Origin of the sequence: Chryseobacterium sp. SG20098 (assembly GCF_031844745.1) — a bacterium.
In the GTDB taxonomy this organism is placed as follows: Bacteria; Bacteroidota; Bacteroidia; order Flavobacteriales; family Weeksellaceae; genus Chryseobacterium; species Chryseobacterium cucumeris.
This window is the reverse complement of record NZ_CP134622.1, coordinates 1,384,118-1,441,788: the sequence shown is the minus strand read 5'-3', so window position 1 is coordinate 1,441,788 and position 57,671 is coordinate 1,384,118. Positions and strand designations below refer to the sequence as shown.

58 protein-coding genes and 1 tRNA gene (2 of these 59 running past the window's edge) are annotated in these 57,671 nt (G+C 35.2%); 37 read left to right on the top strand and 22 right to left on the bottom strand.

Annotation, left to right across the window (positions count from 1 at the left end; genetic code table 11):
- The 5 genes from RHP76_RS06655 to RHP76_RS06635 form a co-directional block, all read left to right on the top strand.
- Positions 1-2,727, top strand: partial view of a hypothetical protein gene (locus tag RHP76_RS06655; RefSeq protein WP_311229775.1) — the 3' portion only. 78 nt of this gene lie to the left of the window's left edge; 2,727 of the gene's 2,805 nt are visible here — the last part of the coding sequence; its start codon lies off the left edge, out of view; the stop codon is at positions 2,725-2,727.
- A gap of 10 nt (positions 2,728-2,737) precedes the next feature.
- Positions 2,738-4,171, top strand: a complete 1,434-nt coding sequence (locus tag RHP76_RS06650; RefSeq protein ID WP_311229774.1) for a hypothetical protein — start codon at positions 2,738-2,740, stop codon at positions 4,169-4,171.
- 637 nt (positions 4,172-4,808) lie between these two features.
- A complete protein-coding gene (locus RHP76_RS06645; protein WP_311229773.1) occupies positions 4,809-5,543 on the top strand; it encodes a sensor histidine kinase in 735 nt (244 codons plus the stop codon).
- Positions 5,543-6,187: a response regulator gene (locus RHP76_RS06640; protein ID WP_311229772.1), complete on the top strand. Its 645-nt coding sequence runs from the start codon at positions 5,543-5,545 to the stop codon at positions 6,185-6,187. Before RHP76_RS06645 ends, RHP76_RS06640 begins: the two co-directional genes overlap by 1 nt.
- A gap of 131 nt (positions 6,188-6,318) precedes the next feature.
- Complete coding sequence (locus tag RHP76_RS06635) at positions 6,319-6,720, top strand: hypothetical protein (protein WP_288441356.1); 402 nt, start codon at positions 6,319-6,321, stop codon at positions 6,718-6,720.
- Positions 6,721-6,946: 226 nt separating this feature from the next.
- Here the strand turns inward: RHP76_RS06635 and RHP76_RS06630 are convergent, their stop codons facing one another.
- From RHP76_RS06630 to RHP76_RS06595, 8 genes are read right to left on the bottom strand one after another with little or no spacing between them, the layout of a single operon-like run.
- Positions 6,947-7,594, bottom strand: a complete 648-nt coding sequence (locus tag RHP76_RS06630) for a MarR family winged helix-turn-helix transcriptional regulator (protein WP_062671718.1) — start codon at positions 7,592-7,594, stop codon at positions 6,947-6,949.
- Between the two features lie 36 nt (positions 7,595-7,630).
- Positions 7,631-8,329 carry an SDR family NAD(P)-dependent oxidoreductase gene (locus RHP76_RS06625; protein ID WP_311229771.1) on the bottom strand — a complete coding sequence of 233 codons (699 nt, stop codon included), beginning with the start codon at positions 8,327-8,329 and terminating at the stop codon, positions 7,631-7,633.
- Between the two features lie 12 nt (positions 8,330-8,341).
- Positions 8,342-8,623, bottom strand: coding sequence for a TIGR03643 family protein (locus RHP76_RS06620; protein ID WP_120231673.1), 282 nt, complete (start codon positions 8,621-8,623; stop codon positions 8,342-8,344).
- A complete protein-coding gene (locus RHP76_RS06615; RefSeq protein WP_311229770.1) occupies positions 8,623-10,101 on the bottom strand; it encodes a cryptochrome/photolyase family protein in 1,479 nt (492 codons plus the stop codon). The genes RHP76_RS06620 and RHP76_RS06615 overlap by 1 nt, the downstream gene beginning before the upstream one ends.
- Positions 10,089-11,390 carry a DASH family cryptochrome gene (locus RHP76_RS06610; RefSeq protein WP_311229769.1) on the bottom strand — a complete coding sequence of 434 codons (1,302 nt, stop codon included), beginning with the start codon at positions 11,388-11,390 and terminating at the stop codon, positions 10,089-10,091. The genes RHP76_RS06615 and RHP76_RS06610 overlap by 13 nt, the downstream gene beginning before the upstream one ends.
- The gene (locus tag RHP76_RS06605; RefSeq protein WP_082798729.1) at positions 11,342-11,497 is read right to left on the bottom strand and encodes a DUF2256 domain-containing protein; all 156 of its coding nucleotides are present in this window, start codon (positions 11,495-11,497) and stop codon (positions 11,342-11,344) included. Before RHP76_RS06605 ends, RHP76_RS06610 begins: the two co-directional genes overlap by 49 nt.
- Entirely contained in the window at positions 11,498-12,820 is a 1,323-nt protein-coding gene (locus RHP76_RS06600) for an ABC1 kinase family protein (protein ID WP_311229768.1), read from the bottom strand.
- 3 nt (positions 12,821-12,823) lie between these two features.
- Entirely contained in the window at positions 12,824-13,480 is a 657-nt protein-coding gene (locus RHP76_RS06595; RefSeq protein ID WP_123280023.1) for a TetR/AcrR family transcriptional regulator, read from the bottom strand.
- Between the two features lie 97 nt (positions 13,481-13,577).
- Here RHP76_RS06595 and ribA point away from each other — a divergent pair, with 97 nt between their 5' ends.
- Together ribA and RHP76_RS06585 are read left to right on the top strand one after the other, a co-directional pair.
- On the top strand, positions 13,578-14,168 hold the full coding sequence (gene ribA, locus RHP76_RS06590; RefSeq protein WP_062671730.1) for a GTP cyclohydrolase II: 591 nt from the start codon (positions 13,578-13,580) through the stop codon (positions 14,166-14,168).
- Between the two features lie 53 nt (positions 14,169-14,221).
- On the top strand, positions 14,222-15,655 hold the full coding sequence (locus RHP76_RS06585) for an SDR family oxidoreductase (RefSeq protein ID WP_120231669.1): 1,434 nt from the start codon (positions 14,222-14,224) through the stop codon (positions 15,653-15,655).
- A gap of 810 nt (positions 15,656-16,465) precedes the next feature.
- Here the strand turns inward: RHP76_RS06585 and RHP76_RS06580 are convergent.
- The 5 genes from RHP76_RS06580 to RHP76_RS06560 all read right to left on the bottom strand — a co-directional run bounded on the left by RHP76_RS06580 (position 16,466) and on the right by RHP76_RS06560 (position 18,497).
- On the bottom strand, positions 16,466-16,729 hold the full coding sequence (locus tag RHP76_RS06580) for a heme oxygenase (RefSeq protein ID WP_110010511.1): 264 nt from the start codon (positions 16,727-16,729) through the stop codon (positions 16,466-16,468).
- A gap of 42 nt (positions 16,730-16,771) precedes the next feature.
- Positions 16,772-17,569, bottom strand: coding sequence for a hypothetical protein (locus tag RHP76_RS06575; protein WP_311229767.1), 798 nt, complete (start codon positions 17,567-17,569; stop codon positions 16,772-16,774).
- Between the two features lie 7 nt (positions 17,570-17,576).
- Positions 17,577-17,807, bottom strand: a complete 231-nt coding sequence (locus tag RHP76_RS06570) for a hypothetical protein (protein ID WP_076550606.1) — start codon at positions 17,805-17,807, stop codon at positions 17,577-17,579.
- Positions 17,800-18,138, bottom strand: coding sequence for a cupin domain-containing protein (locus tag RHP76_RS06565; protein ID WP_181397976.1), 339 nt, complete (start codon positions 18,136-18,138; stop codon positions 17,800-17,802). The genes RHP76_RS06570 and RHP76_RS06565 overlap by 8 nt, the downstream gene beginning before the upstream one ends.
- A 140-nt stretch (positions 18,139-18,278) precedes the next feature.
- A complete protein-coding gene (locus tag RHP76_RS06560) occupies positions 18,279-18,497 on the bottom strand; it encodes a hypothetical protein (RefSeq protein ID WP_311229766.1) in 219 nt (72 codons plus the stop codon).
- Between the two features lie 467 nt (positions 18,498-18,964).
- Between RHP76_RS06560 and RHP76_RS06555 the strand changes: the two genes are divergently transcribed.
- Positions 18,965-20,062: a calcium:cation antiporter gene (locus tag RHP76_RS06555; protein WP_120231667.1), complete on the top strand. Its 1,098-nt coding sequence runs from the start codon at positions 18,965-18,967 to the stop codon at positions 20,060-20,062.
- A gap of 1,034 nt (positions 20,063-21,096) precedes the next feature.
- Here the strand turns inward: RHP76_RS06555 and RHP76_RS06550 are convergent.
- From RHP76_RS06550 to RHP76_RS06540, 3 genes are read right to left on the bottom strand one after another with little or no spacing between them, the layout of a single operon-like run.
- A complete protein-coding gene (locus tag RHP76_RS06550; RefSeq protein ID WP_311229765.1) occupies positions 21,097-23,364 on the bottom strand; it encodes a glycosyltransferase in 2,268 nt (755 codons plus the stop codon).
- Positions 23,365-23,408: 44 nt separating this feature from the next.
- Positions 23,409-24,437, bottom strand: a complete 1,029-nt coding sequence (locus tag RHP76_RS06545) for a glycoside hydrolase family 130 protein (RefSeq protein ID WP_311229764.1) — start codon at positions 24,435-24,437, stop codon at positions 23,409-23,411.
- Complete coding sequence (locus RHP76_RS06540; protein WP_262484585.1) at positions 24,438-24,569, bottom strand: hypothetical protein; 132 nt, start codon at positions 24,567-24,569, stop codon at positions 24,438-24,440. It lies immediately after the preceding gene.
- A 166-nt stretch (positions 24,570-24,735) separates the two neighbouring features.
- On the opposite strand from RHP76_RS06540, the gene RHP76_RS06535 reads away from it, so the two are divergent.
- From RHP76_RS06535 to RHP76_RS06525, 3 genes are all read left to right on the top strand, one after another.
- Entirely contained in the window at positions 24,736-25,296 is a 561-nt protein-coding gene (locus tag RHP76_RS06535) for a helix-turn-helix domain-containing protein (RefSeq protein WP_226798640.1), read from the top strand.
- A 509-nt stretch (positions 25,297-25,805) separates the two neighbouring features.
- Entirely contained in the window at positions 25,806-26,075 is a 270-nt protein-coding gene (locus tag RHP76_RS06530) for a hypothetical protein (protein ID WP_052187039.1), read from the top strand.
- A 53-nt stretch (positions 26,076-26,128) separates the two neighbouring features.
- Positions 26,129-26,623 (top strand): CinA family protein, encoded by a 495-nt coding sequence (locus tag RHP76_RS06525; RefSeq protein ID WP_047387970.1) that lies wholly within the window; start codon positions 26,129-26,131, stop codon positions 26,621-26,623.
- 144 nt (positions 26,624-26,767) lie between these two features.
- On the opposite strand, the gene RHP76_RS06520 is transcribed toward RHP76_RS06525, so the two are convergent.
- Positions 26,768-26,844 (bottom strand) — tRNA-Arg (locus RHP76_RS06520).
- 59 nt (positions 26,845-26,903) lie between these two features.
- Here RHP76_RS06520 and RHP76_RS06515 point away from each other — a divergent pair.
- From RHP76_RS06515 to RHP76_RS06505, 3 genes are read left to right on the top strand one after another with little or no spacing between them, the layout of a single operon-like run.
- A complete protein-coding gene (locus RHP76_RS06515; RefSeq protein ID WP_228436713.1) occupies positions 26,904-27,950 on the top strand; it encodes an ABC transporter substrate-binding protein in 1,047 nt (348 codons plus the stop codon).
- Between the two features lie 43 nt (positions 27,951-27,993).
- A complete protein-coding gene (gene mtgA / locus RHP76_RS06510; RefSeq protein WP_062671736.1) occupies positions 27,994-28,638 on the top strand; it encodes a monofunctional biosynthetic peptidoglycan transglycosylase in 645 nt (214 codons plus the stop codon).
- A gap of 13 nt (positions 28,639-28,651) precedes the next feature.
- Entirely contained in the window at positions 28,652-30,682 is a 2,031-nt protein-coding gene (locus RHP76_RS06505; RefSeq protein ID WP_062671738.1) for a transporter-like protein, read from the top strand.
- Positions 30,683-31,002: 320 nt separating this feature from the next.
- On the opposite strand, the gene RHP76_RS06500 is transcribed toward RHP76_RS06505, so the two are convergent.
- From RHP76_RS06500 to RHP76_RS06485, 4 genes are all read right to left on the bottom strand, one after another.
- Complete coding sequence (locus RHP76_RS06500; RefSeq protein WP_062671740.1) at positions 31,003-31,296, bottom strand: hypothetical protein; 294 nt, start codon at positions 31,294-31,296, stop codon at positions 31,003-31,005.
- A gap of 74 nt (positions 31,297-31,370) precedes the next feature.
- Positions 31,371-31,604, bottom strand: a complete 234-nt coding sequence (locus RHP76_RS06495) for a four helix bundle protein (protein WP_311230253.1) — start codon at positions 31,602-31,604, stop codon at positions 31,371-31,373.
- A 281-nt stretch (positions 31,605-31,885) separates the two neighbouring features.
- Entirely contained in the window at positions 31,886-32,965 is a 1,080-nt protein-coding gene (gene recF, locus RHP76_RS06490; RefSeq protein WP_120231662.1) for a DNA replication/repair protein RecF, read from the bottom strand.
- Between the two features lie 3 nt (positions 32,966-32,968).
- Complete coding sequence (locus tag RHP76_RS06485; protein WP_216444334.1) at positions 32,969-33,724, bottom strand: UbiA prenyltransferase family protein; 756 nt, start codon at positions 33,722-33,724, stop codon at positions 32,969-32,971.
- An 18-nt stretch (positions 33,725-33,742) separates the two neighbouring features.
- Between RHP76_RS06485 and RHP76_RS06480 the strand changes: the two genes are divergently transcribed.
- The 10 genes from RHP76_RS06480 (at position 33,743) to RHP76_RS06435 (ending at position 47,250) form a co-directional block, all read left to right on the top strand.
- On the top strand, positions 33,743-39,649 hold the full coding sequence (locus RHP76_RS06480; protein WP_311229763.1) for an alpha-2-macroglobulin family protein: 5,907 nt from the start codon (positions 33,743-33,745) through the stop codon (positions 39,647-39,649).
- Between the two features lie 155 nt (positions 39,650-39,804).
- Entirely contained in the window at positions 39,805-40,293 is a 489-nt protein-coding gene (gene eco, locus RHP76_RS06475) for a serine protease inhibitor ecotin (RefSeq protein WP_034699598.1), read from the top strand.
- 582 nt (positions 40,294-40,875) lie between these two features.
- Positions 40,876-42,294, top strand: coding sequence for a TolC family protein (locus tag RHP76_RS06470; protein ID WP_120231659.1), 1,419 nt, complete (start codon positions 40,876-40,878; stop codon positions 42,292-42,294).
- Between the two features lie 11 nt (positions 42,295-42,305).
- Positions 42,306-43,262 carry an HlyD family secretion protein gene (locus RHP76_RS06465; RefSeq protein WP_120231658.1) on the top strand — a complete coding sequence of 319 codons (957 nt, stop codon included), beginning with the start codon at positions 42,306-42,308 and terminating at the stop codon, positions 43,260-43,262.
- A gap of 63 nt (positions 43,263-43,325) precedes the next feature.
- Positions 43,326-44,534 carry an ABC transporter permease gene (locus RHP76_RS06460; RefSeq protein WP_311229762.1) on the top strand — a complete coding sequence of 403 codons (1,209 nt, stop codon included), beginning with the start codon at positions 43,326-43,328 and terminating at the stop codon, positions 44,532-44,534.
- Between the two features lie 288 nt (positions 44,535-44,822).
- Positions 44,823-45,278, top strand: a complete 456-nt coding sequence (locus RHP76_RS06455) for a DUF1569 domain-containing protein (protein WP_062671753.1) — start codon at positions 44,823-44,825, stop codon at positions 45,276-45,278.
- Positions 45,279-45,289: 11 nt separating this feature from the next.
- Complete coding sequence (locus RHP76_RS06450) at positions 45,290-45,760, top strand: hypothetical protein (RefSeq protein ID WP_311229761.1); 471 nt, start codon at positions 45,290-45,292, stop codon at positions 45,758-45,760.
- Positions 45,761-45,831: 71 nt separating this feature from the next.
- Positions 45,832-46,203, top strand: coding sequence for a VOC family protein (locus tag RHP76_RS06445; protein WP_120231655.1), 372 nt, complete (start codon positions 45,832-45,834; stop codon positions 46,201-46,203).
- Between the two features lie 17 nt (positions 46,204-46,220).
- Positions 46,221-46,769 (top strand): SRPBCC family protein, encoded by a 549-nt coding sequence (locus RHP76_RS06440; protein ID WP_280210312.1) that lies wholly within the window; start codon positions 46,221-46,223, stop codon positions 46,767-46,769.
- A gap of 31 nt (positions 46,770-46,800) precedes the next feature.
- The gene (locus tag RHP76_RS06435; protein ID WP_034699621.1) at positions 46,801-47,250 is read left to right on the top strand and encodes a VOC family protein; all 450 of its coding nucleotides are present in this window, start codon (positions 46,801-46,803) and stop codon (positions 47,248-47,250) included.
- A gap of 91 nt (positions 47,251-47,341) precedes the next feature.
- Here RHP76_RS06435 and RHP76_RS06430 read toward each other — a convergent pair whose 3' ends face one another.
- Complete coding sequence (locus RHP76_RS06430) at positions 47,342-48,187, bottom strand: T9SS type A sorting domain-containing protein (RefSeq protein WP_062671763.1); 846 nt, start codon at positions 48,185-48,187, stop codon at positions 47,342-47,344.
- A 316-nt stretch (positions 48,188-48,503) separates the two neighbouring features.
- On the opposite strand from RHP76_RS06430, the gene RHP76_RS06425 reads away from it, so the two are divergent.
- The 13 genes from RHP76_RS06425 to RHP76_RS06365 form a co-directional block, all read left to right on the top strand.
- Positions 48,504-48,830 (top strand): hypothetical protein, encoded by a 327-nt coding sequence (locus RHP76_RS06425; RefSeq protein WP_062671765.1) that lies wholly within the window; start codon positions 48,504-48,506, stop codon positions 48,828-48,830.
- Positions 48,831-48,848: 18 nt separating this feature from the next.
- Positions 48,849-49,481 (top strand): hypothetical protein, encoded by a 633-nt coding sequence (locus RHP76_RS06420; RefSeq protein ID WP_062671767.1) that lies wholly within the window; start codon positions 48,849-48,851, stop codon positions 49,479-49,481.
- Positions 49,482-49,502: 21 nt separating this feature from the next.
- Positions 49,503-50,279: a sensor histidine kinase gene (locus RHP76_RS06415; protein ID WP_120231652.1), complete on the top strand. Its 777-nt coding sequence runs from the start codon at positions 49,503-49,505 to the stop codon at positions 50,277-50,279.
- Between the two features lie 11 nt (positions 50,280-50,290).
- Positions 50,291-50,980: a response regulator transcription factor gene (locus tag RHP76_RS06410; protein WP_202839383.1), complete on the top strand. Its 690-nt coding sequence runs from the start codon at positions 50,291-50,293 to the stop codon at positions 50,978-50,980.
- 141 nt (positions 50,981-51,121) lie between these two features.
- A complete protein-coding gene (locus RHP76_RS06405) occupies positions 51,122-51,514 on the top strand; it encodes a DUF1398 domain-containing protein (protein WP_062671773.1) in 393 nt (130 codons plus the stop codon).
- Between the two features lie 131 nt (positions 51,515-51,645).
- Positions 51,646-52,323 (top strand): DUF2490 domain-containing protein, encoded by a 678-nt coding sequence (locus RHP76_RS06400; protein WP_311229760.1) that lies wholly within the window; start codon positions 51,646-51,648, stop codon positions 52,321-52,323.
- A gap of 77 nt (positions 52,324-52,400) precedes the next feature.
- Positions 52,401-53,405: a bestrophin family protein gene (locus tag RHP76_RS06395; RefSeq protein WP_311229759.1), complete on the top strand. Its 1,005-nt coding sequence runs from the start codon at positions 52,401-52,403 to the stop codon at positions 53,403-53,405.
- Between the two features lie 135 nt (positions 53,406-53,540).
- Positions 53,541-54,185 carry a cation:proton antiporter gene (locus RHP76_RS06390; protein ID WP_311229758.1) on the top strand — a complete coding sequence of 215 codons (645 nt, stop codon included), beginning with the start codon at positions 53,541-53,543 and terminating at the stop codon, positions 54,183-54,185.
- Positions 54,186-54,223: 38 nt separating this feature from the next.
- Complete coding sequence (locus tag RHP76_RS06385; protein ID WP_311229757.1) at positions 54,224-55,153, top strand: cation:proton antiporter domain-containing protein; 930 nt, start codon at positions 54,224-54,226, stop codon at positions 55,151-55,153.
- A gap of 220 nt (positions 55,154-55,373) precedes the next feature.
- Complete coding sequence (locus tag RHP76_RS06380; RefSeq protein ID WP_280210322.1) at positions 55,374-55,799, top strand: SRPBCC family protein; 426 nt, start codon at positions 55,374-55,376, stop codon at positions 55,797-55,799.
- 3 nt (positions 55,800-55,802) lie between these two features.
- A complete protein-coding gene (locus tag RHP76_RS06375) occupies positions 55,803-56,309 on the top strand; it encodes a GNAT family N-acetyltransferase (protein ID WP_311229756.1) in 507 nt (168 codons plus the stop codon).
- Complete coding sequence (locus RHP76_RS06370; protein ID WP_311229755.1) at positions 56,306-56,689, top strand: VOC family protein; 384 nt, start codon at positions 56,306-56,308, stop codon at positions 56,687-56,689. Before RHP76_RS06375 ends, RHP76_RS06370 begins: the two co-directional genes overlap by 4 nt.
- 35 nt (positions 56,690-56,724) lie before the next feature.
- Positions 56,725-57,671 carry the 5' portion of a glutaminyl-peptide cyclotransferase gene (locus RHP76_RS06365; RefSeq protein WP_123277771.1) on the top strand. It continues 76 nt past the right edge of the window, so only the first 947 of its 1,023 coding nucleotides appear in the window; its start codon is at positions 56,725-56,727; the stop codon falls past the right edge of the window.

Here is a 57,671-nt window from a genome sequence, read left to right as displayed (position 1 = left end):
TCGTGGGCCTTTGCACAGGAAAAGAAGGATATACAAATCCATTTTGAAAATGACAGTGTAACTGTTGAAAAGGGTTCTACTTTTACTAATTTCCTGATCATTGAGAATAAAAGTTCTGAAGAGATGATGATTCAGAATATCAGCCCTCAGGAACAGTATCCGGGATTGCTTTTCTATCCCAAAACTGACTTTACCCTAGGCCCGGGTCAGTCTAAAAATCTTCCTGTGAAGCTGATCGCCAACGTGGATTTTATGAAGCTGAGATCCAATAAGATCCAATTTCAGGTTTCGTATGCCACTTCAAAGGTAACCAGGGCTGAAAACGCCTCATTCTTCGTCTCTAAAGGTGAGAACAAAAACATCGCGATTTATACGGCTACCTACGAAAATTTTATTAACCCTGCTTTGCCCCAATCTTCAATTCTGCTGACTGTAGAAAATCAGGGGTATAGTAAACGTACCGTTAAGATTGATTTGCAGTCAATTCCGGATGGTCTGGAAATTTTGCCAAAACAGCAAACCTTATCTCTGGAAGGTTTAGAAAAACAAACGCTTGAAATTAAAATTGCCGTCAGAAAACAGAATACACTTTACCCGGAGTTTAATATTAATGCAATTGTCACAGATCTGCTTGATAATAAAATTGTGGGAAGCAACACGCTCTACTTGGTAATTTTATCGCACAACAGACAAATTGCCCGTGGAAACGAAGCGGCGAGTGGAAGTAACTTTGCGGAAATGAGCTATAATGAAAACAGTTCAGGGTTCAATTTTCTTCAATTGAGGGGAAACACAGCATTCCGTATGTCTGAGAATTTAAAATCACGCTTCAATATCGGTACAGATTACTATTTTGAAGACGGCCTTTATAATGTGTATGATACCTGGCTGGAACTGGAGAGAAAATATACGGTTTTACGCTTGGGAAATGTTAATAGCAGCGATTACGACTACCCGGTTTTCGGAAGGGGAGGAAAAGTTTCTACCAGATTTGGTAACAATAATCAGGTTGAAGTTCTTGCGCTGGAAAGTAATTATAATCTGTATGGTACTTATTTCCAGCAAACAGAAGGATCTACCATGGTAGGTGCAAAATATGCTTTTGGAAATGCTAAATCTTTCAATGGGAAAGTATCCTATATATTCGACCATGATCCGCGCTTTAACATAGATACACAGGTAGCGAACGCGGTAACATCATTGTTAATTAACGAAAAACATATCATCCGCACGGAGGTGGGAGTGAGCAACGAAAAAGGTCTTTTGAATAAAGATGAAAATACAGGAGCTTCCATGGGAGCCAATTACGAAGGAAAAATAGGGAAATGGGATATACAATCTTTCAATTCCTTTGCCACCAAAAGTTATGCAGGGATTAAACGGGGATCTTTTTTCTCAAATCAGAGGATCGGCCGCCAATTTTCTGCTGCTCAGCTTGCTTTTATACAATATCAGAATTCGCAGGTAGAACCCGAGTTCCTGAGTTTCCAGAGTGAACCTATCCAACCTGGGAATACCTCTAATTTGCGTTATTATTTCAACAGCACGGAAGCTTTGGGACTAGGGTATCAGTTTTCTTTAAAGAAGTGGAATTTCCTACTTTATCCAAAGGTTGAAAAACAAAAAACAGCTAATTTTTACACATCACAGGAACTTTTTTCTTACCGGTTGGAAGCCAATATCAGTACTACATTAGGTGCTCACGGATTGAACCTGACGGCGGAATATTCTTATTCAAAAGAGAATGATAATCCAGAATGGTTCAACAGTTTGAAAACGACTTTATCTTACAGATATAAATCATTCTCCCTCAATGGAACAGCCCAATGGAACGCGATCAGTGTCTTTGATTTAAATTCTTATTATAATGGAAACCGTAATTTCGCCAACTATAATGTGTATGCCTCCTATAATTTCCAGATGTTTAATCATAATCTGACCGGATCTTTTTCAGCCGGGACTTTCTATTCGGAACTTTATAAAAATTTAAACAGCAATATCACCGGTAATCTGGAGTATAAGATTTCGCCTTCCTGGTCTACCACAGGGTATTTTAATCTTTCCGGTTATAAATCTACAGCTGAATATGCAACCAGTGGAAGCTATTACCAGTTTAGAGTGGGGATTAAAAAATATTTTACCACAGCAACAACTCTCGGAAATCATAAAGTGGCTTTCCAGTTCTTTGAAGATAAAAATTTTAATGGACTTCTGGAATCCGGCGAATCGGTACTTGCTAATGAAATTGTAAAACTGGACAATTATGTAGCGATAACAGATAAGAATGGAAAAGTAGTTTTTCAGAATGTCCCAGAAGGAACTTATACACTAAAAATGAACGAAAGTGCAGGTGCCCGATTGATGATGGATCCAGTCATTATGGTGCATGCCAATATTAACCGTAAAGTAGGCTTGGTAAAAAACATCAGGGTAAGTGGAAAATTAACAGAGATCAGACAAGCTTACGATGTTCTGGAAACGGATGTAACCGGAATTGTGGTATATGCAAAAAGTGAAGAGGGTATGATCTATACTGCTGTGGTTAACCAAAAAAATGAGTTTGAATTTTTCCTGAAAGATGGAAAATACACGCTCTATATTGAAAATGACAAATACAGCTATATACAACCCAGCCAAACTATTCAGGTGACAAAAGAAGGTTATTCAAAAACTGTGGTTTTTGAATATAAGAAGAAAGACACCACCATTAAGGTGAAAAAGTTTTAAATTTAAAAGTATGAAAAAGATGAGGTCTTTTCTAATAGGAATTTTTACCGTATTGTTCGGGGCTGCGGTTACGAAAGGTCAGGATGTATATCTGTCGGTTCCTGAAAATAATATTTTTAACAGGAGCGAATTTACTTCAGTACCTACAAGAGTAATGACGAACGCCAACAGAACCAACTGGGATTATGCCTTTTTGGGATTACTCCCAACAGCTCCTACATTTACCTCTGTTTCCGGGCCCAATTTTACTCACTCTTCTTCCTCACTTACTTTACCCGGTTCCGCGCTTCTGTGGCAGTTGGAAAGTATGGGAGGACAGATGCCATCTACTGGATTTTCAGGTTATTTACCAGGTTTTCAGTCTTTCAGTACAAGTGCTGTAAGATGGTTTGAACCACCATCCATCAGTCTGGGAGGAGGATTCAACCGGGGAAATATCAATTTTATCTTTAAAATTCCTGCCTCACAATTTAGTGCCAATGCCTTCCGGGCCGGGAATTACTCCATGGATATCACTCAGAATTATAATGACTTCACACCACGTAATTTTAAAACAATTTTAGTCATTCCTTCAGCTATAAAATGGGTTGCAAACTCTTTAACAAAATACATAGAAATATCTTCTTTGAATGACTACCGCAGTACAAGCACGCGAGTGTGGGATTTGGGGAATACAGAAATTGCAAATACGGTTGATTTTAATTTTTGGGCGAAAGCTGCTGCCACAAACATTCAGTTCACGTCCTCTAAAGGTGTTCCGGGAACCAGAAATATAGCAAGCATTAAATTGGGTAGTAACGGATCTTCACTCACAACCAAAGCCTTATCTTCCGATTTTCAGAATTTTTCCGCGGCTAATTTCAGTGTAGTAGCAGGAAACAGAAACAACTTCATTCCACAGCTTTATGTGTCTGCGGAAGATTTTAAAAACTTCTTTTTTGAAGCCGGAACTTATACGTTTGATTTAAACTTCAATGCCAGCAGTACAGATAACTCCATTAACAGTTTGCAAAATACGGCTGTTCAGTTAAAGGTACTTCCTCTGTCGGAGATCACCATCCCCAGTTCTGGACGCAATGTAAACTTCAATTTTAATACCGCTGCCCATTACACCGATGGCCAGACACAAATGATTCCCAACCAAATCATGTTATCCAATAATGAAAATTTTGAGCTCTATGTAAAATCGGACGAAAATTATTTTAAGAAAGGTGGTTTACAGACCAACATCAATTCAAATATTTTAGAAATCGGCATAGATGGGAGTTCTGTAAATGTTCCTTTATCCAAAACTCCTCAGAAAATACTCTTTAACGGAGCTCCGGTTTTAGACCGTGGATTGAACGTAAGATATACCATATCACCCACGAATGCCCAAAGTTTGGTAGGGAAGGAAAACACTACTTACTCTATCAATGTTTATTATAGCTTTACGGCAATTTAACAATACTTTTTGAAAATCAATCCTCTTATTTGCTGATGAAAAATTTCTCCATCAGTATAAATAAGGTGCATGCCTTACAATAATTTGTTTTCTGAGTGCATTTTTTTACAGCATTTTATAGCTGTGGTTTCATCATGCAATTGGCAGAAAATACAAAACTGCCCAATAATTTTCTGAAGTATTGCTATAGATACGTTTTCTTACTTTGATGATTTTTCTTTCATCAATCCGCTTCAATATCTGTAGATGTATTTTGGTAGTCCGGCTATCAATGATTGTCACTTTAGGATGCCATTTTTTATCTTGCATTATTCAGCTGTTTGTGATCAGTAATCTTTTGATACTGTTCTATATTTCACTTTTCTCTATTTTCGATAATACCGGTAAACAGTCTGCCAGAGTCAAAATTCTCCTGGAATCTGATACAGCCATTTTGTGAGATAAACAGAACCTGTATTATTTCAGGTAAATCCCATTTGATTTTTTTTTTAACCAATATGATATTTTTTTTAACTTGCTACCTTCTGGAAGAAAGGTCTGAACTATATGTTTTTAGTTACATTGAAGCAATATAACTCTTTCTGCCTTCTTTCAAAAAAATAACTCAAACAGCTTCTAAAACCATGATACTTAATTTATGAATGATTTAATCAACGAACTCCAATTAAAAATTGAAAGACTGGAAAACGAAATCAATTTCAAGAACGGATTGATCTCGATTTTGTCTCATGACTCAAAAGAACTGTTGGGAACCTTTCTGTGGCTTACAGAAGAGCTGGAGCAAAATACTATCAATGAGGAAGATTTTTTTAAGTTGTTGCCGCAGGTAAAACGAGATGCTCAGAAAAATCTGCAAACTATACAGGACAGCATTGCCTGGCTAAAAACACAATACGGGGAATTTAAGATTAAACCCGTTAAAATCATGGTGATAGATCTTTTTCACTATTTGGAAGAAAAATATGCTGCTCGATTAAAAGAAAAAAAGATTAAGTTTTATTTTAAAGGAGATCACAATGCATTTCTTACAGGCGATCGCATGTTGCTCGAATATGTTTTAGACAAAATTTTCAACAACGCGGTAAAATATTCATTGCCAGGTCAAGATATTTATTTACAGGAAGTTACAGAAGGTGGTCAGGTTGTGCTTTCTATAAGTGATTCCGGAACAGGAATCAATGAAAAGTATTTATCTGGGATCTATACTTATGGTAATCCTGTATTTCTGGGAACTGCGGGTGAGAAAGGAGTGGGATTAAGTTTGAAAATTGTAAAAAATTTTATATCCTTGCTTGATGGAAACATCCAAATCATTTCCACTGAAAATAAAGGCACCACAGTTTCCCTTTTTTTACGTAAATTTATAGAGTAATGGGTTTAAAAGTAAACATTCGCATTGTTTTAGCAGACGATCATGGTATCGTTCGGATGGGTTTGATACAGACAATTAAACGATTCAGACCCGATGCTATCATTTCAGAAGTAGAGGATTATAAATCGCTGTACAATTTAATTCTGAAAGAAGAATTTGATCTGGCCATTATGGACGTTAATATGCCTAATGGTACTGTTCAGGAAGCAATAGATTACATAAAAATTCACCAACCCGCATTAAAAACTTTGATATTTTCTTCTCAGGATGAAGAATTGTATGGAATGCGTTATCTGAAAATGGGTGCTGGTGGCTATCTAAGCAAGCTAAGCTCCACTGATGTAATTGAGACTGCTTTAACAGCGATGCTTAATAAAGGCCGATATGTAAGTGAGAATATAAAAGAAGCGATTTTTTTAGAATCATTAAACGGCTCTGTAAAAACTTCTCCCTTTGAAGCTCTATCAGACCGCGAATTGCAAATTGCCAATAAGCTTGCAGAAGGTCTTCCCCTCAAAGAAATTTCTAATCAGCTGAATCTCCATTCATCAACGATCAGTACATACAAAATCAGGTTGTTTGAGAAGCTTAAAATACGGTCCATACCCGAATTGGTAGAGATTCTAAGGTTGTATAATCAGTAAATATTCTATCACAAAAATCTGATTGTGACTCAATCTCTGCTCCTTTGTACAAAGTTATTTTCAGAAACTCAATAGTTCAGTGGAAAATACAATTGAACAAGATAGGTATAAATCTATTTAACAAAAAAGTAATGAATGAATTTATAATCCTAAAGTCAAGTTGGGGAATAGGTATCTTTTATGAGATAATAGAAATCATAAATCATAATCAAAATGATGAGAATGTATATGAAATAACTCCTTTTGTTTTTATAAAGTTAAAGAGTGATTTATTGGATACTATTTCGTTAGAGTATTTAAAGAAAGGAATACAGAGTATAATACAATTTATCAAAGAATTTCCAGTCTGCTTTTGTATAGAAAAATTGGAATATAATATTTGTGATTATCAACCTGAGGGTATGTATTATATGTTCAGGAAATGGTTTTTTGAAAGTCATAATATGGAGATTCCTCCTATGAATATTTATTATGATAAGGAGACAAATAAATACGTTTTTCCTGATTTAATTGATATTGGAGAATTATCTTAATTCATACATGTTATATGGATAAATTAATTATAACAGAAAATACCGAATTTACTTATTGGGATAATTTTGACTATCAAATAAATGATAGTATACTTGTTTCTAATAATGCTAAAAAGTATAGGTCTTCTGATGAGCTATTGAAAATATGTCGTACTGTTTTTACTACACATTATAAGAAAGGAACCCAATGTGAAAATAGTTTTACAAGCAAGGTTTTGCACGTATTTTAGAGGAAAAATTCTGATATCTGATTGATGTCGGAATTCTTATAATCAACATAAATATGATAATGAAATTCATTAAGTTTTTTCAAAATCCTAAGAAATTCATTCTTCTCAACTTTATTAAGCTTTCCGGATAAAATTTTTGAAATTAAGTTGACATTAGAAACAGATGCGTGGAAAATTTCTTCGCCTTTTTTAGTCAAATTTAATCGCTTGCTGCGCTTATCATCTTTATCATTTTTCTCTTCCAAAAATCCTGCTTCCAAAAGTCTTTTGATGATTTGAGTTCCGGTTTGTTTCTCGTGACCGTTTTTTTCGATCAATTGAATTTTCGTTAAAAAAGGTTCGTCTTTTAAGCGGTACAGGTAGGTAAATTCTTCATTCGCTAATTCAGGGAAATCTCCCAAACCTTTTCTGATCAGTAATTTAGAATATCGTCCTAATAAGAGAACCTGTTTGCAAATTTCATTTTCGGTAAATGAAACCTGATGATTTTCATTTTTAAAAAGCTTGGTAGGGCTTTCATCAGCATATTTTTTATCATTCATCCACACGCGGAAATCATCAACGGTGGAGTTGGATTTGCAGGCGTCAGAATGTTCAAATTCTTTCACGTGATGGAGCAGGTCTATGAAAAAGTCGGTTTGCATAATAATTTTGGTAAAGATATTAGTTTTTGGGAATGATTACAATTTGATGTTACTCATTCCTCCGTCAATCCCAATGATCTGTCCCGTGATCCACGCTGAATGATCAGATAGTAGAAACGCAACCATTCTTGCGATTTCGTGGGCTCTTCCGACTCTTTGCAATGGATGTCTTCTTCCTGAAGCTTCCCGTTTTTCAGGTGTTGAAAGAAGTGGTGAAGCTAAATTAGTATCCGTTAAAGAGGGAGCAATGGCATTCACTCTGATTTTCTGAGTAGAAAATTCTGCGGCCATACTTTTCGTCAAACCTTCAACAGCACTTTTACTTGCAGAAATTGAGGAGTGAAAAGGCATTCCCAGCTTTGCCGCCACCGAACTGAACAACACAACAGAAGCCGTTTCCGACTTCTTCAAATTAGGCAACAGTTTCTGAATCGTTTTCACAGCACCCAAAACATTGATTTCAAAATCATTCCTGAAATCTTCAATCGAAAAACGGTTAAATGGTTTTAAATTAATACTCCCCGGTGCATAAACCAAACCGTCAATAACTTCAGGGAATATAATTTCATCCAGATTCCCCGAAAGGATATCTATTGGATGAAATTCAATATTTAAATTTTCAATTTCAGGATTTTCGGTTCTTGAAAGACCAATAACGTAATGATTTTCTGATAATATTTTTGCAGCAGCAAATCCAATTCCCTGCCCGCAACCGATAATGACTATGTTTTTCATTTTATTCTCTTTTTATCGTTTCGAAATTTTATTATGACTTATTGTACGCTGTCTTTTACATTTAAACCTGTCAATTTCAGGATTTCTTTTCATCAGATGCTTCTGGCTTACTCCAGAATTCACTCTTTTTCTCCAAAGCCGAAAACTTGATGGTTTCAGTTCTCTTCTCATCAATTCAATCACTCCAGATTCTGAAATTCCAAACTGAAATGCTATTGCTTCAAACGGCGTTCTGTCTTCCCAGGCCATTTCAATTATGCGGTCTGTCTGTATTACATTAAATTCTTTCACCATTATTTTAAATTTTTAATCGTGTGCCTGGCGATTTTAAAGTGTTCAGATTTTTTCTCATCCGTCATTTTATCTATAGTTCGCAACATCATTCCCAATCTCGGATTTGTTTTGAAAAATTCTTTGTTATCATTCACAAAATTCCAAAAGAGGGCATCCCATTTTTCTGTCCAGTCGTCATCAGAGTAATCGCTCATCTTTTTGATGTAATTGCTTCCGCTGATGTACGGTTTTGTAGTCATTTTTCCGCCGTCAGAAAAGCTGCTCATCCCATAAACATTAGGAACCATTACCCAATCGTAAGAATCAATGAACATTTCCATAAACCATTGGTAAATGTCATCTGGATTAAGTTTCAACAGATTCATAAAGTTGGCGAAAATCATCAATCGTTCGATGTGATGTGCATAACCAGTTTCCAGAACCTTCAAAATTGTGCTGTCAATCGGTTTAATTTCAGTCCTTCCTGTATAAAAAGATTCCGGAAGCGGATTTTGATGTTTCCAATAGTTTTTATTTCGCTGATAAGTTCCCTCATAAAGGTAAATCCCTCTCACAAATTCTCTCCAACCCAAAATCTGCCGCACAAATCCTTCAAGAGAATTGATGGGGATTTTATATTCGTTCGCATATTCAATGGCTTCTCTCAAAACGTTTTCTGCAGTTAAAAGTCCAATGTTTAACAATGGCGAAAGCACGCTGTGATGCAGAAAATGTTCACGCTCTACGATACTGTCTTCATAAACCCCAAAATCGGCAAACCGCAGTTCCAGAAACTGATTCAACCAATTTTCAGCTTCCTCAAAAGTGACGGGATAGAGTTGATACGACTTTAAATTGCCATAATTTTCATTAAAATTTTTCCCGGTATAAATTTTCGCTTCCTCAAAATATGCGCTGTTTTCCGGGAAGTGAATGGGGGGAGCCTTTTTGTTCTTTGGATATTTTTTACGGTTTTCTGTATCGAAAGTCCATTTTCCACCGATGGGTTTTCCGGTTTTCATTAGAAGATTTCGGGAAATTCTCTGTTGCTTGTAAAAATCGGTTTGATGATACGATTTTTTATCTTCAAAATAGTCTTTCAAATCTTCCTTAGTATTGATAAACAAACGACTTTCAATAATCTCTAATTCCAATGTAGTTTCCTTAATTCTCTTTTCAAGCCAATTGTCACAAACATCCGTGATGAGAATTTTATCAAAATTTAGTTTTTCTAAATGCTTCATTAAATTTCGAACATCAGAAAGCGGGGAAGTACTTTCAATATATTCTACCTTGAATTTTTCTTTGGTCAAAAATTCCTCATAAAACTTCATACTCGCCCTATGAAAGGCAATTTTCTGTTTGTGAAATTTATATTGTTTAAAAAACAGAAACTCTTCCACCAGAAAAACAGGGTGATTTTTATCCAGATAATCCGTGTCTTTAAAAAGCTGATGCGGAAATATCAATTGCGCCGTTGAAGATGCTACTTTAGCCATAAATTTCTGAATTTTCGATCCGAATCATACTGTTCAGCCTGTTTTTCAGCATTGAAAGTTCTGCTTCTCGGGTCATTTCCAACGCCGGCGAGATACATCCAGTTTCCATAATTGCTGTGAACATCGTAATCGATGAGCATTTCCTCAAAATAAGCTGCACCCATTCTCCAATCCTGCTTCAGGATTTTGCAGAAATAGGAAGCTGCGTTTTGTCGTCCGCGGTTGCTCATCCAGCCCGTGTTTTTAATTTCCAGCATATTGGCGTTGATAAAATCAGAATCTGTCTCGCCATTGATCCATTGGTTAATTAAATTTTGATCATATTTCCATTCGTATTTTTGTTCTGAAATTCCATTTTGCTGAAATATTGTATCCCGAAACTGCATTGAAGTAAATTTGAAAAAGTCTCGCCAAAGCAATTCGAAAACAAGCCAATATGTCGATTCGTTACTTCCAAATTCTTTCTCATATTTCTTGATTTCGTGGAAAATAGACACTGCAGAAAGACTTCCGTTGGCAAGCCACGCAGAAAATTTGCTGCTGTAGTCTTTATCAATTAACCCATTTCTTGTTTCTTTATAACAACTTAGATTTTTAGTTTTAAAAAAGTAATGATTCAATCGTTGCAATCCTTCAGTTTCACCACCCGAAAATGGAAAAGCAGAAAATTGATGCATTTCAAAATCGTCAAAACCTAAAGTCTTTAATGTAATATCGTCGCTGTTTATTTTTAAATTTAAAATGGATTTATTGTAAACCAGATGTTCATCATTAAATTCATTTCTGATTTTAAAATCTTCCTCTATTTTTTGTCTGAATGTAGTAAACAGTAAAGGAATTTTATCTAATCGTTCTTTTACGAAATCTGGTTCAAACAAAAGTTGAGAATAAGATTTTACCCATTGTACATCAGGAAAAATGGTTTTGATTTGATTTTCCAATCCAATTTCTTCCTTTGTCCATTCTCTCTGACAGAATATTTTTTCAACCTCAAAATCTTTAGATATCTCCTTAAAAACATCTTCGGTCTTACCCAATTTTTTAAGAAACGGAATCTTCTTTTCTTTTAAATTATTTTCCAAATCCGAAACAGTTTGCAACAAAAATTTAGTCCGAAATTTTCCAATTTTCTTAAAATTAAGTTGTGTCGAATGGAAAAAAGATTTGTCAAAAATATACACTGCAAGAAAAGGTAAATGTTCTTGCATCACGTTGTAAAGTGATTCATTGTCTCTGATTCTTAAATTGTTTCCGAACCAGAGGAGGTTGATTTTTTGTTTTTCCGGCATTTTTCGCTGCAATATTTTACTTCGTTCCAGTTTTTCTTCCACTTTTTCCGCCAGTTGAAGGGCAGTCCGCAGACTTCACAAATCTTTGAAGGTAAGTTGGCAGGCATTTATTCGTTAAAATTTTTGTACTGATTGATTACGACATTTTTGGCTTTCAAATCGTGCATCATATTATACAAACCAAAAAATGTACGGTTCAGATAAATAAAATGTTTCGAACCTCTGTTGGTATTCATTCCTTTCATATCGCTTATTTTAGCGTATTTCTGACCCAGATCTGCAATTTCCTGAAAAAACGATTCATCAGAAAAATCAAAAATTTCTGCGTTAAAAGGTCTTGTGAACAATTCCAGCAATTCGTAGAATAATTTGGTGAAAAATTCCTGTTCTTTAGCAGAATCATTAGAACTCAAAATCTCCAGATCGTATAATTTTTCTTTGTAAAATTCAGGATTATTCAGATTCTCAAGTTGAGCCAACTCAAAATAGGGTTTATAAAAGTCATTCGGGATTTCTTTGATACATCCGAAATCAATCACGAGCAGTTTTTTATCTTCTGAAACCAGGAAATTGCCTGGATGTGGGTCTGCGTGAACTTGTTTTAGGACGTGCATTTGGTACATATAGAAATCCCAGAGTGTCTGTCCGATTTTGTTCAAATCTTCCTGAGAATTTTTCAATTTTGTGAATTCCGAGAAATGTTTTCCGTTCATCCAATCCATTGTGATGATTCTTTCGCAAGATAATTCAGGATAATATTTGGGAAAATCCAAATTCGCAAGATGACTGCATTTTCTAGAAATTTCCTGACTTCTTTTCAGTTCAAGATCATAATCTGTTTCCTCAAACAATTTATTTTCTACTTCCTGAAAATAAGATTCTGAACCTTCTTTCTGGATATTAAACATTTTCATCGCAATAGGTTTTACCATTTTCAAATCACTTGAAATGCTTTCTCTCACACCGGGATACTGAATTTTTACAGCAAAATTTTGACCATCTTTTTTCGCTTTATGAACCTGTCCGATACTTGCCGCGTTAACGGATTCATTCGTGAATTCATCAAATAGATCCTCCGGATTTTTTCCGAAATATTTTCTAAAAGTTTTCTTTACCAAAGCTCCCGAAAGCGGCGGAACAGAAAATTGCGACAAAGAAAATTTTTCAACATAAGCCTGCGGAAGAATGTTTTTCTCCATGCTTAACATTTGGGCAACTTTCAAGGCTGAGCCTTTCAGCTCTTTCAGAGAATCGTAAATGTCGGTTGCGTTGTTTTCATTCAAAGCTTTTTTCGCTTCGCCCTCATCTTTATTTTTTGTGATTTTATTTCCGTAATATTTAATGTAATTAACACCGACTTTTGCTCCTGCTTTCAGCAAGCTGCTCGTTCGTTCCAGCTTTCCTGTTGGTATTTTATTGAGTGTTTTCATCTGCTATTTTTTAAATTTTTCTTTAAATAAAAACTTTCCGAGGTCAACTATTTTTCTCAAAGGTTCGTTTTCCATCAGTTCAAATCCTGTGTCAATTGTTTTTTCAATGAAAATATCCGTCTTTTCGAATGATGGAGATGTATCTTTTTTCCAAAATTCGATGGCGGAAACCAAATGAATCCACAACGCTTCTTCACGAGCTTTTTCGTGGAATTTTTTCAAATCATCTTTCGCTTTTTGAATCATTTCCCAATCATTAAAATCAAGAGTTTTGACGAATTGTCGATGCGTTTCCTTAAGCTGATTTGAAATTTTTGCCAAGTGTAATTTGTCATTCCCCAAGATCATCAGAACCAAAGAACGGTTCATCGTCATATTTTCAAAAAAGATAAAATAGACATTCAACAGTTTTTCTTTTGAAGTAATTTCATCAGAATTGTTAATTTCCGAAGCTAACTCTACAGATTTATCAAAAAGATTGACCAACATTGATTTTTCTATCTGTTCAAAGCTTGAGAAGTAATCGTAAAAGTCTTTTTCTTCGAATTCATTGTCTTTTGCGAAACGGTAAATGTTTTTTGGTCTTTCGCCGTGATTCAAAAGGTAGTCACCGTACAATTCAAATATTTTATCTTCCGTAATTATATTTTTTGGTTCCATTATTGATTTTATTTATCAACAAATTTAGTAATTAATTTTACTACTTAAATAAATTAAGTATAAATTTGTACTATAATAATAATTCAAAATATAACTAATGCTTACAATACAGGCTCAATCTAATGTACCGACCGATTTTGGAATGTTTACCGTCTATGCATTTTCTGAAAATGAAAATGACTGGTGTCCACATTTGGTGTGGGTGGCTGAAAAAACAGATTTTAATGAAGTTGTTAATGTTCGTTTCCATTCGGAGTGCATTACCGGAGAAGTTTTCCATTCGAGGAAATGTGAATGCGGACAACAACTGGATGCGGCAATGAAATTTATGTCGGAAAACGGAGGAATGATTATTTATCTCAGACAGGAAGGCAGAAATATTGGAATCATCAATAAATTAAAGGCTTATGCTCTTCAGGAACAAGGTTTTGATACGGTAGAAGCAAATTTGAGATTAGGTTTGCCGGCAGATGGTAGAAGTTTTGATGTTGCAATCGAGATGCTGAAAATGCTGGAAATTTCTAAAGTTAATTTATTGACCAATAATCCTGAAAAATTGAAAGCTTTCAACAACAGCGGGATTTTGCTCAATAAAAGAATTCCTTTGGAAATTGAATCTAATTCAGTCAATGCGTCGTATCTTACAACAAAGAAGGATTATTTTGGGCATCTCTTCGAAAAACTTTAAGTTACATTGAAAATTCAAAGAAAAATTCTTTAACTGATTCAAAATTAATTCTCATGAAAAAGATTTTATTAACGGGAGCAACAGGTTACATCGGTAAAAGGATGATGAGTGTGATTACAGAGCAAGGCTACAAAGTGGTGTGCTGCTGCCGAGATGTCTGCCGATTTTCCAGACCTGCCGGGATCAATGATGATTTGATCGAAGTTATCGAAGTTGATTTCCTGAGAGAGGAAACTTTGAAGAATATTCCGGAGGATATTTCAGGGGCATATTATCTGATGCATTCTATGAGTGCGAATGGTGATTACGAAGAATCGGAGAAAATCTGTGCTCAGAATTTTGTTTCAGCAATTGAAAAAACGGCGTGCAAACATATTATCTATCTGTCAGGATTAGTCAATCAGAAAGAATTATCAAAGCATTTGAATTCAAGATTTAATGTAGAAAAGATTTTAATTGAGTCTAAAATTCCAACAACGGTTTTACGAGCTGGGATCATCATCGGTTCTGGAAGTGCATCATTTGAGATCATTAGAGATTTGGTTGAAAAATTACCGGTCATGATTACGCCAAAATGGCTCAATACGAAATGTCAGCCCATAGGAATTGCAAATGTTTTGGATTTTCTAATTTTTACTTTATTCAAAAAAGAAACTTACCGTAAAAGTTTTGACATCGGTTGTGAAGATGTCTTGACTTACAAAGAAATATTGCTGGGTTTTGCGAAAATCAGAGGTTTGAAAAGAACTATTATCACATTGCCGGTAATGACTCCGAAACTGTCTTCGTATTGGTTATATTTCATCACTTCAACCACTTACAGTCTGGCAAGTTCGCTCGTCGGAAGTATGAAAATTGAGGTGGTTTGTAACAATGAAAGTTTATCAGAGATTAAAAAAATAACTGGAGTCCAACCATTTTCTTACGAGCAGGCTTTGGAGAGAACGATGGCAAAGATTCAGGCCAACGAAATACTTTCCAGTTGGAAAGACAGCTTTATAAGCAGCAGAAATGATTCTTCCCTGAAGGAATTTATTGAAGTTCCGCATTTTGGCTGTTTTAAAGACGTTCGAAGTGAAAAATATGACGACCGTGAAAAATGTCTCGACCGTGTTTTTGGTTTGGGCGGCAAAAATGGATGGTATGGACAAAACCTTTGGAAAATCCGGGGTTATATGGATGTATTGGTTGGCGGTCCGGGGCTCAGAAGAGGAAGAACGCACCCGGTAGAGCTTCACGAAGGAGATGCTTTGGATTTTTGGCGCGTACTTTATGCTGATAGGGAAGAAGGGAAATTGATTCTTATTGCTGAAATGAAACTGCCTGGAGAGGCGTGGCTGATGTTCAAATTATACAAAGGAAAGCTCTGGCAGAAAGCAGTTTTCCGACCAAAAGGATTGTGGGGAAGATTATATTGGTATTCTGTATTGCCTTTTCACGGATTTATTTTTAAAGGAATGGTGATAAAATTGGCTGCTGGCCATTAATGAGTTTAATTCATGAAAAATCTTTTGAACACAGGAAACGTAGCTTTTAGCAAAGTCCTATATGATAGTGTTATTGAAGGTAAATTAACATCCCAAATTAAATAAAGACTTTTAAGAATATCATCTGATTGGTGCAGAAAAGTGTATAGTTCCTATTCTTTAGTTATGATATACTTAAATGAAACGGATTTTATTTTTCTGACCTCATATTACTGCCATTTCTTATTTTCTTAAAATAGATTCACTAAAACAATAAAAATCCTAATCTGGCTTATTTTGGAATAAAAAAATGGCCCAATTTGGATTAAATTGAGCCATTTGGATGTTTGGACCAAGACGAGCGTATCTTCAAACACTTTTATTGATGATTTGGTTCGATTAAGCAAAATTAAAAATGAATTATGTCTCCCCAATTTATCATACAAATTCTATTAGACTTTTGTTTAATGCAATTAAGTTTTCAACACATGTAGAAATTACTGTTGGAATAATAACTGTCTATTTGGCTGTTCGTTCTTGTACCCATAAACGAAGAGATCTCGAAACATTTGGTGGGAAATTTAGAAAGGGCCTATAGAAATCCTTATCGTTTAATAAGTCTTCTTTGTCTATCATAACTATGTAATGGTTAAAAAATAATAAAAAGTTATTTCCGTAAAATTTTTTGAGCTCTAAGGGGCTCAAAATTTTCCAGAGTAACTTTTTAACTTACACAGTTAATGAGACACTACCAAAAAAATAATAGTAATGATAGTATATTGGATTAATTCCATTTATTTCCTTATCTGAATAGGGTTTGATTAGTAATTGTCAAATAACATCATAATCATTCACTCCCAAAACAAAGTAATGTTCAATTATTTTTTGAGCTTTCTTGCACATCGATAAAAGATCATTTACTGATGTGTTGTCGAAACTAAAGTCATCATGCGTTTTCACAATATATTCAGTTACTATTTCAATATTCATTAAATCAATTTCTGTTACATCGGTTTTCAGCCTATTTTCTTCTTTGAAGAAAGGAATTTTACGGAAAATAGAATCGTTAAACCGAAAGAGATGTATTGTTTTCATTATAAACTATTTAATAGGATGCAAATTTAGGTTGATGCTTTGTCAAGAAAGTTTATCTTTTATTTTTCTGTAGATCCTTTTTTTAGTTAAAGTACGTTCTGATGGTAATGGGTACAAGCCGCCTGAAAGGATATACAATAAGCTGCCCCAAAAATTATTTTTCCTACAGAATTCATGACTGTAGTTAGTTAATATTTTTATGTATTCGTGTTCATATTCCTTTGCTTCCTGTAATGTGTAATTTTCTGGAATATCTTTAATAATATCCATAACATTTTGGTTAAAGGTTTTAGGTGAATATTTTTCTATAAAGTCTAATTCAAGCCTGCACATCCCGATAAGTGGAGTAAGTAAAGAAAAAATTTCATCATAAAAATTATAAATATTTACCTTCCAAGATAATCTTTCTTCTTCCGGTAAAATCTGAATAGTCAACAGAATAAGTTTTTTATGGATTACTTCCATTTCATCTGTGTAGAGTTTGTTTTGCTGCCAGAATATGAGTGAATTGATTTTATTTTTTTTAATAATATTTCCCAGTATATATTCAAACTGGATTCTAATATTCTTTATGTTCTCACTCAGGTCTTCTAAAACAGACTGCCACAGGTTATGCTGGCTTAAGCTGCAATATGTGCTAAATATCAATCTTGATTTGTTAATAAGCTGCTGTAATTCTTTTAACATTCTAAGAATTTCTTTAGCGTCTCTTTCTAAGGTGATGTTGGTATTTCGCAGATAGAACAGAGAGGTAAACTGGGAATAATAGGCTCTTCTTGAAATATTTTTTTTATTTCTGAGACCCGATTTGCTCTTTGGATGCTTGATTAACTTTTTCATTAGAATTTTATTGTAGATCATTTTTCTTCATAGTTCCTTTTTCAAAGGATTTTTGTTGTATGATAAGGGAAACAAGATATTGTCTTAAATCTTTTATCGTAATATTTTTTTCTTTCTCAGAAAAAAATAATGGAGTTTCATCTAGAAGTTCATACAGTTCAGGAAATTCTTTTTGGATTTCAACTGTTTTTTTAAATATCTTTTTCGTTAAAATAGATATAGTGTTTAGATTATTCATAGCCGCTTTTTATTATTGTTACTATCATCTTAAAGCGTTTATTTCCTTTTATTGAATGACGTTTATGGGCAGGGATGATAATGCATTCACCTTCTTCCATAAAGTAAGAAGCTCCGTCTATAATGATTTCAGCTTTACCTTCAATGATCTGTGCAACAGTATCGAAAGGAGATATCTTTTCAGATAACCCTTCTTTGTCATCAAAAGATAAAACACTGATATTACCGGTCAGTTTTTCAAGTATATTTTTACTGACTACAGAATTTGGAATGTAATCTACAATCTGGCTTGTAATATATACTTTCGATTTTTCAAGTTCTCTATGATTCATCACTGTGGGTTTAAACATAAAAAGAGCAGATGGTATTGTAAATAAAAGGGACAGAACTGTCTAATATTCCATCCCTTTTTCCAGTGAAAGCGTTTGATAAATATATCTTTTCATTGGCTTTAACTGTCCTTGAAAACAATTTATGAAAGATTGATTTCTTTGATAATATTGAGAACTTCTTCACGGTTTTTTCTTAATCTGTTTCCGATTCTTTCCAGCATTTGCTTTTCTTTACCTTCTTCAAGCTTCAGGTCGTGGTCCGTTAATGTTGAAAATTTTTCTTTCAATTGTTTTGATTGCACATCCCAGTCTCCTGGAATTTTGAAAGATTGGTTGCCTTTGTTGTGGTTTGTGTCCATAAGGTAGGTTTTAGTGTAACTTCATTGCTACAATACAAAGTTGGGTATTTATTAATCTATTGTATTACAGATTGTTTCTTTTATGTTGCACATATCACACTTTTACAAAATTCCAGCTTATTTTGAACATCTGAAATGTGGTTGATCATAAAAGCAGTGTTTGATGACTCCTTATAAAGTAATGGAGGTGGTTAAGTCTAGGAAATGATTACAAACTTAAAATACTGCTCGATAATTCCAAATAAGTGATTGATTATTTGTATCTTGCTGAATAATTGCATTGAGCTGACAATCTGGACTCAAAGAACCAGTGTATTCACTTCTTTTTCTTTCATTATTTAATACTTCCGGCATACCTCTCTGTTCCACTTCAAATCATTTATAAAACTGTTTTTGAAAAGGAGAATATAAATCTGCTGATTCTCTCCAAAAGAGAATTCAATGGTAAAAAAATTATTAATGTTTTTATGTATATAAAAAAATATTTAAGGATGTGGACATTTTTGATTCCTATCCTGGCATGGTTCTCTTATGTAGGAAATTCTGTTTTTTCTTCAGGGTATTACTCTGTGATTCTTACTTTATTTTTAATAGGAAGTGTTTTAGCTGCGGTGTACCATTCCGAAGTTATTGCGCATCGTTTGGGGGAACCATTTGGAACTTTGCTTTTGGCATTTGCCATTACGGTCATAGAAGTAGGGCTTATTATTTCCATTATGATGGGAGCAAAAGGGTTGGAAACCATTACTCTTGCCAGAGATACGGTTTTTGCTGCAGTGATGATAATCCTTACGGGAATCATTGGAAGCTGTATTGTGATAGGATCCTTACGATATAGAGAACAGAGCTTTACCTTACAGGGGGTAAGTACGGCACTGATTACACTGACCTCTGTTATTATTTTTGTGCTTATTCTGCCCAATTATACGGTAAGTCACCTCGGAGGCGAATACACGTCCCTCCAACTTCTTTTTATCGCCTTGATTTCTTTAGGGCTTTATCTTGGATTTACCATGATCCAAACTTTTAGACATCGAAGCTTTTTCATTTCTCCACAAAACAAATTATTCGAGAATCTGCCTGTAGAAAGCAATAATAAAATAATTTCCACAAAACAATTGTATATCAATTGTATATTGTTAATTTTATCCCTGGGAATAGTCGTTTTGCTGGCAAAACTTCTTTCAAAGGATGTTGAACATATAGTTGTTTCTGTGGGTGCCCCCAAATCTCTTGTAGGTATCATTATTGCTGGTATTGTTCTGCTTCCGGAAGGTCTGGCTGCATTCAGAGCTGCAAAAAGTGATCAGATTCAAACTTCATTAAATCTGGCTTTTGGTTCAGCTTTAGCGAGTATCGGACTAAGTATTCCTGCGATTGCCATTATATCTGTAATAACCGGTATAAGAATGACATTGGGGATAGATATCAAATCAACAATACTTTTAGGGCTGTCTCTTTTTATTATTACTGTTTCACTGGCAACAGGCAGAACTAATATCATGCAGGGAATTGTACTGATTGCTATTTTTTTAATTTATCTTTTTATTACAATTGTACCATAACCTATTTAAGTTATGCATTATAGCTTGATATATATTGAAACGGCTAGCTGTAGTTTATATGAAATGATGGTTGATATAGAATATATTTCATCAAATGAAGCCAAAAAAACGTTTGAAGGCTCATGATTATAAAGGTATTGCCCAAATATTGAAATATCAAATAAAAACTAATAAGATAACATAGAAACTGGTTCACAACTTGGGTTAAGCCAATACTTTAAAAGTTTGAAAAAGTACTCTGAACAGAAAAAAGATTTTGCAAATAAAAATTATTTATTGATATGACTAGTAAAAAATATTACTTCCACGATAAAAGTCAGAATATTATATCAGAAGATCAATTAATTGGAGAAAATATAGATGATATAGAATGTTTTCTGACTGATTATCAGTTACAAAAGCTACATACAATAGAGCGTGTCTATATCTTGAAAAAAACATTTTTAGGAATTTTTAAGACAAGATTGTATTTATATCTTAGTGAAGATACAATATATAATTACGCTATTCAGAAAACATAACATTACTATACTTTATTATTCCTCCGATCATAGCATAATGTTAGAATTCAAATTTCTTTGGAATATCGATGCTTTGTCTTATTTCGTTTTAATGTTTTCTGAAAGCTATAGTATTTGTTACTCTTACTAAAACGATAACATCTTTAAAGGAGTGGTCAACGGTAGCATGATGATGAAAATTAGAATTTTCACTTTAACCTTTCTAATGCCTAGGAGGAGAGTATATAACAAAACCCTCCTTTTTAGGGGAGAGTTAATTGTACTAATGAGAATGTACAACTATTATGAGCAGTAAATGTATATCTAAATAAATTACATTAATATGCTGCAAGTTATATGATTCTATTTATTATTGTCGTATATGGAGTAGAAATAATACATTTATTTTTAACTCTCCTTAGGATATTTTTAAGCATGACTTTTTAATGCGAGGTCTTATTACAGAGTTGCAGATAAATCACTGATATCAGAGTTTTGATCATAGGGTGGTTGCTGGTTGAAAAAGTAAACTACTTATTTTGGAAAACAGAGCCTTGCCATGAGATAGCTGACGGTTGATTCTGCTCCCTGATTAAGATTAACATTTTTTTCTTCAAGGCCGTCATAACAGCCACCCGTTGCAGGGTTATAAATGATCTGATGTAAATGATTTTTTCCTAAAAACCAATTAAAAGCACTCCTCATCATCTGTAAGTATTTTTCATCCTTAAAAACTTGATAGAATGTAGATAATGTCAGTATGGTGTAAGCAACATCTATGGGCTGTTCCCCGCCAATTGATTCAGGACTTTTAATCGTTTCTTTCTGCAACCATCCTTTATTGGAAATTACTTTGATTTCCCCCTTAATAAATATTTTAGAAAGCAGAAACCTGAATGATTCATTGGCAATTTGCTTGTACATTTCGTCTTTGGTAGTAATCCATGCGCATAATAAAGCCTCTGGAAGTAAGCTGTTTCCATAGGTCAGATAGCTTTCAAACCAATGCCAGTCTTTGTGTTTTTCATGCTGGTACATTTTCACCAGACGATTGGCCAGCTTTTTCAATAATGGAATATTGATTTCTGAATTTTGATAATGTAAGCCTTTGATGATAAAGCCCATTGCTCGGGTAGAATGGATATTCTCAATAGATGAAATACTTTTTTCAATGATTGATTCTGCTTCATCAGAAAACTGCTGCGGTAAGATTGCTTTTATTGAAAGAAGATATCCTAGTGCCCAGATAGCTCTTCCATTGGAATCTTCAAGATTGGTTTCATAATTCTGTTGCACAAATTCCTTGTTCTGATTTATATAATTAAGAAAACTTCCATCCGGGTGTTGACAAAACTTAATAAGTTTCAGATAAGTTGAGATTAAATCAAGATCAGATTCATCTCTGCTCAGCTCATAATGTCTGCAGGCTACAATCATAGCCCGGGCATTATCGTCCAAAGTATACCCGGAATTGATATCAGGTTTGTTGATTTTAGAAAACTGGATCATCCCAAAATCCGTTGTCATATTTTTGACATGGCTTAGATTAATGATGGGGAATGTATAATGTAATGTCATTTTATCTTTGCTGTATTGTTGAAATAATAGGGCGTGCGAAATAGAAGAATTTTCCCAGGCTGTGGGAGCCATTTTTTCCAAACTATTTGATCGTAATTTTTCCTGTACAGTTTCATTTTTTAATAATGTATTTACGGCAACAGAAAGCTGCTTCGGAGCTTCAAAATCAATAATGATTCCCAGGTCTTCATTCAGTACTTCCAAAGCATGGGGAATAGGAGTGGAAACCACAGGGCAGCCACAACTGATGGCGTAGGAAAAAGTACCACTTACTGCCTGATTTCTGTCTTTTGAAGTGAAAAGATAAATATTGGTAAGCTGAAGATAATCCAACAACTCATCTAAAGGCAGGTACTGGTTGATAAAGTAAGTATGTTTTTCCAGATGGAGCCTTTTAATAGTATCCTGCAAAAAATCACGATATTTCTCACCTTCATATTTGATGATGCCGGGATGCGTTTTTCCAATAATCAGAAACATTACATCGGGGTTTTTTGTAATAATTTCAGGCAAGGCTTCTAAAGTGGTTTCAATATTTTTCCCCGAACCCAGTAAACCAAAGGTTGAAAGAACTTTTTTATCTTTAAATCCGTATTTCGCTTTCAGTGAAATTTTATCGATAAATGGCAGTAAATGGGTGCCGTGGGGTATCACTTTAATTTTATCAGGAGGTATATCATAATCATTGTTTAGTATATCCGCAGAAATACTGGTCATTACAATAATAGATTTTACAAAACTGCTGATTTCTTTTACCTTTTCTTTTAATTCCCGATCCGGTTTTGGTAGAACGGTGTGAAAAGTAATGATGATATCTTTTTCTGTATTTTGAAGAAAAAGCAGTAATCCGTTGGGGGTTTCGTTGAAAAATCCAAATTCATGCTGGAGCATAACCAGTTGAATATTGTTATTCTTATTGATTTTATCAGCCAGCTCCAGATAAGATACGGCATCGGATGTATTTAAGCGATATTCTGGATCATCTTCATATTGATAATGCTCATCCTCAGTTTCCATTGGGCAGATGCTGATGCTAAATGATTCTCTGAATTTTAATTTAAGGGATTGTACCAAGTCCTGACAGTATGTTGCAATACCGCATACCTTGGGAGGAAAAGTGCTTATAAAGATAATTTCAGGTATATGATAAATTGTGTTTTTATTACTTTGTAAAGGTTGTCTTTTTGTCTTTTCCTCCACGTCTGATTTTATATTTTTATTCATATTGATATTTATTTTAAACCTGACATTCTGTATAGAATAGTCAATTATGATGTGTACTGTAGTAATTCCTTCAGTAATTCAGGGATGCTTAAAGAAGCAATAGCTATTCTTTTGTCTGCAGCGCCATAGTAAATATGGAGTGTATGTCCTTCTACGATGGCTCCGGTAGGGAAGCAGACATTGTTCACTTCTCCCTTCTGTTCCCATTCTTCATCGGGCTTGAAAAGAGGATAGGGAAGTCTTGAAATTTCTTTTTCAGGAGTATCAAGGTCTAGTAAAGCAGCACATGCGCTGTAAACATATCCTTCAATGGTATCATGTACACCATGGTAGATTAAAAGCCATCCATGTTCAGTTTCTATAGGGGGGCATCCACCGCCAATATAGCTTACTTCATGCTCATATTTGGGAGATAATACAATATGTTCTTTAAAATGAAGGAAGTAGTCTTTCCAGAAATCAGGATTCAGATCTTCAATATTTTCTATCCTTACAATTTGGATATCAGGCCTTATGCGATGTAGAAAATAAAGCTTACCATTAATTCTTCTTGGAAAAAATATCACATTTTTATCCCAAAGGAAGACCTCTTTATCCTTTATATGAGTATGCGGGAGTTTGTTGAAACGTCTGTACTTTTCTACTATTTCACCTTGAGATTCTGCTAAAAGCTTAAACTTTTTGTATGGAATTTTTGGCACAATGATTCCTAGCTTTTGCCATGATATTAGATCCTTAGATACGGCAAGTGCACCCAATGCATTAACCCCGTCATAACTGGTATAAGTAAGGTAAAATAAGTGATCGATTTTGACAATTCTTGGATCTTCAACACCATGTTTTTCGTATTCAAATTCAGGGATAATAACCGGATTGCTGAGCCGTATTTCAGGAGTCTTATAATCCGATAATATACAGTATCCGATACTCGAGAAGTTATTCCTGGCAAGAGCCCTGTATAATAAATGTATTTTTCCGTTATCCTGAATGACTGCAGGATTTAGAACTCCTTCACTCTCAAAGTCTAATGTTGTTTTTCTGAGTATAATTCCATCTTTTTTCAAGGATACCATTTAGTTGCCGGTATTTCGGGCTTCTTGTTCCCTTTCTCTTCGTTTACTCATTTTATCCTCCCGTTTCTCTTTTGCAGATTTTGCGGGTGGAGTTTTATCTGATTTCTTTTTTCCGTCTTTTTCTTTTGACATTGTGAAATATTTTTTTGTTACCTGTAAATTTCAATCATTAAAAAAGGAAAGCTTTGCAATTGTCTTTTAATTTGTTGTATAAATCATAGATATTTCCGATTTAATAGACTAACTTTGGATAAATGACTGTTAATGAAATAATTGACAGATGTAAACAGTAAGGGAGATGAAGTTGTATGTAAAATATATGGTAAGTTTGCGCTGCAAAATGGTTGTCCATCAGGAACTGGAAAGATTGGGCATTAAAAATGCTGTCGTTGATTTAGGGACAGTAGAATTATTGGATGATATTAGCTCAGAACAAAGACAGATCCTTAAAGAAAATTTACTTAAAACAGGACTTGAAGTATTAGATGATAAAAAAAGTATCCTGATAGAGAAAATAAAGAATGTAGTGATAGAAATGATTCATTATTCAGATGAACTCCCAAAAGAAAATTTCTCAGACTATGTAAGTGAAAAATTAGGCTATGATTATACCTATCTGGCTAATACCTTTTCAGAAGTGAAAGGAATGACACTCCAGCATTTTATTATTATTAATAAAGTAGAAAAGGTAAAAGAACTGCTGTTATATGATGAACTTAATCTTACAGAAATCTCTTATAAACTCAATTACAGCAGCGTGGCCCACCTCTCCAATCAGTTTAAAAAAATTACAGGACTTTCCCCTTCATTTTATAAACAGCTGAAACAAAGACGTCTTGGAAATCTGGAAGACTTATAAATGTGTGATATATGTAAAATTATACCGGATATATATAGCTTAGTATAACACTTAAACGGCCATCTTTGTAGTATAATAATCAGGAATTCACAAAATCCATAAAGCTTATATCACTATAAATAGTGCAATTTTAGATAAGAAATATAGTGAACAGTTGAAAATATTTATCAAACAACAGGCTGTTCTCCCGTATTTGAAAACATTGTAGTAATAAAGAAAGATGTGAAAAAGCGAATATACGACATATAAAATTAGTAGGCTTAAGGATTCTCAATTTTGACAATGAGCATATTAAATCCCGATAAAATAGTAGATCTGTTTTCGAAAGGATTTAATTAATCAAGGATGGAGACCCATGGTTTCTGTCCTTTTCATCCATATTATAGGAATTGATAGATATATAAAAATTTTCATCAACTGAGTCCATAAAACTGTTTGAACATTCATGAGTAAACAACATGTTTAAATACAAAACAGACTTTCTTATTATCACTTTAACGTCAAAAGTCATGAAAACAATACACCTTTTTCAGTTTAAGAATTCCATTACCCGGAAACTTCCTTTTTTTAAGGAAGAATGTAGATTAGATAATTTAAATGATTTAATGGCTTATGATCTGATGAACACCGAAAAAGTGACTGAGTTCATTATTGAAGTTCATGATGATTTTATTTTTGAAGATATGACCAGAGAAGATCTTTTGTCAATGTGCAGAAATGCCAGAGAAATGATTGAGCATTATTTTGTTACAACCATGAATGATTATGACGTTATCTGAATATTGATTTCAGCAGCATAAAAGTTTTTTTGATCAACATAAATAATAGACTCATGAAATTTCAGCAAAGTTTACTTGATTATATCAGTACTTCACTCATTACAATGAATGAAACGGTTTCTATAGCAGAAAGCGTAACCTCGGGATTAATACAGCTGGCTTTTTCCCAAATGGCTAATGCAAAACTGTTTTACAAAGGAGGAATAACGACTTTTACATTACCTGAAAAAGTTCAATTTTTAGATATAAATCAAATTGAAGTTAAGGAAAATGGTTTTGAAACCCAAAAAATGGCTGATACAATGGCTGTAAAGGTCGCTGAATCATTTGGAACAGATTGGGGAATTGCTTCTACTGGATATGCTGCATCTGTAAGAAATTCGGGATTTAAAGTGTATTCATTCTGTTCATTCAGTTACAAAGGAGAGATTGTACTTTCCAAACGCATAGAGCTTCATGATAAGACTCAGGCACTGGATGCACAGTTGTATTATACCGAATTTATTTTAGGGTGTTATAAAAGTGCATTGAATCAAATATTAATTTAAACTTGTCATTTATTTTTTGCCTAGCCCCAACTTTTACACCTGATCCAAATTATTTAGATATAATTTTTTTTAATAATTACAAATTTAATTATTGATAATAATAAAAATAGCGCCAACTGTCTTCAGTTGGCGCCGTTTGGCTTTTGGTGACCTCGACAGGATTCAAACCTGTAACCTTCTGAGCCGTAATCAGATGCGCTATTCAGTTGCGCCACGAGGCCGTTTGTTATCTTGTTGTTTAACGGTTGCAAATATACCACTTTTTTCCGTTCTTTGAAACATGAAAAAGAAAATTTTACTTTTATTTACGGTATTTTCGCTAATTGCCTGTAAAAGAGAATCAAAAATTTCGTCCTCAGATTGGACAAATATCTCAAATCGTACCCAATACAAGGAACAGGACGGAAACCTGGAGTTGAAATCGGGGAATTTTACTTATAATTTTAAGCAGAATCAAACTCCTTTCAAGAAAATAATCCTGCTGAATGCAAGTATGGCAGGGTATATTTCAGAGCTTGGAGCAGAAAATGTAATCATAGGAGTTTCCAGTCCGGAGTATATTTTTTCAGATAAAATTCAAAATCTGATTAAAAAAGGAAAAATCCAGAATGTAGGGAGCGAACAGAAATATGATGTGGAAAAGATCATCGCTATGAAACCGGATGCTATTTTTACCAATCATATCGCAAGTTTTGACAATGCGTATGAGCTTTTAAAGAATAACGGCATTCAGGTAATATTTCTGGATGAATACATGGAGCAGAAACCTTTGGAAAAAACGGCTTATATCAAACTTTTCGGAGAGCTTTTAGGAAAAGAAAAAGAGGCAGAAGCTAAATATCAGGAAGTGGAGAAAAACTATAGTGATCTGAAACAGCTTGCGTCAAAAGCAAAAGAAAAACCTGTGGTGCTTGCTAATGAAATGTATGGAGACGTTTGGTATCTTCCGGGAGGAAATACTTCTGTGGCTCATTATATTTCGGATGCCAATGCGAATTATATCATGAAGGATAATAAAGATGAAAAAGCTTTGACAATGAGCTTTGAGGAAGTATATGCGAAAGCAGGAGGCGTTCAGTACTGGGTAAATGCAGGAAGCCATACTTCGAAAAAAGAAATGCTGGGTATGAATCCTTTCTATGGAAAGCTGGATGTATTCAATAAAGGAAAGATCTATACCATTGCAGGAAAAGAAAAACTGAAAGCGAATGATTTCTTTGAAAGCGGTGTGGTGAGAGCAGATTTGATTCTTAAAGATTATATAAAGATCTTTCATCCTGAACTTTTACCCAATTATCACCTTACTTACATGAAAGAATTGCAGTAACTCATACTATTTGCTTATTTTTGCCTTTCCTTTTTATCAAGTTATGTGGAAAAAAATTAAACAGCTTATCTTCATCATTCTTATTTTGAATGTAGTTTTTATCATCTGGGGTAGATTCTTTAATCCACCCATTACTCTTACCCAGATAGGAGGACTTTTTGAATATGGAAAACTGCACAGGGATTATATTTCCTATGACGAAATGGGAAATAATGTGAAAAAAGCCGTAATTGCTTCTGAAGATCAGAAGTTCTTTGATCACGACGGCTTCGATTATACAGCAATCGAAAAAGCCATGAAATATAATGAGAAAGGCAAAAAAATAAGAGGAGGAAGTACTATTTCCCAGCAAACAGCGAAGAATGTGTTTCTTTGGCAGGGCAGAAGCTGGGTAAGAAAAGGACTGGAAGCAGTGTATACTTTCATCATCGAAAAAGTTTGGACAAAAGATATTATCCTTGAAAGATACCTGAATTCCATAGAAATGGGGCAAGGTGTATTTGGAGTAGAAGCCGCTGCTCAATATTATTTTGGAAAATCATCCAAAGACTTAAGTACCTCAGATGCAGCCTGGATTGCTGCTGTATTGCCTAATCCAAAAAAGTATGATCCTAAAAATCCATCACCCTATTTAAGGAAGAAACATAATTGGATCATGAGACAGATGAGGAATGTGACTTTGAAATAGTATCTTTGTACTAATGAAATTCTTTAATTCCAGCACAAATTTTGAGTCAGTTCTTAAAAAATATTTTTCTTTTAAGAACGAAACTCTTTCTTTAGAACCTTTTGCAGAGTTTTTAGAGACGATAAAAGAGGCCGACTTTACAGATGTGCTCAATTTTTTCAGAAGCAATCCTAATTTTGCTGAGAACTTTAAATATTATATCCACAATATTTTTAGAGGAAGACCTTTCAACCTTTCACTGACGGAAGCGAATATTCTTTCAGAAAATGCCTTCTTTCCGGAGCTTAAAAAAAGAATACTGAACAAGGTTCTGCCACCCGTTGAAAACGAAAATACGGTATGGTACATGATCGATAACGTCAGTATGAGGCCTAAAAAGGATTTAAAATATCTGCATAATCTTCCTGAAAACGAGATCAATGAATTTTTAAATATGATGGGAGCTGCGGATTTTATTATCCGCCCTAACGTTAAAAAAGAACTTATTTTCTCTATGAACATCCTTTCCTGGAGGGTAACAGGAATGGCGATGGAAGTGGAAGTGGTGAGAATGGCCCCTCAATACAGAAATCTGGATAATCCGTTTCTTGCCCTTCAGAATGAGCTGGAAACATTGGCCGATGATTTGGTTAAAGATCCTGAATTACAACTGCATTCAAAAGACAGCAGATATAAGCAGATCAAAATCTACGCAGAACAATGCCAGGAGTTTGTGAATATTGCTTTTAAAAATTCTGCCAAATATGGTATTTCCGGGAAGATTAATCAATCTCTGTTAAAAATCCGCCAACAAACTGAAAGAATATATGAAATCGTTCAGTTATTGGTTATTGATACAGATGAAGATGTTCAGATAAAATCCAAGCAGTTGATTTTTAATATTCTGAATTATAAATCTCACAAAAATAATATTTCAGATCTTATCAACGACAGCACGAGGTTGATCTCACACCTTATTACCAATCACACTGCAGAAACCGGCACGCATTATATAACTTCTACCCGGAAGGAATATATGACCATGTTCTACAAAGCGAGTGGTGGTGGTATTATCGTAGGAGCCCTTTGTGTTCTGAAAATGCTTTATGGATACATCCCGGGAAGTGATTTTTCACATGCCTTTCTGTATTCCATGAACTATGCGATGGGATTTGTGATGATTTATCTGATGGGTTTTACACTTGCTACAAAGCAGCCGGCTATGACTGCTGCAACGATGACAAAAGTATTATCTGAAGAAGGAAATGCTCAAAGAAATAATACGGAATTTGCCCATTTGGTATCTAAGTTGTTTAGAAGCCAGTTCATTGCCTTTGTAGGGAATGTATTGCTTGCCTTTCCGGTAGCGCTTGCCATTATTTACGGATTGGATGTGTTTTTCTCACAAAATCTTGCTGTAGAGCGCTCTGATAAACTGTTAAAAGACCTTGATCCTTTTAAATCAAAAGCTATTCTGCACGCCAGCATTGCCGGATTCTATCTTTTTATTTCCGGGATTATTTCTGGAAATATCGGGAACAATTCTGTGTTTTATCAGATACCGGAGAGAATTGCCAAAAACCTTTCCATCAGAAGCTTTTTTGGAAAGAAATTTGCGAAAGGACTTTCAAAATATTATGCTAAAAACTGGCCGGGAATCATTTCCAATTTCTGGTTTGGGGTTTTCCTTGGAGCAACTGCTCCGGTCGGAATGTTTTTCGGACTGGATCTGGATATCAGACACATTACTTTTGCAGCCGGAAATTTTGCTTTAGGGTTATATGGAAAAGATTTCTCTGTAGATTCCTATACATTCTGGATGTCTTTTGTAACGGTATTCCTGATTGGTTTCTTCAACTTTCTGGTAAGTTTCAGTTTATCGATGTTCCTGGCATTTAGGTCAAGAAAAATGAATTTCGGACAGGTAAGTGAGATCTATAAAGAGATTTTCAGATACTTTACGAAACATCCGCTGAAATTCTTCCTGCCGCTTAGCTCTGGTCTGGACAAGAAAGCAGATGATTTGATGAGCAGTACCATTTCTAATAAATCAGAAGAACATTAATATCATAAAAAATGCTACCCGAGGGTAGCATTTTTCTATTGTTATAGCTATTAAAGACAAATAGGAAGTAATGGGCATTTTGTCGGCAATGTTGTCCAATAAGCACATTCGTTTTCGTTAGCGCAGCTTACAGCACAGCAGATCTGTCCAACACCTCCTCCCTGTATTGTTTTTAAAGTTTTTCTTGTCAGTTTTTTGATGCAATTGATTTTTTCATGGTAAAAATATTAATTAATGTGCATTAAAAATACATATAAAATTGCATAGAATAAAATAATTTTAACGTTGGTGAATTATTTAAATGAATTTGCATTCTACTCCTATAATATCTGAAGATCATTAAATTTCTCTGCCCCAAATTTGTCCTGAAACTTTTTGAGATAAAAGCTTTTTCGCATTTTAAAATCATGTTTCAGCAAAGGAGAATCAATTTTGATTATGATACATTCGTTTTCAATATTCACACTTTTGATTTCATTGAAAAGACTTTCATCAAGATATTCTTCAAGGAAATCTTTAATGTCAAAAGCAACTAGTTTGTGTTCAAAACCATAAATTCTGGCAAAAGATTTTACCAGTTCGGAGGATTGATATTCACGTTTTTTCTTCTTCATAGTTGGGTTTCGGGTTTCGGGATGCGTGATTCGGGTTTTTGGGTTGCGTGGTTTTGGCTTGGGGATTTATTTTTTTACTGAAGATTATTTTTATTCCAATTTTCTATGACCCATTTTTTATAAATGTTGTTTTTTCCGCATAATGTGTTGTATTCATTTCTTAATGTCTCAAATTCTAAGGAAAAATTAGGATATAATATCATGATTTTTTCCAGATGGTTGATTGTTTCATCATTACTCGCATGGCTGTAAATCAGGAAGCGAATGTAGTCATTCCTATAAGTTGATCTACCATAGCCTTCAACAATATTTGTAATGACTGAGTCTGAAGACCTTCTTTACTGACTGCCTAATTCAAACAGTTCATATTTAGGCAGAAGCAGGGAGGCTTTATGGGTTTTTAAAAATAAGTCGAAAGCTATTTATAAATATCCAGATTTCTATAACTCATATCATTTATGTTTTTAGGATCTTAAGTTAAGACAAAAAACGGTTTGATGATAAAGAATATTAGTCTTTTACTTCATATCTACATCCACACTTATTTACCTGCATTTAATACCTCGTAACTCGCATCCCGAACCTCTTACTAAACTTCAAAAATAATACTTTCTTCATTTATTTTCTTTACCACACTTTCCGTACGCTCTCTATGCGTATCTGTGATAAAAATCTGTCCAAAATTTTCCTTGTTAACCAGTTCAATCAACTGAGAAACTCTGGTATCATCAAGCTTATCGAAAATATCATCAAGCAACAGGATAGGAGTCTTTTTGGTGAGTTCTTTTACAAGACTCATCTGAGCCAGTTTTAAAGAGATCAGGAACGATTTCTGCTGTCCCTGTGATCCGATTTTCTTGATTAATATATAATCCATTTCAAAAAGAAGATCATCCTTATGAATTCCTTTTGATGTGTAAGTAAGCATTCGGTCCCTTTCAAGGCTTTCTTTTAAAAGTTTTTCAAAAGAATCTTCCAGCAAATGAGATTCATAAATTACTGATACGCTTTCTTTTCCACCAGAAATAATCTGATAGAAATTCTGAACAATAGGGTTGAGCTGCTCTACAAATTCTTTTCTTTTCTTAAAGATTTTAGTCCCGAATCTGCTAATAGGCTCATCATAAATTTCCAGAGAATCTTTGTCCCAGGTTCTGTTCTTGGCAAAATATTTCAGTAAAGCATTTCGCTGCTGAATTGTTTTCTGATATTGGATGAGATCAAAAAGATATTCTGAATCCGTCTGAGAGATCATCGCATCCAGAAACTTGCGTCTGCTTTCTCCGGAATCCGAAATAAGATTAGAATCGTAAGGTGATATCATAACACTTGGAAGGTATCCAATATGATCTGCAAGCCTTTCATAGCTTTTATCATTCTTCTTGATCACCTTTTTAGCTTCCTTGGGCTGGGTGATTCTGATGATATCCTCACTGTCTTCATTCTGAATTTCAGCATCAATGGTAAAAAAGTCTTCCTCTTGTTTAATATTGTTGAGGTCCGTATTTCCCAGAAAGCTTTTTCCTACGGATAAATAATGCAAAGCATCCAGAATATTGGTCTTTCCTACGCCATTATTTCCCACAAAACAGTTGATTTGCGGGGAAAATTCAAACTTTTTCTCAGAATGGTTTTTGAAATTGTAGAGGGAAAGCTTCTTGATAATCATTCATCAAAAATACTCCATTATTACTAAAAATAAAAAAGGAAGTGCCGAACAAGTTTCCACTCCAAATGAGAAATAAGCGTCATCTCTTTTATTATCAGAGAAGTAGATGAGAATATAAGTTAGAATGCTGGCCATAAAAAAAGCAAGCGCATATTCCGAATCAAGATAAAAAGCAGAAATGATACTGCTGATGAAAACAAGTGCATAAGCAATGTACTTGGTATTTTGTACCCCAATCAGCATAGGAAAGGTTTTTACGGTATCGCTGTTCATATCACGGATATCAAAAGGAAGCACAAGCGCGGTGATAAAGAAAAAACTGATCAGAAAAATAGGTATGCTGAATTCAGGAAGGGTAAGCCAGCAGTTGACCAATGCCCAAACCAAACCTACATAAAATACTTTCAATAAAGGAATTTTCCGGATATAAACATCAAGAAAAAAGCTATTATAAAGCAACCCCAGCACGACAATGACAAACCATTTCAGAAGTCTTATTCCATTATGATTATGAATGATTAAAAAAGCACAGATGATTCCTGCAATGGCGTTGATGATCACTATTCTGAAAAAATACCTGGTATATTGATATTTAGTATACAGATAGCCACTGAAATAAGTGATGAAAATAAGTGCAAAAGTAGGGAAACGGAATGTGTTTTGCTCTTTCATGAAAAATACTGCAAAAAGAGTTCCCATAAGAGAGACATAAACCTGGCTGTCTATGACGGTTTTTTTCAGTATTTTTAAGATGTTCATTTATCAAAATTAATATATATGAAAAGATTTTCCAAGATTTTTCTGCTTTTGCTTGTAATGCTGAGCTTTTCAATGGTATCCGCACAGAAATATTACGATACCCAATGGAAAAAAGTAGCTGATAACAGTGTGAAAGGAGCTTATAAATCTAATCTTCCCATTATTTTAGACATACAAAAACAAGCCATGAAAGAAAATAATGCCTTCGAGCTGATCCGTTCTCTGAAAGCGGAATTCAGTATTGTAAACCAAACTGTTGACGATGACCAGAATGATGCTGCTTCTCAGTTTTTCAAAAAAATTAAAGAGGCAGAAGGTAAAATAAGCGGAGACGGAAAACTGGTGTACAAAGTTCTGCTGAATGGCTTTTTTATGGATTATTATCAACAGGATTCATGGAAAATAAACGGAAGAACCAATATCAATTCGCAGGATGTTTCTCAGATTGAAACCTGGAGTAAACTTGATTTTAAAAATTACCTGACTAAAAATTTTCAGGAGCTTGATCAGGAAAAACCTGAAATGAGAAAGATCTCGTTGGAAAAGTATAAGAATATCTTTTCAGAGACAGGAGACTTTGCCTATTTTCCGACATTGGCGGATTGGTATGCCGTTAAAAAAATAACGTTTCTATCTGAAAATAACATTTTTACCAAAAATGAGCTGACCGCCAACCGTACAGCAATCAATGCAATGTATGATGAACTGATCGAACAGAATACGGGAAATCCAAAGTTGTATTTCATGAAAGAAAAGATAACGGAAAACTGTAATTTCAATCATTGCAAGGATAAACTTCAGCAGCTTTTGAAATCTAATATAGAGGGAGATTATAAAGTGTTGATTATGGGAGATGTCATGGATGAACTCACTAATCAGAAGAAACCTAAAGAAGCTCTTGCATTAGCGGCACAAGCTAAAAGTGAATACCCGAAATCTCTTTTTCTGGAGAATATCAAAAGCAAAGAAGCACAGATTGTCAATCCGTATCTGACTTTAAAATATGAAGCACAGACGCAGAATAATCTTCCGATTCACTTTGTAGTACAGTATCAGAATGTATCAGAATTTACTCTGAATATTTATGAAGTAAAAGACGATTTTACTTCGTTAATTCGATATGTTCAGGATTCATATTCAGATACTTTTAGCAAACTAAAGAAGAATCTTGTAAGGAAGGAAACATTCCAGCTTCCGGATCCTAAAGATTATCAGAGTCATAAAACTTCTTTGGAAGTGAAACCCCTTCCTTCAGGAGTGTATGTCGCAGAATTTACAGTTGCAGGAGCAGATATGAAAGATACAGACTCCAGACATAATTTATATTTTCTGGTTTCCGGAAACAAGATTATTTATCAATCCAAAACGGATAGAAGCCCTCTTTCCGACGAGTTGAAATTGGTGAATAGTGAGAACGGTAAGCCTTTGGCTAATGAAGGGCTTCGGTTTTATGAATTTGTTTCCAATAAGACTCTAACTAAAATTGAGGGAACAACCAATGCCAACGGAGTATTTAAGCTTCCTGCTACAGACAGCAAAGAATATTACAGAACATTCCTGATTCAACAACCTAAAACTAATGATTTCCAGATCATGCAGGTGTACGGAAACAGAGGATATGCCGATGATTATAATCCAAATAAACAAACGCGTTCAACGGCTCAGATTTTTATCGACAGAGGGATCTATCGTCCCGGACAGACTGTTTATTTCAAGGTGATCAACACCAGAATGAATAAGGAAGTTGAAGCAGTTCTTTCAGGACTAAAACAAAAAATCACTTTATTAAATACCAATAGTGAAGAAGTTTCTTCACAAGATTTTACCACTAATGAATTCGGTTCTTATCATGGAAGTTTCATCCTTCCAAAAGGAAAACTGAATGGTAATTTTTACTTGAGAATAGAAGGGGAAAGTGCTGGATATAAAAATTTCAGGGTAGAAGAGTATAAAAGACCAAAATTTGAAGTAACCTTTGCTCCTGTTAAAGAGGAATACAAATATGGCCAGACTATAGAACTGAAAGGAAAAGCTGTTATGTTTTCCGGTGTTCCGCTGAGTAATACAGCCGTAAACTATGAAATCAAAAAACAGAATATCCGATGGAGATATTTCAGCTGGTATCCGCAGAATGATGATAATGAAAACTCGATTCTGGGCGAAGCAAAAACCAATGAAAAAGGAGAGTTTACGATTCGTTTGGAACTTAAAAAAGATGAAAAGCTGGAAGGAATACAGATTGATAACTATGCAGTGAGTGCATCTGTTACAGATATCAATGGAGAAACACAGACGGCTGATACCCAATTGAAAGTAGCTTCTGTTTCTCATTACATTCAGGCAGAAAATATCAGCAATACTTTTACAGACGAAAATGTAAAAGTAAAGGTGGAAACCAAAAATTATAACGATCAGAATCTTAAGAAGCCATATCAGGTTAAGCTATCAAAACTGACCGCTCCTGACAGAATTTTCAGAGATAATTTCAAATCTGATGTTCAGAACCTTCCGAAATATTCAAAAGAAGAATTTATCAGCAAATTTCCACATGATCTTTTTGATAAAAATGATGAGATCAAAAACTGGAAAACCGAAAAAGTATTGATTGAAAAACAGCAGCAGCCATCCGCTGATAATTCTCAGGCAGCAGCAAGTCTTGATTTAGGAAAACTGGAAGCAGGGGATTATGAACTTGAACTTTTCAATATTGAAGGAAAAGATACCATCAAAACTTCACAGTATTTCAGTGTTTGGGATAAAACCGCTTTAAACCCCACTCAAAAAACTTTTCTTACAGTGATTGCTCCGAAAGAACAATTGCCAAGAGGTGAAAAAGCTAAAGTATATGTGTTCTCGGCAATTCCTGATGCACTGGTGAATGTTTTTGTGCAGGATGGATCCGGAAAAACCGTTTCTGAAGTTCATCAGATGAAAAAGGGAATATTAGAATACACGGCTGAGATTCCTAAAGATAAAAGTGTTTCAGATCTGAACCTTCAGTTCCAGCTGGTAGCATTTAATGATGTGAGTACAGAATCTGTTTCCTTAAAAATAAAAGACACAGAAAAACCTTTAAAAATTGAAACCGTAACTTTCAGAGATAAGCTTGAACCTAACACTAAAGAAAAATGGACGGTAAAAGTAACCGGAAATGACAAGGAAAAGATCAATGCTGAAGTATTGGCCAATATGTATGATATGTCTTTGGATCAGTTTGCTAAAAACACGTACAGCTGGAGAAAATTATATACTCCATTTGTAATGGTGACTTCTTATGGAATCAGAAATTATCTGCAGCAGCAAAACTACCAGAAGAGATTAAAGTATTTTGAAGACAGATATATAACTGTTCCTCAGTTTAACTGGTTTGATGGAAATTATTATTCAATTTCAAGGGAAACTATAGTAGGATTTAGCAATCAGGAAGGAGTGAAAGCTCCGGCGTATGCACCACCTCCGTCACCAATTGCTGGGGCGAAATTTAAAACAGCAAGAGCTGCCGTTGCAGAAGATAGAATTGAGGTGATGCAGAATGTAGTTCCTGAACCTCTAAAAGCTCCAAAAATGGACGCAAGAAAAGCGGCTGCAAACGAAGAGGCACTGGATAAAATAGCTGTTCGTCAAAACCTGAACGAAACGGCCTTCTTCTATCCGGATTTGAAAACCGATTCAGAAGGAAATGTCAACTTCGAGTTCACCTCTCCGGAAGCACTGACCAAATGGAAACTGATGTTCCTTGCCCATACAAAAGATGCAAGAGCAGCTACGTTGGAAAAAGAAGTGGTAACGCAGAAAGAATTCTCAGTAACGCCAAACTATCCTAGATTCCTGAGAGAAGGAGATGAACTGAATCTACAGTCGAAATTATCCAATCTTACCGATAAAAAACTAAATGGTTCGGCCGAATTACAGATTCTGGATGCCTTTACCAATGAAAATATTTCTTCGAAGTTTGGAGTCACTTCCGGAGTACAAAACTTCAGTCTGAACGAAAACGGAAGCAGTGCATTAACATGGAAATTAAAGGTTTCGGATGATGTTTCTTCTGTTATTTTCAAAGTAGTGGCTAAAGCAGGTCGGTATTCTGACGGTGAGCAGCAAGCTATTGCTGTATTGCCTAACAGAATGATTGTGACGGATGCTGTTCCGGTTTTTGTGAAAGAAGGCGAAACCAAAACATTTGTGTTAGACAATCTTAAAAATAATACGTCCACAACGGCTTCCAATGTTTCCAATACGCTGGAACTGACAACCAATCCAATCTGGGAGATCATGTTTGCCCTTCCAGGTCTGAAAAATGATCAGAATAACTCTGCAGATGTGATCTTTAATAAATGGTTTGCAGATGTTTTGGCTTCGGAAATTTTCAAAGCCAATCCGAAAATGAAAACAGTTTTTGAAGAATATCAGAACAAAGGACTATTACAATCAAATCTGGAAAAAAATCAGGAGTTGAAACAGTTATTGCTTGAAGAAACTCCTTGGGTATTGGAAAGCAAAAATGAAGGCGAGAAGATGCAAAAGCTGGCATTGCTGTTTGATGTCAACACGATGAAAAACTCCATTAATCAGGATTGGGATGATTTCAAAAAACTACAAAATCCTGACGGTGGATTCTCATGGTATCCCGGCTACCCAAGTTCTTACGGAACGTCATTGTATATCCTTAAAAACTTAGGAAAAATCAATTCATGGCTAAAAGATAATGTGAAGGATTATCAAAATGCAGATCAAAAAGTACTTGTTGCTAAATTGATCCAGTATGTAGATAATGAGGTGAATAAATATTTTGATGCAAAAAAAGGAAATGTCTGGAACAATTGGACGATGGATTATCTTGATACCAGAAACTACTGGGAGCAGCAATATTCTTTAAAAGGAAAAGGAGCTACCCTGAAAACGCTGGTAAAGCAAAAAGCCAAGACAGCTAAGATCACAGATTTTACATTCTTCGGACTTCACCGTGCGGCATTATTGATGAACGATTATGGTCTGAAAGAGGTATCAGATAAGTTAATGACTTACCTTAAAGAAACTTCCACAGATACCAAAACACAAGGAGTCTACTGGAAACAAAACCTGAATGATTGGGGATGGTTTGGTTCCAAAGTAGTTAACCATGCCGGAGCACTGGAAGCTTTCAACAAATTGAAAGCTAATGATCAATCTTTTATTGAAGATATGAAGATCTGGCTGGTAACCCAAAAAGAAGTCAACTCATGGGGAAGCTCAAGAGGAACAGCTGAGGTGATCTTTACCATTTTGAATTCAGGAAAATCATGGACGGGTACAGAAAGTGATAAAGCAACGATTGTTTGGGGTGGAAAAGAACTGGCTCCTCAGACACAGGCAACTGGTTATGTAAAATCAACCGTGAAACCGGAAGCTATAGATAAAAATTTAGCCACCGTAACGGTTACAAAACCTGGTCCCGGAATTGTGCAGGGAGGATTGTTCTGGCAGTATTACGAAGATCTCGATAAAATTAAATCTTCTGAAAATTATATTTCTGTAACGAAAGAACTTTATAAAAAAGTGAAAACGGTAAACGGAGAAGAACTTCAGAAAATCTCAGTGGAAACCCCATTGAAAGTGGGAGATAAAGTAACCGTAAGAATGATTCTGAATACAGACAGAGCGATGGAGTTTATTCATATTAAAGATATGCGTGCAGCAGGATTTGAGCCTGTAGATGTATTATCCGGATATCAATGGAAAAATAATCTGGGCTACTATCAGTCGACCAAAGATGCTTCTACCAATTTCTATATTCAATATATGCCGAAAGGAAAATATGTATTTGAATATGATGTATTAGCCAATGCATCCGGAAAATTCTCCAACGGAATTACAACGATGCAGAATTATTACGCACCGCAGATGAATGCCCATACAAAAGGAAGTAATGTAACAATTTCAGAGTAACTGATGAACATAGAAGACTGTAGTAATTTTTTTTACTACAGTTTTTTATTTCTAGATTTTTAATAAAAATAGAATTAAATCGAAAACCAAACAATTGTTTAATTTGGAATGGTTTTTGGAATTAAGATAGTAGCAATTAAAAAAATTATTAAAAGATGAAATTTTCTAAAACTTTAATCACAGGATTAGTATTAATGGCTGGAGTAAATGCTTTCGCACAAAAGAAAGCAGAAAAGTTTGAAAAACTACAGATTGAAATGTTCCCAAAAGCAAAAGAAGGATATAAGCAAGTATATATTCAGCTTCCCGTAGCAAAAAATGAAAACGATTTAAAAGTTGAACTTTTTGTAGGTGCTGAAAAGATGTTAGACTGTAATAACTATTTCTTAATGGGAGAAATGAAAACTCAGGACCTTCAGGGATGGGGATACAACTATTATGAAGTAGAATCTAAAGGGGAAACGGCAGGAACACTGATGGGCTGCCTGGATAAAAAACAGACTAAAAAGTTTGTGACTTTAAAACCTGAAATTGTAAGGTATAACAGTAAACTTCCATTGGTATTCTACGTACCGAAAGACATTGAAGTTCGTTACAGAATTTTACGCCCTGATGCTGCCATGAAAAAAGCAGTTCAAAAATAAATCAGCTTATTATAATGATACAGAAAACTCCTCACAGCGATGTGGGGAGTTTTCGTTTTTTTCAGGGTAAAATAATTCGTCATGTCTTTGCTAAGTGAAACGCCCTTGCGAACGAATTCAAAGCTATCAACAATGCTTTTGCGAAGACTACGTTGTACTTTAGGTTTCGGCTAAAGCCAATTGAAGTTTTGTTTTTTATTAAACAGGCTAAAGCCCGTTCCTATTAAATATTGTTTTTCACAGATTTTATAGATTAAGAAATTTATTATACAAGCCTATCCATCCAGTTTGTCATTGTGAAGGAATCCAAATTCCAAATTCAGAATGATTTTTCCAGAGAATGTTCTTTTCTTCCTTTGTTTCCTGAAAAAAGTGTCGTAAAAATAATGCAGAAAAAGTAGAGTTAAAATTTTTTTCAGGTTTTCTAGTATTTAATTAACATTTAAACGACTCCGACAAAACTTTATTTTATAAGGTTTTAAACTTAAACATATTTTAAACTTACTTTAAATTCACTACCTTGTTGAATTATCTTTAAGTATTTTATCTTTTTTTGCATTATATTTGTTATAAACATAAACCATGAAAAACAATTTATTGATTTTTACGTTTAGTTTTTTTGCTTTCCCCGCTTTTGGCTGGGCACAGTCTGCGCCGGATTTTAAAGAACTTCTGGATAGTGCTATGGTTCGGGACTCGAACCTTAAAATGCAGATTACCCAAAATAAGCTTACCGATCTTGACGAGCACAAACTGAAGGATATCTTTCTTCCAACCCTGGAATTGAGCGGTCAGGCCGGTTATCTTAACGGAACAGCAAGACTGACGTCCCCGGAATTCAATCTCGCTCCCTTTATCAATATTCCCGAAGGGACTTTCAACAATAATTTCAATGTATCCGGATTTTCAGGTATTGCCAAGGCAGATGCCAAAATGCTGCTGTATTCAGGAGGAAAGGTGAAGTACATGAAAAAAGCGGTGGAAGAAAAGAAAAAGTCTGAAGATATCCTTCTGGAAAAAACAAAAGATGAGGTGATTGCCACCATTTCCAAAGCCTATGATCAGTTAGCATTGATTCATCAGTCTAAAAAGGTTCTGGATGAAAGTAAAAAAAGATTGGATATCAACCGAAAAACAGCTGATAAAGCGCTTGGCTATGGTTTGATAACGCCTTATGACCATAAAAAAATTGAACTCGCCCAGGCTACTCTGGATGCAAAAATGGTAGAATATGAAGGGAAAAAAGAACTTCTTCTTACCCAGCTTTATATTTTGACAGGGATTCAAAGAGAAAGGCTCAGAATGATTGATCCTGTCTTATCTCCTGTAGAATTGCTGGCTGCAGAAAAAGGGATTGAACAGAGAGCAGAAATCCGTGCACTGGAACATGGAATCAGTGCGGCAGACTATAAAATAAAAGCAGAAAGAACGTGGATGATTCCTAAAGTACAACTGATGGCTTCTGCCTATTATATCGGATTGTACGGGAACAGAATAAAATCTTCGGAAAATGTAATCCCTGCTGTGCCAATTCTTGGATATGAAGGGAAAAAGCTGGATTGGAGACCCAATAATATCAATGTATTTCCATTGATTACTGCGGGGGTTGGTTTTAAATGGGAAATCTTTGATGGTAAAGAAGGAAAACATGCTGAAGAAACTGCCAAAGTAGGAAAAGAAGTATTGCAAAATCAGAAAGAAGATGCTTTGAAAAAGCTGACATTGAATCTTGCCAATAATCAAACCAATTATGATATCGCTTCTGCGCAGATTACCCTGAAAGCCAAAGAAAAAGAGCTGGCTAAAAATGCACTCGTACAGGCAGAAAAAGAATTCAGATACGGAATGAGCAAATCTTCACAGCTTATTGATGCCGAAAATGATCTGGAAGTTGCAGAACTGGAATATCAGAATGCCATTTTCAACCAGAGAAGAGCGGGAATAGAACTGATGAGATCTACCCAGGAACTGGATATCACCAAATTTTATTTAATCCCTTAAAAATTTAAATGATGCATAAAAATATATCTATACTCTTCGCTGCTCTGTTTTTATTGGGGAGCTGTGACAAAAAAAACGAGAAAATCAAAGATCCGGAAGGGAAAACCAAAAAGGATGTGATCTCTTTTGCCCCTAAAGTTACCGGAAGGATTCTGAAAATATATGTTTCTGAAGGTCAGACTGTGAAAAAAGGAGATACCCTGGCTCAGCTTGATGTACCGGAAGTTTCTGCAAAAATTGCACAGGCGCAAGGAGCAGTAAGTGCGGCTACGGCTCAGGAGCAGATGGCAAAAAACGGAGCGACAGCCGATCAGATGCGACAGCTTCAGGCCAAATATAAGGGATTGAAGGAACAATATGAATTTGCTCAGAAATCATACAGAAGAGCCAATAATATGTTCCGCGACAGTTTAATGTCTCCACAGGCCCATGACGAAATCTATGCAAAATTACAGGGCGCAAAGGCACAATATGATGCTGTAGTGGCAGAATTGGATGATGTGAAAAGAGGAACCCGTTTCGAAAAAGTAGAAATGGCCGCCGGACAGGCATCACAGGCTAAAGGCGCTTTACAGGAAGCAAATGTAGCCTATTCCGAACGATATATCATTGCCACCAATGATATGGAAATTGAGACCATCAGCTTAAATACGGGGGAACTGGCAACTGCTGGTTTTGCTCTGTTCAACGGATATATTCCGGAGAGTACGTATTTCAGATTTACCATTCCTGAAAGTGCTATTTCAAAGTACAAAAAAGGGCAGGAGGTTACCATGCAGGTAGTCTATAACAAAGAAAACCTGACAGGAAATATCGTATACATTAAGCAGTTGACAAAGTATGCAGATATCACTACGGCTTACCCGGACTATCAGTTACAAGACGCTATCTACGAGATCAAAGTAAAACCCAAAGACATGAATAAGGCTAAAAATATTTTAGTCAATGCCAATGTAATCCTGAAATAAATTGAAAAGGACTGATGAAGTTTCCTGAATTTCATTTCGTTCTCCACTTATAAAAATATACAGATGAAAGAATTTTTCCGTCTTTTGAAACGTGAGTTCAAACTTTTTATCGGCAATTCTACCTTAAGGACGGTGTTCTTTTTGGCACCGGTTTTCTATGCCACCTTGCTGGGGTTTGTCTACAAAAGCGGAAAAGTTGAAAATACTCCTGTTTTGGTTGTTGATAGAGACAATACACCGTTATCCAACCAACTGACGGAAATGTTGGATGATAACAAAAGCATCAAAATTATCAGATATCTGCAGGAACCTCTCAGTATTAAAGATGAGGTGATCCGGCATGAGGCTGCTGCGGTAGTAATTATTCCCTCAAGATTTGAAGGAGATATGCTGCAGAAAAAATATCCGGAACTGAATGTTTATATCAATACAGGGAACGTTTTAACAGCAAATTTCGCATCGAAAGCACTTCAGCTGACCATAGGAACATTTTCTGCCGGAGTTTCCATCAAAGCTCTTCAGAAAGCAGGAATGCCCGCTGTAAAGGCTGCAACACAATACGAACCTTTCAAAGCCAATTATATAACCCTTTTCAATACAACCGGAAACTATCTGATCTTTATGTGGCCTGCAATGCTGGCAGTAGTGTTACAGCAGGTTATTTTATTAGCAATGGCAGTGAGTTTTGCTGCAGAATTCGAAAGAGGATCTTTTGTGAAAGAATATTTGAAAATGAAAAAATGGGCCTTCCCGACCATGTTGATTAAAGTCATTCCGATCTGGGTGTTTTCTGTTCTTATTGTAGGTATTTATTACTTTATGCACATGATTTTCCATGTTCCGATGCCGGAAGGAATACTCAATTTTATTCTCCTCACAGCGGTATTTGTGGGATCGGCTTCATTTTTGGGAGTATTCATCAGTATTCTGATTCCGGATGCTTTGAAGGCGACACAAATCCTGATGGTCATTGCTTCGCCGGCTTTCATTATCAGTGGTTTTACATGGCCTTTAAATGCAATGCCTGCTTTTGTACAGTTTATCGCGAATATTATTCCGTTGGCTCCCTTTTTACAGGCTTTCAAGATCTTATTGATTCAAAAAGGTTCGGTAGAGCTTACTTTCCCATATCTGAAACACTTAAGCATCCTTTTAGTAATATATGCGATCATAGGCTGGATTGCTTTAAAGATCAAACTATGGTTTATTTTCAAAAAATCTGCACCCCAGGAAATTACAACTGAGGATACTTCTCGGGAAGAGATAGAGTAGTTTTTGGTTAATTTGTTGCTGGTTTTTAAGTTAGAGGTTGATATGATGCTGGTTTGCTGGTTACTTTTGTAGTATATAGGCTGGCAGATGATCAGTATCTATACCCAACAAATTAAAGAGCAGGGAAAAATATGTAAAAAATAATCGAAAAATAGCCGAAAAACTTTCGAACTCGAATCCCGTACCCCGTAACTCGTATCTCATAACAAGCACCTCTCAATTTTTTCATTCAACAATAAAATCAAACAAAAAAACTGATATATTTGTCCATAGTAAAATAGAAATTATATGGAAAATGTATTTGATGCAAAAGATGCTCAAAACTATATAGATAGGATCAACAAATTGGTAGAAGATACTCACGGTTTGTGGGGGAAAATGACAGTAGACCAAATGCTGGCACACTGCTGTATTACCTATGAAATGATCTATGAACCGGAAAAACACAAAAAACCGGGAGCCATTGCAAAATTTATACTAAAAACTTTTGTAAAACCTAAAGTAGTGGGAGAAAAAGCATATCCAAGAGATTCTCCTACCGCTCCACAGTTTTTGATTACCACCAGAAAGAATTTTCACGAAGAAAAAACAAGACTGATTGGTTTTATCCAGAAGACTCAGCAGCTGGGAGCAGATGCGTTCGATGGTAAAGAATCTTTTTCTTTTGGTAAACTGAATTCCCAGGAATGGAACAATATGTTTGCCAAGCACCTGAACCATCACCTGGCACAATTTGGCGTTTAAATACACTTTGTATGAAAAAACTTTTATTACTTTTCATTTTGGCTGCCAATTTTGTATTGGGTCAGATGCCTGATATTTCCAATACATGGCTGAATAACAGTAAACCTTATATAGGAACCATTGGAAATAAAGGCCAGGAACTGAAACTGAAGATCAATATCTCTGAGCAGAATAAAAAAAATGATCAGGAATATTTTGTTTCAGGATATTCTCTTGTGGATACCAGTTATGCAAAATTTGAAGGGAAAATTACCATTTCAAAATATAAAGATTCCAAAAAACAGGGAACCGTATACGGAGAATATGAGCTGGCAGAAGAGAATAAAGGAAAACATTCCGGACTTTTCAAAGGGAAGTTTGTCTACAATTTCAAATGGAACAGAAAGACAGAGAAAATTGAAGAGCAGCACATCGAACTTACAGGCGATTGGAAAAGTTATGACGGAACCATTGAATTTAAGACCCATCTTAAAAATCAGTAAAACAACCTCATTATCTTCGACTTAACAATACCCCAGACCTCGGGGGCTTACTTTAAAAACTTACAAACATTATGAAACTAGGCGCATTTTCAATTAGCTTAAGCGTAAAAGATCTTCAGAAATCAAAAGACTTTTACGAGAAGCTTGGGTTTACAACTATGGCAGGAACAGAAGCACAAAACTATCTGATCATGAAAAACGGTTCTACACTGATAGGCCTTTTTCAGGCAATGTTTGATGGAAATATGCTTACCTTCAATCCGGGATGGGACGAAAATGCACAGAATCTGGAATCTTTTGATGATGTGCGTGAAATTCAGAAAAGATTAAAAGAAAACGGAGTAGAAATCGGTAGAGAAGCCGATGAAACCACCTCCGGGCCGGAACATATCTATCTGAAAGATCCGGATGGAAATATGATTCTTATAGATCAACACAGATAATAATTAAAAACACATTGATGATGAGAACATTTAAACGTATTTTTTTACTATTAGCCACATTACTAATCATTTTGCTGATTTGGGCTGCTTTTATTCCTGGTGACTGTCAATATGAAAAATCGATTTCGATTAATGCACCTGTGGAAAAAGTATGGCAGAATACCAATACCCTTAAAGCAATGGATCAATGGAGTCCATGGAATGATCTTGATCCGGGTATGAAAAAAGAGTGGACGGGAACAACCGGGCAGCACGGAGAAAAAGTTTGCTGGGACAGTAAAAATAAACAGGCAGGAAAAGGCTGTCAGGAATTGGAAAAAGTAGATGAAGCTGGTAAAAGAATAGATACGGCAATCAGATTTCTTACCCCTTATGAAAGTGAAGCAAATGCTTACGTAACAGTAGTTCCGGAAGGAAACGGAAGCAAGGCAACATGGGGATTTACTTCTGAGATTCCTTATCCGTTTACCTTGATGAAGCTGTTTATGAATATGGAGGATGCTGTTGGAAAAGATTATCAGAAAGGGCTTTCAAGATTAAAAACCTTATCTGAAAAACCTCAATAAAACAAACTCAACTTAAAAAAACAAAACAATTATGGCAACAGTAAACGTTTACCTGACATTCAACGGAAACTGCAGAGAAGCATTCGATTTTTATAAATCTGTTTTCGGGGGAGAATATCCTTACATAGGAACATTTGGAGAGATGCCGCCAATGGAAGGAAAAGAAACACCTGAAGAAGATAAAAACAAAATCATGCACGTCTCTCTTCCGATCTCTAAAGAAACGATTTTGATGGGAAGCGATACAGGAGGAGAGTGGTCTTCCAACTTCAAGGCAGGAAACAACTTCTCTATTTCTGTGAATGCAGAATCTAAAGAAGAGGCAGACAAATTATTCGGTGGTCTTTCTGCAGGCGGACAGGTAACAATGCCAATGGCTGATACCTTCTGGGGAGCTTATTTCGGAATGTTCAGCGATAAATTCGGAATCAACTGGATGGTAAATTATGACGATCCCGCTAAAATGCAGCAGCACCCATAAGATTCATATTGGAGTTCAAAATATTCAAAAACCGACAGATAGCTGTCGGTTTTTTTAATGATTGACTGTAAGTAATTTATAAGGAATTGCTTTATTTCTTTTTAATAATTTTGTAGCTTCCTGACGCTGTTGTGATGAGGTAAATTCCTTCAGGGAGTTCACTTATATCAAACTGATTTTTATCTTTTTCAGCTGCTGCAGATTTCATCAGTTTTCCAGATTGGTCGTATAATGAAACTTTTTCGTTTTTCCTTAGGTCATCCATATAGAAGATACCGGTAGTTGGATTCGGATAAATATTCCCTTTGCCTTTGAGTGAATTTTCTGAAGTTCCCAGTGTGGAAATTTTTGTCCATGTAAATGCATCCAGGCACATATAGACATATCCTCCGGTGGATTGCAGCTGGATTTCATCAATGGTAGTATTACTGTTATTCTGATTATTTAGGGTGGAAAGATCAATCAGGGTAAATCCGTTGTTGATGCCTGTCGTTCCCGTAGTTGCATTAAATGTAGTATTAAATCCGGATGTTTTTGTGGTGGTGAACTTTGTAACTCCCCCTAATTTTCCCGTAATAATAAGTGTTCCTGATGAGGTAGACTGGTTTAAAGCAGTATTGCTTAAAAATACCCAAAACTTTGACACCGTGAATGCAGAATTGCTTTTAACACTGAAAGAGGGAGAGCTGATATTGGTTGTTCCTGTATTGTCGATATAGACATTATCATTAGCTGTTCCGTTCCAGCCGGTGTTTGGATAATTGCCCTGAATTCTGAAAGTTCCGGCCTGTGATACGATATTGAAAGTATATCCGTTGCTGGTAAAGCTTGTGCTGCCGCCAGATGAAGTTTCAAAAGTCACAGTAGTTGTCTGTGCACTGGTCATTGTAATATTGCTTAAGAAAGCAAAGATTCCAAAAAAGATAATTTTTTTCATGATACAGATTTTTTAATGTTTAAAGAAGATCATAAGCTTCCCGTACTGTTGATGTGCTCATGAGTTTTTTTCTGTAAAGGATACCACAAAGTAACCGAGAAATACAAAGTGACAACAGCGTATTAAAAACCGAATTGAAAAACAGGTAGAAATACGCAATTTCGTTGGTTTTTATTATTATAATTTTGAAAAAAGAATATTATATTAATTAAAATGAATGTATTTCACAGTATGGTTAGTTTTTTTTCATAACTTGTAATGTGTAGCTGAAGTAACTTATTCTAAACCTATTATATAATTTAAAACGAGAAAAACTATGGAATTACCTAAACATGCAGTCTCATTAGATGATGCTAAAAAATGGATCAGCAATTGGCAGAATACAAAAATTATCGATGGAACATCTATCCGGGCTCATCTTATTCCGGCAAAGGATGTTCATGATATTTTTATTGACGACAAAGGATTTGCGAGATATCGGGGTTATAATGCCATTACCGATGAAGGCGAATTTAAATTTCTTCTGGTAGGAGTAGATGCAGATAACAATGATATTGTAAACTATGACAATGGAGATTATGTCTATGATATGACCACACCTTGTCCAAGCGTATGTTCTGCTGCAAAATGGTGGAACCTGTAATCTGAAAACTGGAGATCATTGGATCACTGGATTGAAATATTGTCGTTAATAGGAAAAGGCATTCTGCTGATTAATCTGGCAGTATACTGTATAGGCTTTTCCGGAGGAGGAAAAGCCTATACATACTTCATCAGCTATTTGGCCTGGATATTACTATGTGAAATTGTTTTCTATGTATTGAATTCACAGAAGATTAATAATCTGTTTTTTTCACATTATTATCTGATAGGCCAGTTTTTGTTACTGGGATTATTCTTTCATGAAATTGTAACGGAAAAATACCAGAAAAAAACAGCACGTACACTTTTAATTATCATTCCCGTAGTTCTTGTTATACAGTATATCATATACCCCGAAAAGTATTATGTTTTTAATCTTTTTGAAATTTTTGTTACGTCTTATTCAATCATAATTCTGGCATTATTTCATTTATATAATATACTGGATACCCAAAAGAAATACAATTATATAAGCCTGGGACTTTTACTTTATCTGATAAGCAGTACTGTAATATTTTTGTCCGGAAACCTCTATACGGTGATGAATAGAAAACTGCATAAAGAGATCTGGGTTTTCAATGTTGTTATGTTTATTGTGTATCAGATTTTTATTCTGATAGATTATCTGTCTTCCCGCAAAAAAAATGTGTAATTACTGTTATGATTTTACAAAATGAATGAGAATACAATTATTTCCACTATCGTTTATACCTTTCTGGCATTTACCTTACTGGCCGTCACCCTGATCATATTTTATTATTTTTCGAATAAGAAGATAACAAGAAACCTTATTCAGAAAAAAGAACTGGAGGTGAGATATGAGAAAGATCTTACCCATGCTATCATCAGTGCTCAGGAAAAAGAAAGGCTGCGCATTGCTCAGGATCTGCATGACGATATCAGCTCAAAACTCAGTGTGGTTTCTTTAAATATCCATCTCCTGGATTTTGATAATCTGACAAGAGAAGAATACAACGATCTGAAAAATAAAATTATACATCTGGTCAACAAAACAGCAGAAAGTGCCAGACAAATCTCGCATGATCTCCTTCCTCCGATTTTAGAAAAATTTGGACTCCATGCTGCAATAGATGCATTGTGCTCAGAAATTAACCTGTCCAAAACCCTGCAGGTTACTTATTCCAACAGTTTATACTTTGCAAAAGCAGAAGAAGAAAAAAATTTACATATCTTTAGAATACTTCAGGAGCTCATTAACAATTCCATAAAACACGGAGAAAGTACGCATATTGATATAGAATTTTTTGGGAAAGACGGAAAAAATACCTGTCTCTACAAAGATGATGGTAAAGGATTTAATCTGAATGAAAATACTTTGAAAGAAGGATTAGGCTTAAGAAATATCAGAAGCCGTGTAGAACTGATCAATGGAACACTGAAAATTGAAAGTGAAAACAATAAAGGAATTACCGTAGAATTTACATTTTAAATCGTTATAAAATGGAAAAGGATATAATTCGTGTCATAATTGTAGACGATGAAGCGCTCTTTCGTCAGGGAATTTCATTGTTGATACAGAGAGAAAAAGATATTGAACTGGTAAGTGATTTCAGCAATGGGAAAGAGCTGCTGGATGAGCTTGTAACCCTGGAAGAACTGCCCGATATAATCCTGATGGATCTCAATATGCCTGAAATTAACGGAGTAGAGGCAACCAAACAAATCCATATCAAATATCCCCAGATTAAAATTATTGCCTTAACGAGCTATAACACGAAAGCATTTATTGTCAATATGATACAGTCAGGGGCCTGTTCCTTTCTTAAAAAAAACTCAAGTCCAGCTGAATTACTTACTGCAATCCGTGAAGTACACAGCAAAGGTTTCTTTTATAATAACGAGGTAATGGAAGCTTTACATCAAAACCTTACAGAACCTAAAAAGAAAGTTTCCAGTATTTTTGATGCCAATCATATTTCCAAAAGAGAAAAAGAAGTATTGGAACTCATCTGCAAACAATACAACACTTCTGAGATTGCTGATCAGCTTTTTATAAGTTCCAGAACCGTTGAAGGACATCGAAACAGCCTTCTGCTTAAAACAGGAGCCAAAAATACTGCAGGCTTAGTGGTATATGCCATAGAAAGTAAAATTGCAGATATGAATTATTTAAAAGATAGGTTCGAATAAATAGTCATATAGCTGTTTTCATTAAAAATTAATTGAAATTTATATTTTCTGATTAAATTAGCTTTTGTTTTGATAAACAGAACACAATGGATTGTTTATGAAAAAACAATAATTTATAGTTAAAACAGAAAATACAAAAGAATGAAATTTACAATTGAAAACATCAAAGCAGAGCACCAGAAAGTAAAAAGCGGAGCCGATTTTCCTAAATATATTCAGAATATAAAAACGTTAGGGGTTTCTCACTATAAGGCGTACGTTCAGGATGGAAACACAGAATACTTCAATCACGAAAATCAATCTGTTCATACAGGAAAAAAGTATGATTCTCTTGCTGTTTCCGATACTTTAAATCTTGAAAATTTTAAAATAAGACTGAAACTTCATCAACAGGGAGGAACAGATTATATGACTTTCTGTAAAGACTGTGCCGAAAACGGAATCAAAGGTTGGACGATGGATCTTCAGGCGATGACCTGTACTTATTTTGACCAGAATGAAAGTGATGTTCTGACCGAACAGGTTCCAGGATAATCTTTTACAAAAAAACGGATGCAGACCATTGCATCCGTACTTCTTTCCATTAACTTATAAAATATTGTTTGCTATTATTGATTTAAAATATTAATTTTGTTAAAAACGATAGATAATAGTAATTGATAAACATGAGAAAGGTTTTTACGAAGTTGGCATTCACTGTATTAGGTTTGGGATCCATTTTGACATTTGCTCAAAAAAATGATCTTGGAGCATGGTATATGTATTTTGGAAATAATAAGATCAGCAAGAAACTGAACTGGCACAATGAAATTCAGTACCGTAATTTCGACGCCGTTGGAGACCTGGAACAGTTACTGATCCGTACAGGAATCGGGTATGATCTTACAGAGAACAATAACAATGTTTTATTAGGATACGGCTTCATTCTCAGCCAGCCTTACGTAAACGGTAAAAAAAAAGAAAATATTGAACACCGAATCTTCCAGCAGTATATTACCAAGCAGAAATTCGGACGTTTCTATCTTCAGCACCGTTATCGTTTGGAAGAACGCTTTCTGGAAGATGATTTCAGAATGAGATTCCGTTATATGCTGGGAGTCAATATTCCGATTACTCAAAAAGAGATGCTGCCGAAAACCCTTTACGCATCAGTATACAACGAAATTTTTCTGCACTTCGATAGTCCGGTTTTCGACAGGAACAGAGTGTATGGAGCTTTAGGATATGTCATCAACAAAAATATGAGGATTGAAGCAGGGTATATGAACCAGATTCAAGAGAACAGAAACCGGGGACAGATTCAGATTGGTTTTTATAATAATATCCCATTCACTAAGAACTAATAAAACTGTTACTGAATGCTGTGAGGAAAACCATTATCTGAAAATAGATCATCATAAACATTATAAAATAAACACTTATGCATTCAGGAAAAAGATTCGGAGCCCGCGAGTTCATTATCTGGACCAGAAGAAGTATTTACGCTTTGGTCGTACTATCAGCCATTCCTACAGTCCTGTACTTTTTTGGCTGGAAGTTTCTTTCTGTTCCCTGGCAGCCGATTGCCATTATGGGAACAGCGGTTGCCTTTATCGTTGGATTTAAAAACAATGCCAGCTATAGCAGACTTTGGGAAGCAAGACAGATTTACGGAGCGATTATTAATGACAGCCGCAGCTTTGGATATATTCTGAGAGATGCATTGCTCTCAAAAGATCCGGGTAAAGTAAAAGAAATGTTTCTTCGGCATTATGCATGGCTTACTGCATTGAGATTTCAGCTCCGTGAACCGAGAGCATGGGAAAATATGGGAACAGATCAGTTTGATGAATATGCTAAAAAATATGACATTCCCGAGAGACTGGCCACACTGGATGAAGAATTGAAGAAATACCTTTCAGAATCTGAACTTCAGTATATTTTGAGCAAAAAGAACAGAGCGACTCAATTGATGGCAATGCAAAGTAAAGCTTTGTCCGAAGCGTATGAAAAAGGAGAAATCAATGATTTTCAATGGACACAGATCAACCAGCAATTGGTGAAGTTTACCGATAATCAGGGAAAGGCAGAAAGAATTAAAAATTTTCCCTATCCAAGAAATTTCTCTTCCATCACCACGTATCTTTTGCTTTTATTCATTGTTTTTGTGCCTTTCGGATTATTGAAAGAGTTCGATAAATTAGGTGAAGGAACCATGGTAGAAGGCTGGACATTGTGGTTCAATATTCCATTTTCTTTACTGGTAACATGGTGCTTCCATACCTTGGACAGCGTGGGAGAGGCTTCGGTAAATCCTTTTGAAGGAAGTCCCAATGATGTTCCTATCACTCAGATCAGCCGTACCATTGAAATTGATATGAGAGATATGCTGGATGAATCTGATCTTCCGCCTGCCATTGCTCCGAAGAATAATATTGTGCTTTAGATTAACCTTTTATGATCTTAGGTATAGATTAATGACAGACTTCAAATATATCTAAAACCTATAAGGTTTGGGTAATAATAAATATTTGATATCCCATACAAATAACACTTAAACTTAAAAAAAACTTACTTAAAAATGATTCACAGCTATGTTATAATATCCATTGCAGTACTGCTGTCTGTGATGATATTGGTAATGATCGGCCAGAAATTAAAAGTTGCTTATCCTATTTTCCTTGTTATTGCAGGATTGCTGATAAGCTTTGTGCCGGGCATGCCGCGTATTGAAATAGAACCTGACCTTGTCTTTCTGATTTTCCTTCCGCCTATTTTGTTTGAGGCCGCATGGTTTACTTCATGGCAGGATTTTCATAAATGGAGAAAACAGATTTTCTCGATGGCCTTCGGACTGGTGTTTTTAACATCCATAGTCGTTGCTTATCTTTCATCTTCCATTATTCCAGGGCTTACTGTAGCTATGGGCTTCTTGCTGGGAGGAGTAAATTCTCCGCCGGATGCTGTTGCAGCTACTTCGGTATTGAAGCATATGAAAATACCTAAAAAGATCACCAATATTCTGGAAGGCGAGAGTTTGATCAATGATGCCTCCAGTTTAATTGTATTTAAATTTGCTCTGGCCGCCGTTATTTCAGGACAGTTTATCTGGAGAGATGCCGTTCAGGATTTCTTTACCATGGCGATCGGTGGAATTGCTGTGGGAGTGGCAGTAGGCTTCCTGTTTGGAGCTCTATTAAAGTTATCCCGACCAATTCCAATATAGATACCATTATTACCCTTATCGTTCCTTACATTATGTATGTGGGAGCAGAACATTTTCATTTTTCTGGAGTATTGGCAGTGGTTGCCGGAGGTCTGCTGATGTCCTATAATTCACATTGCTATTTAAGTCATACCTCCAGAATACAGTCCGGAAATGTTTGGAGTGTTTTGATATTTCTGATGAATACCATCATCTTTATCCTGATTGGTCTGGAACTTCCGATTGTAGTGGAAGGAATGAAAGAATATACCATTTCAGAAGGTATTTTCTACAGTGTAGTGATTGGCGGAGCGATTATCGGAACAAGAATTTTGTATAGTTACGCATTAATGTATTTCCCAAGAGTCTGCTCTAAAGAATTAAGATTAAAAGTTCCCAAACCGGATTGGAGAGAGCCGTTTATCATCAGTTTTGCAGCAATGAGAGGAGTGGTTTCACTGGCTGCAGCCTTGTCAATTCCTGCTTTTTTACCAAACGGAGAAGCGTTTCCGCACAGGAATATTATTTTATTTGTCACTTTTGTGATCATATTGATTACCTTGGTAGGGCAAGGTTTATTGTTGGCTCCCATCTTGAAATTATTAAATATTCAGGATGCAGGAAGTGAATTACCGGAAGAAAAACAGGAAGTAATCCTTATGCGCAAACTGAAGGAAACAGCTTTGCACAAACTTGATAATGACTTTTCTGAACTAGCCGTAACCAACAGTCTGGTTCGTCATCAAAAGCACAAGTTGGAAAATGAAATGATGCTGATGGCTGATAAAGCACAGTGTATGGCTTCCACAGGAGATTATGTAACTGCTATCAATGAAAATAAAGATGTCCTCCGACAGATCCTTCAGGCGCAGAGGAATGAATTGCACAGAATGAAAAGAGAAAAGATATTTGATGATCACGTGATGAGAACCATTGAAATGCAGTTGGATTTTGACGAAGCCAAAATCACAGGTTTTTCACATGGATAATTACAAAATAAGCCACAAAAGTCACAAAAGGATAAAAGTTAAAATGAACTTGCAGCAATAAAAAGTTCACAAAAAGGAAAATTCTGAAATTTTGAAGGCTTACGTGTACTTCTCATGAGTAGAAATTTAAACTTAATAATTTAGTAGATAAAACTTTGTGACTTTTGTGGTTAAAGATTATAGGTAAAATGTGTACATTTAAACATATTAAACCTATAATATGAGTACATCCATCACTGTTCAGTACACCATAAATGCTCCGGCTGAAAAAGTCTGGAAAGCATTAACCGATAAAAATGAAATGAAATCCTGGTATTTTGATATCCAGGATTTTGTTTTGGAAACAGGTAAGGAATTCAACTTCTATGAACCGGGAGGTGAGAATAAATATCATCACCACGCACAGATTTTAGAAATAATACCCAATGAAAAATTAAAGCACACATGGTCCTATCCTGATTTTTCAGCCCTGAAGACCATTGTAACCTGGGAATTGTTGCCTGAGGGCGGACAAACTGTGGTAAAGCTAACCCATGAAGATATTGAAAACTTTAAAGAGTTAGGAGAAGGCTTTTCAAGAGAAAATTTTACAGAAGGCTGGAACACGATTTTGGGACAGAGTTTAAAAGAATATTTAGAAAAATAAATCATGATCACATTACACCTTTTTACGATAGAAGATGCTCCACAACTGATTTCAAAGATAAAAGACGAAAGGATGCTTCTTCAGTTTGCCGGGCCCGTATACCGTTTCCCTCTCACAGAAGAACAGCTGGAAAAGGACTTATCTGATGAAAACAGAACTCTTTTTAAAATTACAGATCAGACCGGAAATACAATCGGGCATGCCCAGATATTTCTAAAAGAGAAGACATTCCTGCTGGGAAGAATTCTGATCTGGGATGAAAATAACAGAGGAAAAGGCTATGGAAAGAAGGTTATGCAAGAGCTTTTGAAATATGGGTTTAATCATTTTGATAAAGAAACAGCAGAGCTGAACGTGTACGACTGGAATACCGGAGCTATAGAATGTTACAAAAAAGTAGGTTTTGCTTTTGATCCATATGTTAAAAGCGAAGCCAGGATTGATCAGGAAACATGGGTTTCTCTGAATATGAAAATCCATAAAAATACCTTTGAATTGCAGGAATCATGACACAGTTTACCGCACTTCGCCCTGTTTTCTGGACAGAAAATCTGGATGAAACAATTACATTTTATATGAATGTTCTCGGATTTACCCTGATGGGTAGAAATGACGACTGGCAATGGGCTTCTCTTCGAAAAAATGATATATACATTATGCTCTCCCAGCCTAATGAACATGAAACCAATTTTTCCATCGGGTTTTCAGGATCATTTTACTTCAATGTAAATCAGGTGGATGATCTTTGGGAAGACCTTAAAACAAAAGCCAAAGTCTGCTATGAAATCGAAACTTTTGAGTGGGGAATGAGAGAGTTTGCAATATATGACAACAATGGATACATATTACAATTTGGTGAACCCGCAGATAATATTGGTAATACGGAATAAAATTTGCTATTTTTGGAGAAATATTTAGAAATTCAATGAAAAAAAGTATAATAGCGGGTTTCGCAGCGATTTTATTATTGGCGTCTTGTAATAAGGATAAAGAAATTCTTAATACATTAAACACTTATAATACTTCAATGGAGGCGAAGGGATACCATTTCGGAGATAAGCTTGAGCTTCCGAAAGAGGTAACGGAAAATGCAGAAAGCGTAACAATCAGCTTTGGAGATAAAGAAACAACAGATTTAACAATTGATCCTAAATTTTTCACCTTAGGAGACAATGCTGTTACATTCAATATTAAAACAAAAGGAGGTGAAGTGCTAAATCAGGATGCTACCATCAATGTATTTGCAAAAAATCCTGAAAAAAATATTCCTTATCAGATTGTAGCGGAATATCCTCACGATCCTAAAAACTTTGTACAGGGTTTCCAGATTGAAGGAAATACCATTTATGAAAGTGACGGGCAGAACGGATCTTCACAGATTTTAAAATATACGCTGGGAACAACAACTCCGCTGGCTTCTACAAAACAGGCTCAGGAAGACTTTTCTGAAGGAAGTACCATCGTAGGAGACAAAGTATATCAGTTAACGTGGCAGAGCAAAAAGGGATATGTTTATGATAAAAGTTCATTAAAGTTGCTTTCAGAATTTGCTTATCCTAATGTATTGGGTGAAGGTTGGGGATTAACGTATGACGGGAAAAGCCTGATTGCTTCTGATGGAAGTAAGCTGTTATATTTCCTTGATGTAAATGATCCTTCAAAACTGATCAAATATATTGCTGTTGCAGGAAGTTCTCAGGCATATGATCAGTTGAACGAGCTGGAATACCACAACGGATTTATCTATGCCAATGTTTGGCAGAAGCCGATCATTTTGAAGATTAATCCAACCAATGGAGAAGTAGTGGGAACTTTTGATTTTACAGAAATTGCAAAACAGAATACCAAAGGAAGTGATGATGTACTGAACGG

Bases quoted from the DNA above. Each gene is read 5' to 3' on its own strand.
- RHP76_RS06650 (WP_311229774.1), top strand. From the start codon at position 2,738: ATGAAAAAGATGAGGTCTTTTCTAATAGGAATTTTTACCGTATTGTTC.
- RHP76_RS06645 (WP_311229773.1), top strand. From the start codon at position 4,809: ATGAATGATTTAATCAACGAACTCCAATTAAAAATTGAAAGACTGGAA.
- RHP76_RS06640 (WP_311229772.1), top strand. From the start codon at position 5,543: ATGGGTTTAAAAGTAAACATTCGCATTGTTTTAGCAGACGATCATGGT.
- RHP76_RS06635 (WP_288441356.1), top strand. From the start codon at position 6,319: ATGAATGAATTTATAATCCTAAAGTCAAGTTGGGGAATAGGTATCTTT.
- RHP76_RS06630 (WP_062671718.1), bottom strand. From the start codon at position 7,594: ATGCAAACCGACTTTTTCATAGACCTGCTCCATCACGTGAAAGAATTT.
- RHP76_RS06625 (WP_311229771.1), bottom strand. From the start codon at position 8,329: ATGAAAAACATAGTCATTATCGGTTGCGGGCAGGGAATTGGATTTGCT.
- RHP76_RS06620 (WP_120231673.1), bottom strand. From the start codon at position 8,623: ATGGTGAAAGAATTTAATGTAATACAGACAGACCGCATAATTGAAATG.
- RHP76_RS06615 (WP_311229770.1), bottom strand. From the start codon at position 10,101: ATGGCTAAAGTAGCATCTTCAACGGCGCAATTGATATTTCCGCATCAG.
- RHP76_RS06610 (WP_311229769.1), bottom strand. From the start codon at position 11,390: ATGCCGGAAAAACAAAAAATCAACCTCCTCTGGTTCGGAAACAATTTA.
- RHP76_RS06605 (WP_082798729.1), bottom strand. From the start codon at position 11,497: ATGCCTGCCAACTTACCTTCAAAGATTTGTGAAGTCTGCGGACTGCCC.
- RHP76_RS06600 (WP_311229768.1), bottom strand. From the start codon at position 12,820: ATGAAAACACTCAATAAAATACCAACAGGAAAGCTGGAACGAACGAGC.
- RHP76_RS06595 (WP_123280023.1), bottom strand. From the start codon at position 13,480: ATGGAACCAAAAAATATAATTACGGAAGATAAAATATTTGAATTGTAC.
- ribA (WP_062671730.1), top strand. From the start codon at position 13,578: ATGCTTACAATACAGGCTCAATCTAATGTACCGACCGATTTTGGAATG.
- RHP76_RS06585 (WP_120231669.1), top strand. From the start codon at position 14,222: ATGAAAAAGATTTTATTAACGGGAGCAACAGGTTACATCGGTAAAAGG.
- RHP76_RS06580 (WP_110010511.1), bottom strand. From the start codon at position 16,729: ATGAAAACAATACATCTCTTTCGGTTTAACGATTCTATTTTCCGTAAA.
- RHP76_RS06575 (WP_311229767.1), bottom strand. From the start codon at position 17,569: ATGAAAAAGTTAATCAAGCATCCAAAGAGCAAATCGGGTCTCAGAAAT.
- RHP76_RS06570 (WP_076550606.1), bottom strand. From the start codon at position 17,807: ATGAATAATCTAAACACTATATCTATTTTAACGAAAAAGATATTTAAA.
- RHP76_RS06565 (WP_181397976.1), bottom strand. From the start codon at position 18,138: ATGAATCATAGAGAACTTGAAAAATCGAAAGTATATATTACAAGCCAG.
- RHP76_RS06560 (WP_311229766.1), bottom strand. From the start codon at position 18,497: ATGGACACAAACCACAACAAAGGCAACCAATCTTTCAAAATTCCAGGA.
- RHP76_RS06555 (WP_120231667.1), top strand. From the start codon at position 18,965: ATGTATATAAAAAAATATTTAAGGATGTGGACATTTTTGATTCCTATC.
- RHP76_RS06550 (WP_311229765.1), bottom strand. From the start codon at position 23,364: ATGAATAAAAATATAAAATCAGACGTGGAGGAAAAGACAAAAAGACAA.
- RHP76_RS06545 (WP_311229764.1), bottom strand. From the start codon at position 24,437: ATGGTATCCTTGAAAAAAGATGGAATTATACTCAGAAAAACAACATTA.
- RHP76_RS06540 (WP_262484585.1), bottom strand. From the start codon at position 24,569: ATGTCAAAAGAAAAAGACGGAAAAAAGAAATCAGATAAAACTCCACCC.
- RHP76_RS06535 (WP_226798640.1), top strand. From the start codon at position 24,736: ATGAAGTTGTATGTAAAATATATGGTAAGTTTGCGCTGCAAAATGGTT.
- RHP76_RS06530 (WP_052187039.1), top strand. From the start codon at position 25,806: ATGAAAACAATACACCTTTTTCAGTTTAAGAATTCCATTACCCGGAAA.
- RHP76_RS06525 (WP_047387970.1), top strand. From the start codon at position 26,129: ATGAAATTTCAGCAAAGTTTACTTGATTATATCAGTACTTCACTCATT.
- RHP76_RS06515 (WP_228436713.1), top strand. From the start codon at position 26,904: ATGAAAAAGAAAATTTTACTTTTATTTACGGTATTTTCGCTAATTGCC.
- mtgA (WP_062671736.1), top strand. From the start codon at position 27,994: ATGTGGAAAAAAATTAAACAGCTTATCTTCATCATTCTTATTTTGAAT.
- RHP76_RS06505 (WP_062671738.1), top strand. From the start codon at position 28,652: ATGAAATTCTTTAATTCCAGCACAAATTTTGAGTCAGTTCTTAAAAAA.
- RHP76_RS06500 (WP_062671740.1), bottom strand. From the start codon at position 31,296: ATGAAGAAGAAAAAACGTGAATATCAATCCTCCGAACTGGTAAAATCT.
- recF (WP_120231662.1), bottom strand. From the start codon at position 32,965: ATGATTATCAAGAAGCTTTCCCTCTACAATTTCAAAAACCATTCTGAG.
- RHP76_RS06485 (WP_216444334.1), bottom strand. From the start codon at position 33,724: ATGAACATCTTAAAAATACTGAAAAAAACCGTCATAGACAGCCAGGTT.
- RHP76_RS06480 (WP_311229763.1), top strand. From the start codon at position 33,743: ATGAAAAGATTTTCCAAGATTTTTCTGCTTTTGCTTGTAATGCTGAGC.
- eco (WP_034699598.1), top strand. From the start codon at position 39,805: ATGAAATTTTCTAAAACTTTAATCACAGGATTAGTATTAATGGCTGGA.
- RHP76_RS06470 (WP_120231659.1), top strand. From the start codon at position 40,876: ATGAAAAACAATTTATTGATTTTTACGTTTAGTTTTTTTGCTTTCCCC.
- RHP76_RS06465 (WP_120231658.1), top strand. From the start codon at position 42,306: ATGCATAAAAATATATCTATACTCTTCGCTGCTCTGTTTTTATTGGGG.
- RHP76_RS06460 (WP_311229762.1), top strand. From the start codon at position 43,326: ATGAAAGAATTTTTCCGTCTTTTGAAACGTGAGTTCAAACTTTTTATC.
- RHP76_RS06455 (WP_062671753.1), top strand. From the start codon at position 44,823: ATGGAAAATGTATTTGATGCAAAAGATGCTCAAAACTATATAGATAGG.
- RHP76_RS06450 (WP_311229761.1), top strand. From the start codon at position 45,290: ATGAAAAAACTTTTATTACTTTTCATTTTGGCTGCCAATTTTGTATTG.
- RHP76_RS06445 (WP_120231655.1), top strand. From the start codon at position 45,832: ATGAAACTAGGCGCATTTTCAATTAGCTTAAGCGTAAAAGATCTTCAG.
- RHP76_RS06440 (WP_280210312.1), top strand. From the start codon at position 46,221: ATGATGAGAACATTTAAACGTATTTTTTTACTATTAGCCACATTACTA.
- RHP76_RS06435 (WP_034699621.1), top strand. From the start codon at position 46,801: ATGGCAACAGTAAACGTTTACCTGACATTCAACGGAAACTGCAGAGAA.
- RHP76_RS06430 (WP_062671763.1), bottom strand. From the start codon at position 48,187: ATGAAAAAAATTATCTTTTTTGGAATCTTTGCTTTCTTAAGCAATATT.
- RHP76_RS06425 (WP_062671765.1), top strand. From the start codon at position 48,504: ATGGAATTACCTAAACATGCAGTCTCATTAGATGATGCTAAAAAATGG.
- RHP76_RS06415 (WP_120231652.1), top strand. From the start codon at position 49,503: ATGAATGAGAATACAATTATTTCCACTATCGTTTATACCTTTCTGGCA.
- RHP76_RS06410 (WP_202839383.1), top strand. From the start codon at position 50,291: ATGGAAAAGGATATAATTCGTGTCATAATTGTAGACGATGAAGCGCTC.
- RHP76_RS06405 (WP_062671773.1), top strand. From the start codon at position 51,122: ATGAAATTTACAATTGAAAACATCAAAGCAGAGCACCAGAAAGTAAAA.
- RHP76_RS06400 (WP_311229760.1), top strand. From the start codon at position 51,646: ATGAGAAAGGTTTTTACGAAGTTGGCATTCACTGTATTAGGTTTGGGA.
- RHP76_RS06395 (WP_311229759.1), top strand. From the start codon at position 52,401: ATGCATTCAGGAAAAAGATTCGGAGCCCGCGAGTTCATTATCTGGACC.
- RHP76_RS06390 (WP_311229758.1), top strand. From the start codon at position 53,541: ATGATTCACAGCTATGTTATAATATCCATTGCAGTACTGCTGTCTGTG.
- RHP76_RS06380 (WP_280210322.1), top strand. From the start codon at position 55,374: ATGAGTACATCCATCACTGTTCAGTACACCATAAATGCTCCGGCTGAA.
- RHP76_RS06375 (WP_311229756.1), top strand. From the start codon at position 55,803: ATGATCACATTACACCTTTTTACGATAGAAGATGCTCCACAACTGATT.
- RHP76_RS06370 (WP_311229755.1), top strand. From the start codon at position 56,306: ATGACACAGTTTACCGCACTTCGCCCTGTTTTCTGGACAGAAAATCTG.